This window comes from Streptomyces sp. NPDC054786 (assembly GCF_053611685.1).
The window spans coordinates 339,988-395,914 of sequence record NZ_JBSHAW010000001.1; the positions used below are offsets into that span (position 1 = coordinate 339,988).

Below are 55,927 nucleotides of genomic sequence, written 5' to 3' on the forward strand. Positions count from 1 at the left end.
GCCCGCTCCGCCAGCTGCTCGATCACCGGTGTCGCGTCGATCCGGTCCACGGCCTGCACCTTGACCAGCAGATCGTCGCGGATGAACGAGGATTTGGACGCGGCTGCCGCAAACCGCTCCAGCTCGGCCAGCCCCTCGTCGGTGACATGGAACAGCCGTTTGTTGGGCCGGGTCTCCTGGACCACCTGGCGGCCCGCGATCAGCCCGTCCGCCTCCAGCTTGGCCAGCTCCGTGTAGAGCTGCTGCGGCAGTGCGTGCCAGAAGTTGGCGACACCGGCGTCGAACGCCTTGGCCAGCTGATAGCCGCTGTACTCGCCGTCCAGTAGCGCCGCCAGCACCGCGTGCTTGAGAGCCATGTCCCGGCCACCCCTTCCCATACTCAAGAATATGACTAATCATAGTCGCGACTAAGGCAGCCGGGTCGAGCTGTCGCTCGGTCGAGACGAGGAGGAGTCATGGGGACGACGGCGGACCGCTTCAAGGCGGCGGTGGAAGCACAGGAACTGAGCGCGGTGGAAGAGCTGTTCACCGAGGACGTGCGCCTGTACAGCCCGGTGAAGTTCACACCCTTCGAGGGGCGGCCGATGGTGCTCGGGCTCTTCGGGGTACTGCTGCGTACCTTCCAGGACTTCCATTACGTCGGCGAACTGGCGGGCAGCGCGGAGACGGCGGCGGGGGCGGACGGCGGCTCAGCCGACTCGACGATCCTGATCTTCCGGGCCACCGTGAACGGCAAGCAGATCCACGGCATCGATCTGCTGCAGTTCGACGAGGCGGGCCGGATCAAGGAGTTCACGGTGATGGTGCGGCCGCAGTCCGCGGTGCAGGCGCTGGGGGAGGCGGTGCTGTCCGGGCTGGTCGAGGACGGGCTGGTGCCGCAGCCGTAGGCAGCTCGGGCCGGGGCGGTCAGCCTTCGAGGAGCCGTTGGAGGGCGGGCGCGTAGAGGTCGGCGAGCCGTTCGGGCGGGGCCTCGGCGGCGGCGCCGGTGCGGTGGATGCTGAGGGTGGCGCCCAGACCGATCAGCTGTGCCGCGATCAGCTCGGCCCGGAGGGCGGCGTCGGGGCCGGTGAGCAGGGCGGCGAGCCGGTCGGTGATCTGCTCCTGGAACCGGTCGCGCAGCAGCGAGCGTTCATCGCTGATGCCCAGGGAGAAGACGACGCGGAGCAGCGGATCGCCCTGCTGGGCGCGGCGTTGGCCGACGAGGGTGCGCACCATGTGCCGGCCGAGTTCCGGGAGCGGTGCGCCGAACAGCGCGTCGGCCGCCGGGCCGAAGTCGGCCACGGCGGCGAAGAGCTGCTCCTTGCCGCCGAACCGCTTGACGATCAGCGAGGCGCTCACCCCCGCTTCGGCGGCGATGCCGCGCAGGGTGACCTCGGCGTACGGGCGCAGGGCGAAGGCCCGCCGGGCGGCGCGCAGGATGGCGGCCCGGCCGGTGCCGGGGTCGGTCGTGGGGCCGGTGCCCGTACCGGGGGCGGTTGCGGGGGTCGTCCCGGTGTCGGGTGCGGGCGTCGGGCCGGGCGCCGGTTCCGGGTGTCCCGTGCCTGCCGACGCGTCGGCGTCGGCCTCGGCCTGAGCGGTCATGCGTCCTCCTGGGTGAGCGCCGTCCGCACCGGCGGGGCCGGTCGCCGGACCTGCCCGACGGTACCGGCCGGCGGCTCCGTCTCGTGGCCCGGCAGGCACAGCGTGACGGCGAGGGCGAGCAGCGCGGCGCCGCCCGCGATGAGGAAGACCAGCAGATACGCATGCAGGGTCGGCGCGGTCCGGCCGCCCGCGCGGAAGGTGACATTGGCCAGTACGGCGGCGACCGCCGCGCTGCAGAACGCCTGACCCACCGAACGCATCAGGGTGTTCAGGCCGTTGGCCGCTCCGGTCTCACCGGCCGGCACCGCGCGCATCACGAGCGCGGGCAGCGCGGAGTAGCCGATCGCGGTGCCGGCGGCCACCACCGTGGCACCGGCGATGATCATCCACAGCTGGTGGCTGGTGAAGAACCGCACCACATACCCCACCGCCATCAGCGCTGCGGCCAGCGCCAGGGTGACCTTCGGCCCGTGCCTCGCCGAGATCCGCGCGGACAGCGGCGACAGCGCCACCATCGACAGACCGCCCGGCAGCAGGCACAGCCCGCTGACCACGAGGGACGCGCCCAGCCCGTATCCGGTGCTGCGGGGCTCCTGCACCATCTGCGCGGTGGCCAGCGAGTTGGCGTAGAAGGCGAAGCCGATCAGCAGCGCGGCGAGGTTCGTCAGCAGCACCGCGGGCCGGGCCGAGACCCGCAGATCGACCATCGGCGACGCACAGCGCAGCTCGTACGCGCCCCACGCCAGGCCGGTCAGCACGGCCGTGACGAGCAGCCCGACGGTGCGCGCCGAGGCCCAGCCCCAGCCGGCGCCCTGGGTCACGGCGAGCAGCAGGCAGCTCAGGGCGACGGTCAGGCCGAGCGTGCCCAGGACGTCGAAGCGGCCGCGCGAGCGCAGCGGCGATTCGGGCACCCAGCCCAGCACCAGCGCGATGTCCAGCAGCCCGAGGGCCGCCGAGACCCAGAACATGGTGTGCCAGTCGGAGTGCTCGATGACCAGCGCGGCGATCGGCAGCCCGACCGCGCCGCCGATGCCCAGGGTGGAGCTCATCAGCGCGACCGAGGACAGCACCCGCACCGGCGGCAGCTCGTCGCGCATGATGCTGATGCCGAGCGGTACCACCGCGAGCGCCGCGCCCTGCAGGGCACGTCCCGCGATGAGCACCCCGATCTGTGAGCTGACGGCGCACAGTACGGAGCCGAGCACCAGGACACCGAGAGAGGCCAGCAGCACCCGGCGCTTGCCGTACATGTCGCCGACCCTGCCGAGGACGGGGGTGCAGATCGCGCCGGTGAGGAGGGTGATGGTGACCAGCCAGCTCGCCGTGGCCGGGGTGGCGCCGGTGAGCTGCGGGATGTGCGGCAGCAGCGGTACGACGAGGGTCTGCATGACGGCCACGACGACACCGCAGAAGGCAAGGACACCGACGAGTGCGCGGGGGTGGGCCTGGGCGGGTTCGGCGGTGTCCACGGGCTCGGGTATCGCTGCGGGCATGGGTCTCCGTAGGGCGCGGCGGAACGGCGGACAGGGGTGCACAAGCGTTCACCCCAGGGTAAACGCTTGTGCACCCCTGTCGAGCCGAACCCGGTGGGGCCGGTCCGCCCTGTGGGTCCGCCGAGGCCGGTCCGGCGGTTGGGGGGACCGGCCTCAGACCCGCTCCACCCGCTCCATCTGCTCCACCGAGATCGCTGCGGCCGGGCAGATGGCCACTGCCTCATGGACCGCTTCATGGAGCGCGGCCGGCGGTTCGGCGTCGAGCAGGACGACGATGCCGTCCTCCTCGCGCTGGTCGAACACCTCCGGCGCGGACAGCACACAGCTGCCGGCGCCGCAGCACTTCTCCTGGTCAATGTGCACGCGCATGGCTCTCCCCACGATGGGCCGCCCGGCTTCGGAGAGCCGGTGACGGACGGGCTGGAACGGGATGACGGAAGGGGTCGGGGTATCGGTGCCGGTACGGGGCGCTCACCACGCCACCGGCAGCGCGTGGACCCCGTAGATCGCCATGTCGTGACGGAACGGGACGTCCTCGAAGGGGATGTCGAGCCGCAGGTCCGGCAGCCGGCGCAGCAGCGTCTCGATGGCGATCTGCAGTTCCACTCGGGCGAGCGGCTGGCCCAGACACTGGTGGACGCCGAAGCCGAAGGCGACATGACGGCGGGCATCGCGCCCGACATCGAGTGCCTCGCCCCCGGGGAAGACGTCCTCGTCACGGTTGGCGGAGTTGAGGGTGCACAGCACGCCCTCGCCGGCGCGGATGGTGCGGCCGCCGAGGGTGACGTCCTCGGTGGCGACCCGCGGAAGACCGTTGTGGATGATCGTCAGATAGCGCAGCAGCTCCTCGACGGCCCCCTTGATCAACGAGGGGTCCGCGCGCAGCCGCGCCAGCTGGCCGGGGTTGCGCAGCAGGGCGAGGGTGGACAGCGCGGTCATGTTGGCGGTGGTCTCATGGCCCGCGATCAGCAACAGCCGCCCCATGGAGGCGACTTCCTCGGAGTCGAGATCGCCGCGGGCGACCAGCCGGCTGACGATGCCGTCGTCCGGCTCGCGCCGTTTGGCCGCGGCGAGCCGGCTCAGATAGCGCTGCAGATCGTCCTGCGCGGTGCGCACCTCCTCGGCTGTCGACCGGAGGCTGAGCAGGAAGCGGCTGCGGTCCTGGAAGAACTCATGGTCGTCATACGGGACGCCGAGCAGCAGACAGATCACCAGGGACGGCAGCGGCAGCGCGAATTCGGCCACCAGATCCGCCGCGTTGCGCCCCGCGGTCATCCGGTCCAGCAGGCCGTCGGTGAGGCGCTGCACCTCGGGGCGCATCGCCTCCACCTTCTTCACCATGAAGTCGGCGGTGAGCATCCGGCGCAGCCGCGCATGCTCGGGGTCGTCCTGGCGGATGAAGGTCGGTTTGGAGGTGACGAGTTCCCGACCGCCGGCGGTGAGGAAGGGGAAGCCCTGGCGGGTCGCATCGGCGCTGAAGCGCGGGTCGCCGAGCACCTCCCGTACGTCCTGGTGCCGGGTCACCAGCCAACAGGAGGACCCGTCCCACAGCGTGGCCCGGGTGACGGGTTCCTCCCGGCGGGCCCGTTCGACGCCGGGCGCGGGATCGAAGGGGCACCCGGCGGCCCGCGTGGCCGGGACGGCGAGGGGGGCGAGGCCCTCACCCGGGCCGGTGTCGTGTTCCGCCTCGGTATGTTCTGCAGTCGTCATGCGGCTGGTCCTTCCACGATCGGGACACGGCACTGCCGTGGCGAACGGTGCGGGTTGCGCCTCTCCTTGACGGGTTCTGCGAACTCGGTAACCAGCTCGGCAGCCGCCCTGACCAGCGGGGTCACGGCGACCGATTACTAGTTACCTAACTTAAGCAACTAAGTTCTCGCCACGTTAACTCACCGTGAACAGGGGAGGGAAGGGGAGATCAAGGCGACTGCGAGGTTGGCTCAAACCGAGCGCGCCCTCGTCCCTGTATCGGCGTGCCGGACCGGGAACCGCGGCATCCCAAGGGCCGTTAAAGTGCCTGCATGCCGGACCCCGGAAGAGACCAGGACCCCACCGCCGCACTGCAAAGAGTGCTGGCCACGCTGTCCTACCTGCTCACCCGCTCCCGGGCGCACGAACGCCAGGCGGCCCAGGCGGGCGTCACGGCGGCCCGCTCCGATCTCTGGCTGCTGATGGCCCTGGAGGACAGCGGAGGCGTCAGCAGGGTCGGTGATCTGGCCGCGCTGCTGATGGTCGAGCCGCCTCATGTCACGCGTCAGATCAGCCAGTTGGAAGCCCAGGATCTGGTCGAACGGACCCCGGACTCCCTCGACCGCCGCGCCCGGCAGGTAGTGATCACACCCCACGGCAAGGCCGTCCTCAACCGCCTCCAGCACACCAGCCAAGCCGGTCTCCACGAGGCTCTCGCCGACTTCGACGACGCCGATATCGCCACCACCGTCGCCGTGCTCAACCATCTGGTGGCCTACGCCCGCCGCAAGCACACAGCGGAAGAGCGACCGCGGGGGCGGGGGGAGTGAGCGGGGTGGGGCGAGGCCCCACCCCGTCCGGTGTCACTACTCGATCTCGACCCGGCCGCTGTGGCCCTGGTTCGCGGTGGAGCCGCCGTTCTTGTCGGCCTTGCCGTCCTGGCCCTCGGTGGAGCCGAGGTTGCGGCGGACCGAGTCGAGGATGGTCAGGCCCTGGCCGACCAGGCCCGCGGCGATCTCGCCCAGGCCGTCGGTGCCGTTGAGGACATTGACATTGGCGTTGGCCAGGCCCGCGGAGGCTTCCTTGACGATCTGCGGGAGCTGGTCGATCAGCATCCGGTCCAGGGCCACACGGTCGTGCGACGCGGCGGCCTCGGCCTGGATCTTCATCCGCTCGGCCTCGGCAACGGCCACCACCCGGATGCGCTCCGCCTCCGCCTCGGCGGGCTTGACGACCTCGGCCACCAGCTCCTGCTGACGCAACTGAGCCGCGCGCTCGGCGAGTTCGGTCTGGGCGGCGAGGACTTCCTGCTGTGCATGGGCCTGTGCGAGCGGGCCGGCCTGGGCGGCGCGGGCCTGGGCGCGGTCCACCTCGGCGGAGTACTCGGCCTGGACCACGGCGGTCTGCCGGGAGTATTCGGCCTGATTACGCGCGGCCTCCTGCTGCGCCTCGACCGAAGCCTGGGTGGCGTGGGCCTGGGCGATCTGCGCCTGCTGCTGGATGGCCGCCTTGTGCGGGGCGGACATCGCTTCGATATAGCCGGTCTCGCCGTCGTCGATCGACTGGATCTGCAGCGAGTCGACGATCAGACCGATCTTCGCCATTTCGGTCTTGGACGTCTCCAGGACCTCGGTGGCCAGCTTCTGCCGCTCCGTGACGATCTCCTCGACCGTCATCGAACCGATGATGGAGCGCAGATGACCGGCGAAGATCCGGCCGGTCAGCACCGACATCTGATCCTGGTCGGACAGGAATCGCTGACCGGCGTTGACCACGCTCTCGGTGTCGTTGCCGACCTTGAACGCGATGACGGCGCGCACCGTCAGCGCAATGCCCTGCCGGGTCACGCAGGTCTCGGCGACCTCCGCCTCGCACATCGCCAGCGTCAGAAAGCGGACCTTGCGGAAGACCGGCAGCACGAACTTGCCGTGCCCGGTGACCACTCGGAATGGTGCGCCCCCCTGTCCACGCCTGCCTCCCGAGATCAGCATGGCTTGATCGGGGGCAGGAACGCGGTAACCGAACATCCTTTGTCTCCTCAACCGGCGTCGCCGGCATTGCCGGACAACGCGTCCATTGGATCGGCCCACTCCATGACGTCGACCTGGCGACTGCCACGGGACTCGATCACGAGCACGGTCGCCCCTACCGGAAGGGGCTCGGCGGACCAGGCAAGAAAAGCCTCCGTGCCGCCTCTGATCCGTACCAGGACCTCACCGGGACCGGCAGGCCCACGCGTGCCGATCAGCAGCACTCCCGTACAGCCGATCACGGCATCGTCCTGCGCCATTGGCGGCTGCCTTCCCCCGTTACGTTCCTGGAAATCCGACCATAGCGCTCCGGCGCGCGGCGGCCTATGGGGGGTCGGCGGCGAGTTGGGACAACGGGCCGCGGTGGTCAATTTCCCGTTAAGACATCCGCGAATGCCGGGCGTAAATCCGTTCGTGGGTGCGGGGCAGAGGTGCCGTGCGGAATTCAGCGTGTCGGGGTCAATGCGTCGAGGGCGGCGAGGATGTCGGACGGTTCGGCGCGTGCGGTGTAGTCGGTGTCGACGAAGGCCCAGCGGATGGTGGCGTCGCGGTCGATGACGTAGGTGGCGGGCAGCGGCAGGGTGCGCGGATGGCCGCCGTTGACGCGCTGCAGGTCGAAGCCGAAAGAGTCGTACACGGCGGCCAGGTCGTCGGGCAGGTCGAAGCTGAGGCCGTACTGCTTGGCGGTGTCCGAGCCGAGGTCGCTGAGGACGTCGAAGGCGAGCGCGTGCTTCTCGGTGAGGAGGAGGGACTCGTCGGGGATCTGCGGTGATACGGCCACCAGCCGGGCGCCGCGGGCGGTGATGTCGGCGTGGTGCTGCTGAAGGGCGCGCAGCGCGAGGTTGCAGTAGGGGCACCAGGCGCCGCGGTAGAAGGTGAGCACGACCGGACCGGCGGACAACAGGGCGTCCAGGGTGACGGTGTCGCCGGTCGCGCTGGGGAGGCTGAAGCGGGGCGCCGTGTCTCCGGCCTGCAGGGCCCGCTCGGCCTGGCCGGATGCGGCGAGGTCGCGGCCGGCGCGCTCCATCACCTCGCGGGCGGCGGCCGGGATCTGCGGGTAGCGGGCGTGGAAGAAGGCATTGAGCTCGTCGTGGAGGCTCATAGCGGTGGGTGCTCCTGAGGTGAGTGGTGGGCGCGCAATGGCGCGAGGGCGGCGGTCACCGTGTCGGTGAGCGTCCGGGCATCGGCGCCCGCACGGGAGCGCAGATTGACGCCGTACGCGAGTGTCGCCAGCACCGCGGCGGAGGCGTCGAGATCGTTGGCCGGCTGGAGCTGTCCCAGCTCCTCAGCGGTGGCAAGGGCCGCTCGCATGGCCGCTTCCAGCGTGGTGTGGTGCTCTTCGAGCAGGGTGCGGATGCCGGGGTCGGTGCATTCCGGCCCGGCGTAGGCATTGGTGACCATGCAGCCCCAGCCGGCGACCGGACCGGAGCAGCGCACCTCGATCAGCCCGGCGAAGAACTCCTCGATCGAGGTCAGCCCCGAGGCGGACGACGACAGCTGGGCGAAGGCCGGCGTCGAGTGCTGCGCTATATAGCGGCCCAGCGCCGCGGCGTAGAGACCGTCCTTGCTGCCGAAGGTCGCATAGAGGCTGGAGCGGCTCACTCCGGTCGCGGTCACCAGCGCCTGGATGCCGGTCGTGGGCAGGCCCTGGCGCCAGAAGATCTGGAGGGCGTCGTCCAGCACGATGTCGGGGTTGAAGTGCTTGATGTCGGGCATGGCCGGCCTGCTCGTCTCGCTGTCACGTGCGATACGCGGCCGGGCGGTGCGGGAGTCGGATCAGCCGCCCCGCATCGTCCGCCCCGCATCTTGGAACGGTTATTCCAAGATGCTCCGAGTCGCCTTCCCTGTCAAGGAGTTGGGGATACCGGCTGGGGACAGCTTCCGGAGCCGGCCCCTCCGTATCGCGTCGAGGGTGCGGGAAATCGCCCGTGCAGAAAGGCGGCCTCCGCCGGTGCCTATGTGCGGCGTCCGGCGGCCTTCGGAAGGAACGGCAGCAGCGCCGAGATCGCAGCGGCCAGCACGACGTTGAGGACCAACGCGGCCGCCAGCGCCTGCCCGTACGCGCCGGTGTCGTGCTGCGCGGCACCGTCGAGCGCGCCGTAATAGAGGATGCCGACGAGGGCCACACCGACCGCACCGCCGATCTGCTGACCGGTGGACAGCACCCCGGAGGCCATGCCCACTTCCTCGGGGCCGACGTTGCCGAGCACCGCGTTCAGCAGCGGGGTGACCAGCAGACCGTTGCCCGCGCCCACCAACAGCAGGGTCGGCACCAGCTCCCAGGCGGTCAGCGTGGCACCGGCGTCGAGGATCAGCGCGATGGTTCCGACGAAGCCCACGGCGCCGGTCACGGCGCCGAGCTGCAGCACGTGGCGGCCGTAACGGGCCAGCCGGCCGGCGATGAGACTGGCGGCGAAGAAAGCGACGGCGAACGGTGTGTAGACCAGGCCGGCGCCGAGCGCGTCCCTCCCCAGACCGTCCTGCAAGGTCAGCGACAGGACGAGGAACAAGGAGTTGATGCCCGCATAGGTGAGGACGACCAGGGCCGTCCCGACCGCGAACGGTCGCTCGGCCAGCAGCCCCAGCCGGACGAGCGGAGTGCCGCCCGCGGCCGCCACCCGCCGCTCCACCAGGCAGAACCCCGCGAACGCCGGCACGCTGCCGGCCAGACAGAGCCAGGTCCACAGCGGCCAGCCGTACGAGCGGCCCTCGACCAGCGGCACCACGAGCAGAAAGAGCGCCACGGTCAGCACCACCGCACCGGGCAGATCGAGCCGCCGGGCCTCCGGTGCCCGCGTCTCGGGCAGGAACACCCCGGCGAGCAGCAGCGTCACGACACCGACGGGCACATTGACCCAGAACACCGGTCGCCACGAGGAGCCGAAGAGATCGGCGGAGATCAGCACACCCCCGATCAACTGGCCGGACATGGTGGCCATGCCGATGACCGCGCCGAGCGCGCCGAACGCCTTCGGGCGCTCGCCGGCCGGGACCAGCACCTGGATCACCGCGAAGACCTGCGGAAACATCGCGGCAGCGCTGAGGCCCTGGACCAGTCGCGCGGCGATCAGACTGCCGGACCCGGGTGCGAGCGCACAGCCCACGGAGGACAGGGTGAACAGCGCCATCCCGGTCATGAACAGCCGCTTGCGGCCGAAGCGGTCGCCGAGGCGTGCGCCGGTGATCAGGGCCATGGCGTAGGTGAGCTGGTAGCCCGCCAGGATCAGTTGGACATCGGCGGCGGAGGAGTGCAGATCGGTCTGGATGGCGGGGGCGGCGACCAGCACGATGAAGGTGTCGAGCACGGCCATGAACGCCCCGACCAGCACGAGGGCCAGGGCCCGCCACGGCGCTGCGCCGCCGGCCGTGGCTGTCTGCGGACGGGGCTGCGGACGAGTCGGAAGGCCGGCCTGCGAACGGGCCCGGCGACCGGCGTGCCGACCGGCCCGCTGACCGGCCTCCGGCGCGGTCGTCCGCACCGGCGCGGCCTGCCGCCCGCCGGTACCTGAGGTGGGGGTCTGGGTCATGCGGCAAGCGTCCGTCGGCCCAGGCCGGACATACAGAGACCGATTATGCTGGTGTCCCCACCACCCCCAACTACCCCTCACCACACCGCTGTCCGGGCCGGGCCAGGACGCACCCACGGCGGTCCATACCCCTGGCCGGCACCCGCGGTCGGCACCCCGCGACCCGCGGCGGAACGGGAGCATCGATGGCTGACCTGCAACGGCGGCGGAGTCTCGCGGAGTTCCTCCGCTCGCGCCGGGAGCGGCTCACGCCCCAGGAGGCGGGCATCATCGCGGGCCCGCGGCGGCGCACCCCGGGGCTGCGGCGCGAAGAGGTCGCGCAGCTCTCCGGGGTCAGCGTGACCTGGTACACCTGGCTGGAGCAGGCGCGCGACATCACCGTCAGCAGACAGGTCCTCAGGAGCCTGGCGCGTGCGCTGATGCTCAGTTCGGCCGAGCGCCGGCATCTGTTCGCGCTGGCCGGGGTGCCGTTGCCGGAGCGGCCCCCGGGCCGCGGCCCCGGCCCCGCCCTGCAGCGGCTGCTCGATGCGCTCGAACCGCACCCCGCATACCTCCTCGACGCCAACTGGGACCTGGTGGGCTGGAACCGCGCCGAGGCGGGACTGATCGGTGATCCCTGGCAGCTGGAGCCGGCCGAACGCAATCTGCTGTGGCTGGTGTTCACGGATCCGGCGATTCGCTCCCTGCTGGTGGACTGGGAGGGGCAGGCGCGGGATCTGATCGCCCAGTTCCGGGCCGATGCCCGGCAGCGCTCGGGGGACCCGCGCTACGAACAGCTCACCGGCGGGCTGCGGGAGGCGAGTGCGGAGTTCCGGACCTGGTGGGAGGCGCACGACATCGCGGAGTTCGGCACCACGCGCAGAAGGTTTTGCCACCCCCGGGTCGGGGCGCTGACCTTCGACTATGTGAAGCTGGCGGCGCTGGACGCCCCCGGTGTCAAGCTGTTCGCGTGTCTGCCGGCCGACGCCGCGACGACGGAGAAGCTGCCCGCGCTGCAGCGGTGCGCGGCGGGCGCGGCTCCCGAGGAATCCGCCGTCGCTCCGCCGGGCGCCCCGTAGGCCGCCCTACGACACCGGATTGACCGCCACGGCCTTGAAGAAGGTGTAGTGGAAGGTCCCGTCGCCGTCCGCGGCCAGCCGCAGATCGGCGATCCCCCGGTCCCAGTCGGCGGCGGTGGTCAGCCCGGCGCCCAGTGCATCGTCCCGGACCGATTCCACCATGGCGATGAAGGTCTTCCTGGTGAAGCCGTCGACCAGCGAGGGCCGGGTCCGGTCGGCGTAGACCGTACGCGGCCGGATGACCATCTCGCGGAATCCGGCACGGGTGAGCATCGGCTGCAACTCCCGTCCCAGAAGCGCATTTCCACCGGCCGCGGCCTGCAGACGCACCTGGTGTCCGATCACGTCGTGGGCGTGACGGCTGTCCGGATGGAAGACCACCGAGCCGTGGTCGCCCTCGATCACGGTGAGGGTCCCGCCGGGCCGCAGGACCCGGCGCAGCCCGGCCAGCGCCCGGCCGGGGTCGCGGAGATGTTCCAGCACGAAGCAGGCGAAGAGATGGTCGAACGTGTTGTCCGGGAAAGGGAGGTGGAACAGATCGGCCTTCCGCCACGTCACGTCGGCTCCGGGCTCCTGCGCCGCCAGGTACGCGCGGGCCTGCGCCAGCGAATCCTCGGACCGGTCGACCGCGACGATCCGCGCCCCCGGGCTGTTCCTGACCAGATGTACGGTCTGCGCGCCCACCCCGCAGCCGACCTCCAGGACCCGGCTGCCGACGGGGTACGCCGTACCGGCATGCAGCAAGGTGGCCAAGGTGTCCGCCTGATCGCCGAGGCGCCGGGCCTCCCCGGGTGAGTAGCCGTGGACGTATGCCGTGTGCGTGTTCATGGCTTCACCGTGCCGGGACAATGGATCGGTGAACAGGTCCAAAGAAGGGCCCATCCATCGGTCCATAACTCCCTCGCCCCCGGCCTCCTCGCCCCGTTCGGCCGCTGCCGGTTCCTCCGACTTCCTGCAGCTGAACATCGAGGACGCGCCCGCGGGCGGCCGGTCGGCCTGGCTCGCCCGGGAGTTGCGGCGCGCGATCGCGGACGGCCGGCTGCCGGTGGGGAGCAGGCTGCCCGCGACCCGGGTACTCGCCGCTGATCTGCGCGTATCGCGGGGTGTGATCACCGAGGCGTATCGGCGGCTGACCGAGGACGGGCAGCTCGCCGGACGGGGGAGAGGCGGGACCGTGGTCGTCGCCGCGCCCGTACCCACTGCGGCGGAGGGCGCGGGTTCGACGCCGTACGCGCACCGGACCGCCGCTCCGTTCGCCGCGCCGCCCGGTCCGGAGATCTTCGACGAGCTGCGCGCCGCGCCCGCGCGGATCGATCTCTCCCCCGGCGTGCCCGACCTGTCCGCCTTCCCCCGCACGGCCTGGCTCCGCGCCGAACGCGCGGTGCTCGCCGACCTCGCGTCCACCGCGCTCGGCTACGGGGACCCCCGCGGCGCTCCGGCGCTACGGCTGGCCGTCGCCAACTGGCTGGCCCGCAACCGCGGGATCAGGGCGGACCCGGACGAGGTGCTGATCGTCGCCGGTACCGCGCAGGCACTCGGCCTGATCGCCCAGGTGCTGCACCGTGACGGCATCCGGGAGATCGCGGTCGAGGACCCCGGATCCCTCGGAGCGCGGCAGCATCTGCGCCACTGGCAGCCTGCGACGCCGCCGGTGCCGGTCGACGACGAGGGGATACGCGTCGATGCGCTGCGGGCGAGCGGCGCGCGGGCCGTACTGCTCACCCCGGCGCACCAGTTCCCCACCGGCGTGGTGCTCGGCGGCGGCCGGCGCCGTGAGCTGATGCGCTGGGCGGCCGACGGCGGACTGATCGTCGAGGACGACTACGACGCCGAGCACCGCTACGACCGCGCACCGGTCCCCGCGCTGCACTCACTCCTCCCCGAGCAGGTCTGCTACGCCGGAAGCGTCTCCAAACTGCTCGCGCCCGCCCTGCGGGTGGGCTGGCTGCTGGCGCCGCCGCGGTACCGGAAGGCGCTGGTCGACGCCAAACGGTTCGCGGACCTCGGCAACGCCGCACTCCCGCAGCTGGTGCTGGCGCGGCTGATGGAATCGGGCGAGCTGGAACGCCGGCTGCGGCTGCTGCGCCGACGCCATCGGCAGCGCCGGGACGCCATGATCGCGGCGATCCGGGCCCGTCTGCCGGGCGCGACCGTGCACGGCGCCGCGGCGGGCCTGCATCTGACGATCAGCTTCGCGCCGGACGGCTTCCGTGGTTCCGACACGGACCTGGCCGCGGCCGCCCTCGCCCGAGGCGTCACGGTCCATCCGCTGTCCTGGCACAGCCAACGCCCGTACCCGCCGGGCCTGGTGCTCGGCTATGCCGCCCGCACACCGGGCGAGATCACGGAGGGCGTGGCCGTCATCGGTGAGGTGTTGGCCGGTGGGTGACGGGGGCTGCGCGCCACCCTGGGCAGCAGACCATTCCGTGCGCTCCTCCTCTCGGAGCGCACGGAATGGTGGGGTGTCGTCCGGGTGACCCGGCGGCTGCTCTGGCGCGGCGTGGCGCGGTAGTTGGGTGGTGCCCGCCGGTGCTGCCGGTGCCGCCGGGGTCGGCTGGTGACCCGGCGGGGATCAGGGTTCGATGACTCCCGCGTGGTCGCTGGACGGCGGCAGGATGGCCGACCCGGTGGAGCCGCCGGCGAACTCGGCGTCATAGCCGCCGTTGGCGAGGATGAGCGTCAGGACGAGCGTCTCGTTGAACCGGGCGACGCCTTGGGCGTCGGTGGTGGCGATGCCCAGGAGGTTGCTGCCGATCTTGAAGACGATGGTCTGGCCGGGCACGGGCAGCCCGGTGACCTGATCGGTCAGCGTGGCGGTCAGGAACGGGAAGTACACGTGCGGCGGGAACAGCTTCGACAGCGCCGGGGTCGCGACCAGCGAGGTGGCGTGGACGGGCAGCAGGTAGGTGAAGCCGTTCACCAGACTGGCACTGCCACCAGGGGTGGTGACGGTGACGGTCACGGGACCGGCCGCCGCCCCGGGCGGAGTGGTGGCGGTGAGCTGCGTGCCGGTGGCGTTGACGCTCACCCCGGTGGCGGGGATGCCGCCGAAGTCGACACTTGCCCCGGTCAGGTTGGTGCCGTTGATCGTCACGACCGTGCCGCCCGCGATGGGCCCTTGGGTGGGGTTGATGCTGGTCAGCGTCGGGTCGAGCTGGATGACGCTGACGTTGTTCCCGTTGATGTTGCTGACGTAGACCTTGTTGTTGCCGGCGACCGTCACGGCGATCGGTCCGGCGCCGACGGGGATCGGGGCGCCGACGACCAGGTTGGTGGCGGTGTCGAACACCGTCACGCTGTTCGCCGCCCGGTTGGCCGTGTAGGCGATCCCGTCGGCGCCGACCGCGATTCCCCACGGCTGGTTGCCGACGGCGATCGGGGCGCCGACGACGGTGTTGCTGATGGTGTTGATCACCGTCACGGTGTTCGACCCGATGTTGGCGACATAGGCGTTGCCGTTGGGCGCGATCGCCACGAAGTTCGGCTGGGCGCCGACGGGGATCGGGGCGCCGATGACGGCGTTGGTGGCGGTGTCGATCACCGTCACGGTGTTCGATCCCCGGTTGGTGACGTAGGCGTTGCCGTTGGGGGCGACCGCGATCCCGACCGGCTGGGCGCCGACGGCGATCGGGGCGCCGACGACCAGGTTGGTGGTGGTGTCGATCACCGTCACGGTGTTCGCGGCGAAGTTGGTGACGTAGACCCTGCCGCCGGGGACGACCGCCACCACGGCCGGCTGGTTGCCGACGGCGATCGGGACGCCGATGACGGTGTTGGTGGTGGTGTTGATCACCGACACGGTGTTCGACCCGCTGTTGGGGACGTAGGCGTTGCCGTTGGGGGCGACCGTCAGCCAGACCGGCGTACCGCCGACGCCGATCGTGCCGCCGATGACGGTGTCCGTGGTGGTGTTGATCGCCGACACATTGGCCGACCCGGAGTTGGCGACGTAGAGGTCGCCGCTGGGGGCGATCGCCAGCCCGACCGGGTTGTTGCCGACGGGGATCGACGTGACGGCCAGGAAGAGGTGCGCCGGGACCGCCGCCCGGCTCACCTGCTCCGCCTGGGCGGGCAGCGCGGCTGTCTGCAGCAGCTCCTGCAGCGGCGACTGAAGAGTTGTACTCATGCGGACCCCTTCGGTGGGGGCCGTCCGGATCCCGCTCCGGGGCACCACAACCACAGACCACGCGCCACAACAACGCGGCGGGCTGCCCATCCCCGAGGAGGGATGGGCAGCCCAGTAGTTCGGTTATCGCCTTTTTTCCCATGATGCGGGGAAGGGAAACATTCGCACATGCTTGCCCACGGTCGGTGCGGTCACCCTCGGCATCCAGGTCGTCCGGTACGGGTAGTCGCCCACCCCTGCTAGCCGCAATGCGCAGCACATCGCCGAGCGCCCGGGTGGTCTGCTTCAGCGTCACCCGGAGCGTGAGCGGCCCGGCCGTCGGATCGTCCAACACCTCTTCCGCTTCGGCGAATACGAGCGCGCCGTCGCGCATCTGCTCCGCCTCCATCTCGTCGGCCTTACGGGAGAGATAGCCGCCGCTGTCGTCGGTGCTCAGGTAGCACGGGTTGCCCGCGGGGGTCTCCCAGGCAACAGGCGCAGTCCTGGCCCGGGACACCGGGTGTCGTCCGGGTTGCTCTGGTCGGTCACGTCGTCAACTCCTGGGCGCCTTGGCTGCTTTCGCCCCTAGCGTTGTGTAACGGCGAGTAGCCTCGCCAGTGCACGGAGGGTGACGAATTTTCGGTCACATGGGGGTTGACGACATGGGCAGCACCTACGGCGATTGGCTCAGGCAACAGCGAGAAGCGGCGGGGCTGACGCAACAGCAGTTGGCCGACGCGGCGGTGATGACCCGCACGCACATCGCGCATATCGAGGCGGGGCGGCGAGTTCCTTCCAAGGAGGATGCGCGGCGGTTGGACATGGCTTTGAACACGGGGAATGTGCTCAGTAGCTTTCTTCCGCAGGACGACACGACGGTTGCCGATCGCTTCGCGGATGCGCTGAAGCTTGAGCAACAGGCCACGATGATCAGGGAGTTCGCGCCCACCCTCGTGCCCGGGATCTTCCAAACGAAGAGCTACGCGCGTGCGGTCATGCGGGTCGCTGGGCGCCTACGATCTCGCTTTGAGCGACGCATTGCCGCTGACGGAGTCACTTGCCCTGATGAGGGCGACAGCGAAGGGATACGGACACCATGGTTGAACACGCCATCCTGGAAGCCGCGACTCCGAGCGGCTGGCGCAAGTCGTCATACAGCGACAGTGAAGGCGCCAGCTGCGTAGAGATCCTGGACACCCACCCCTCCGGCATCCCCGTCCGTGACTCCAAGACCCCCCACGGCCCGGCCCTCCTCATCGGGATACCCGCGTGGTCGTGCTTCGTCGCCGCCCTCAAGGACGGGGAGCTGCCCGGCTCCGGCTGATCAGCGGAACGGAAGCGGGCGGCCCCGCTCCTCCTCCGGGCGGGGCCCGAAGATGCGCCGTTCGTCGCCGATGATCGCGACATCGTGGATGCCCGCCTCCCGGCGTCGCATCAGTCCCTCCTCGTCGAACTCCCACAGCTCGTTGCCGTAGCTGCGCCACCACTCGCCGGTCGCGTCATGGCACTCGTACTGGAAGCGCACCGCGATGCGGTTGCCGCTGTACGACCAGAGCTCCTTGCGCAGCGCGTAGTCCAGTTCGCGGGTCCACTTCTGGCGCAGGAAGGCGACGATCTCGTCGCGGCCGGTGAGGAAGGTGTCGCGGTTCCGCCAGACCGAGTCCTCGGTGTAGGCGAGGGCGACCCGCTCCGGGTCGCGGGTGTTCCAGGCGTCCTCGGCCGCCTGTACTTTCTGCAGCGCGCTCGACTCGTCGAACGGCGGGAACGGTGGGCGTGCGGCCATGACGTTCTCCCTCTCTCGGTGGCGGGAGGACGGTCGGCCGTTCTCCCTGCTGTTTGCCGGTGCTTCCCCGCCCAGCCTGACCTGGTCGGGACGTATCGCACCGCCGCGACACCGGCCGTTCGTCACCGGCAGGTTCATGCGCTGTCCCGCAGGGGCGGGTTGGCGGGCGAGTACTCGGGGGCGGACCAGCGCAGAGGGCTGGCGTGCGGGGTCTCCACGGACTCGGCGATCGTGAAGCGGGTGGTGCGGCCGTGGGTGGCGAACGTGGTGTGCGCGGTGCCGGTGAACTGGAGCGTGGTGCCGGTGCTCCAGTCGAGGAACAGCAGCCCGGCGCGCGGGTCGTTCTCGAGGTTGCCCAGGGTCAGGTACATCGAGTTGCCGGGGTAGTCCTGCCAGGTCAGTTCGGTGGGTGAGGTCACCTGGACGAATCCGGGGTCGCCGCCGCGGTGGCTGGCGTCGGCGCCGTCGGCCGCCGCCGTGGCGATGAAGAAGGTGTCGGCGGAGCGGACGAGCGTGAGCTGGTCGGGGGTGAGTTCCCGGCCCCGGCGTACGGCGCCGGGCCGGGTGGGGGCGGGCGCCTGGAGTTGCCGCCTCTGCAGATACTTCGGGCAGTTGGAGAAGACCTGCTCGGCCGCCACCACGAACCCGCGGGCCGTCGGTGCGGCCGTGCCGTTGAGGCGCATGCGGCGGCGGGTGCGCGGGTCCAGGGCGATGGTGCCGACCTCGGTCCCCTCGGTCGTGAGCGCCGCGGCGAGCGGGTCGCGGTCGGGCAGGCCGCCCGTGACCGCGATCCGGTCGGGGCCCGTGGCCCGTACAAAACCGGGCGCGCCGGTGAGCAGTGAGCCCCACATCCGGCCGGCCCGGTCCGCCGCGCCGACCACCAGCATCGGCTGCAGACCGAGGAAGGCCGCGGCCACCTCGCGGATGCCCGGCCCGATGGAGCGGCCGATGTGGTCGGCCGCCGTGCGGACACCGAGGCGGTCCTGCACGGCGCGCGAGCCTTCGTGGTACGGGTCCACGGTCCTCAGCTCCTCAGAAGAATCCGCAGGTCGGTGCGGTGGCCGCCGGGGCGGGTGCGCCGAGTGCGCCGGTGGGTACGGAGATCTCCAGACGGGTGCCGTCGGGGTCGCGGAAGAAGATCCCGCCGGAGGCTGCGCCCTCGCCGTGGGCGACGACCCCGTCGTACGCGAAGTCGACGTCCCGCTCGCGGAGCCGGGCCTCGAAGGCCTTCACCTCGTCGATCGTCCCGGCCTGCCACGCCAGGTGGTGCAGCCCGGCCAGTCGGGGGGCGTACGCGCCGTCCGCCTGCTGCCACAGGGTGAGCGTGAGCTCGCCGTCCTGCCCCAGGAAGGCGAAGCGCCGGCCGTCCGCGTCGCCCTCCCCGAGCACGTCGAACCCGAGCACCTCGGCGTAGAAGCCGAGCGAGCGGTCGAGGTCGGTGACGTTGAGCCCGGTATGGCCGGGCCGCAGTGTGCTGGTCGCCGTCATGGCGGACACCTTTCCGTTGGATCGGTCCCCCCGATCTAACTGTTGTAATTGACTTTAGAGGTTAGAAATGGAGTGGTCAACCAATCACGTACGCTTGAGTGGTTAGCCCACAGGGGTACGGACACGAGAAGGAGGCAGGGATGTCTGCGACCGAGCCCGCGACCGACCCGCGGCCCCTGACCGGGGAGCCCGTCTCGCTGGATCTGCTGAACACTCGCTGGATGTCCGAGGGCGGGCGCCAGGATCTGCTCGCCGACCCCGACGGGCTGCGCATCTGGCTCGCGAGCAACGGTCTCGACCGCCGCTTTCCGGCCGGTGCCGCCGCACGGGAGCATGTGCTGCTCGCCCGCGAGGCGCTCGCCGCCGCCGTCGACAGCCCCGGCGACAGGGCCGGTATCGAGCGCGTCAACGCCGTACTCGACCACGGCCGGATCCGCGCCACCCTGACCGCCGAAGGCCCTGGCGAGGAGGCGGAGTTCGAGGATCCGTCCTGGGGCGCGGCCTGGACGGCGGCCCGCGACTACCTGGACCTGCTGCGCGCCGCCCCCGGCCGGATCCGGCGCTGTGCGCACGACGCGTGCATTCTGCACTTCTTCGACATCTCGCGGAACGGCACCCGCCGCTGGTGCTCGATGGCAGCCTGCGGCAACCGGGCGAAGGCCTCACGCCACTACGCGAAGACGCGCGAGGCCTGAGCGGCGTTCCTCGTGCGCTGCCGCCCGCCGCGGGGCGCCAATGGGAGCGGCCCCCGACCCGGGGTTACCCGGTCGAGGGCCGTTCTTTCTGGTGGGGGCGGTGCGCCCGCTCGGTCTGCGCCGTCCTTGCCGGGCGGCAATGCCGCGCCGGTGGTGCAATGCCGCGCCGGTGGTGCAACGCCGCGCCGGTACTGCGGTCCCGCGTCAGGTCACCGGATCAGCGACCGCTCCAGGCAGCCCAGCGCCGACTGCAGTTCCTCCGCGGTGATGGTCAGCGGCGGGGCGAGCCGGATCGTCGAGCCATGGGTGTCCTTGACCAGGACACCCTCCTTCAGCAGGCGTTCGCTGATCTCCCGGCCGGTGCCGAGCGCGGGGTCGATGTCGACGCCGGCCCACAGGCCGCGGGCGCGGAAGCCGGTCACACCCTTGCCGGTCAGCGCCGCCAGCCCGGTACGCAGCTGTTCGCCCAGCTCGGCGGCGCGGCGCTGGAACTCTCCGGTGGCGAGCAACTTCACGACCGCCGAACCGACCGCGGCGGCAAGGGGGTTGCCGCCGAAGGTCGAGCCGTGCTGGCCGGGGCCCAGCACACCGAGCACCTCGCGGCGGGCGACGACCGCGGAGACCGGGACGATGCCGCCGCCGAGCGCCTTGCCGAGCAGCAGGACGTCCGGCACCACGGACTCGTGCTCGACCGCCAGGGTCGTGCCGGTGCGGCCCAGCCCGGACTGGATCTCGTCGGCGATGAACAGGCACCCGGCCCGCCGGGTCAGTTCGCGTACGCCGGTGAGATAGCCGTCGTCGGGGATGACGACGCCCGCCTCGCCCTGGATGGGCTCGATCAGTACGGCGGCCGTCGTCTCGTCCACGGCCGCTTCGAGCGCGGCGAGATCGTTGTAGGGGACGGTGCGGAAGCCGGGGGCGAAGGGGCCGAAGCCGATGCGGGCCGTGTCGTCGTCGGAGAAGCCGACGATGGTGGTCGTCCGGCCGTGGAAGTTGCCGCCGGCCACCACGATCGTCGCCCGGTCCGCCGGGACGCCCTTGACGTCGTACGCCCACTTGCGGGCGACCTTGATGCCGCTCTCCACCGCCTCGGCGCCGGTGTTCATCGGCAGGACCATGTCCAGCCCGGTCAGCTCGGCGAGGCCTTCGGCGAAACCGGCGAGACGGTCGTTGTGGAAGGCACGGGAGGTGAGGGTGAGCTGGTCGAGCTGGCGGTGCGCGGCCTCGATCAGGGCCGGGTGACGATGGCCGAAGTTGAGCGCCGAGTAGCCGGCCAGCATGTCGAGGTAGCGGCGCCCCTCGACGTCCTCGACCCACACCCCTTCGGCGCGCGCGACCACCACGGGCAGCGGGTGGTAGTTGTGCGCGAGGACCGGGCCCTCGGCCTGGATCAGCTCCGCGGACGAACGGGGAGCAGCCTGCGCGGGGACGGTACGGGTGGGAGCGGTCATGAGCGAATCTCCTGGGTGCAGCACTTGATGCCGCCGCCGGCCTTGTGGAACTCGGAGAGGTCGACGGGGACGGGGACATAGCCGTGCGCGCTGAGCCGGCCGATGAGGCCGGTCGCCTGCGGTGCGATGAAGACGTGGCGGCCGTCGGAGACGGAATTGAGGCCGAAGGCCATGGCGTCGTCCCGGGTGGCGAGCACCGCCTCGGGGAACAGCCGCCGCAGCACTTCACGGCTGCCGGTCGAGAACGCCCCGGGGTAGTAGGCGATGTTCGCCTCGCCCGTCTCCGCCGTCTCCTCCAGGACGAACAGCGCGGTGTCCAGGTGGTAGAAGTACGGGTCCACCAGCTGCAGGCCGATCGTCGGGACGCCGAAGAACTCCTGCACCTCGCGGTGTGCCGCCGGTGTGGTGCGAAAGCCCGTGCCCGCCAGGATGTAGCGGCCGGCCGGTACGAGGTCGCCCTCGCCCTCGCACAGCGACTCGGGCCGGTAGACGTCGTACCCGGCCGCCTTGAACCAGGTCTCGTACTCCGTGGTCTCCGGCCGCCGCTGCGGTGCGTGGAAGTACGAGCCGAAGACCCGGCCGCCCACGACGAGCGCGGAGTTCGCCGCGAACACCATGTCGGGGAGCGTGGCCACCGGGGGCACGGTCTCCACCGTGTGCCCGTGGTCGCGGTAGGCGCCCATCAGCGCCTCCCACTGGCGCCCCGCGAGGGCGGTATCCACCGCTGCGTCCGCGCTCATCCACGGATTGATCGCGTAGCGCACATCGAAGTGTCTGGGCTCGCAGACCAGATAGCGCCGGGGGCGCGATACACGACTCATCGGCACGGGACGATCCCTTCGCTTCCTACGGGCTTGCGGGTCGCCCGGTTGTCACTGAGGGTCACCCGGGTTGCTTCCAAGGTAAGGAGCGAAGGATTCGGGCCACAAGCAACAAATGCTGCTCATCAGCGCAGGAATGCTGCGGAGAAATGACGGGGGACGATGGATTGCTGCGCAGGAGGGGAGGGTTTCCGTCCCGTCGCCCTCGCTCCGGCTGGGAGCCGGCCGGTCGTCGCCGCTCCGGTGGGGGCCGCGCTGCCGCCCCGCTTCAGTGGGGGGTTCCTCCCGAGGACGGGCTCGCGCCCGCCTCCGGGCTGTCCGGCAGGAGATGGGACAGCACCATGTAACTGATCGTCTTGCGGATGAACGGCTCGGCCCTGATGCGTTCGAGCACCTCCTCGAAGTGCTCGACATCGGTCGCCCGTACGTGCAGCAGCGCATCGGCGCCACCGGTCACGGTCATCGCCGCGGCGATCTCCGGATGGTTGCGCACGACCTCCGCGAGCCGCCGGGGCGGCGCCGCACTGTCGCAGTACACCTCGACATACGCCTCGGTCAGCCAGCCCAGGGCGGCCGGCCGGACGGTGGCGGTGAACCCCGTGATCACGTTGTTCTCCCGCATCCGGTCCACCCGCCGCTTCACCGCGGTGGACGACAGCCCGACCGCCGCACCGATCTCCGCAAAGCTCGCCCGGCCGTTGTCGATCAACGCCGCAACGATCTTGCGGTCGAGGTCGTCGAAGGGCGCGGCCTTGTTGGTCACTGGGCCTCCCGATTCTTCCCGGTTCCTACCGGTACATCTCCGTCGCGGTCGCCTCACGGTAGCGATACCGCGGGCGGGCGGGGAGTGGGGCCGGGAGGGCCCGGCCGGGTGTGGCGGCCGGGGGGCCTCGGACCGCAGTCGCAGTCACGGCGGTCGGCCAGGGCGGGCCCGGCGCGTCGGCGACGCCTCGGGGGAAGGACTCAGCCCTCTCCCAGCACCGCCCGGATCACGTGCCGGGCGTTGTGCGCCATCGCCGGGTTCGTCCTGCGGTGGTCCGGCAGCGCGATCAGCGCCTGCGAGAGCGTCCGCCCCCGGCCGCGGTTCCAGGTCGCGTCGTCCACGCCGAGCGCCTCGCGGAAGACCTCCCTTGCATCGGCAGGCAGCAGATTCCACGCCGGGAACAGATCGCAGGCCGGATCGCCCACCCCCATGCACCCGAAGTCGATCACCGAGGTCAGCCTGCCGCCGTCCACCAGCAGGTTGCCCGGCATCAGATCGGCATGCAGCCACACCGGCGGCCCCTCCCAGACCGGGGCCCGCAGCGATTCCTCCCATACGGCGGCCACGGCATCGCAGTCGATGCCCTCCTCCGGGATCCCGCGCAGCTCCTCGATCGCCGCCCGGGTCGACGCGTCGAGCGAGGCGACCGGCCCGCCGCGGTAGGCCTGCGGCGCCCCCGGCAGGGTGACGCTCCGCATCGCCGTCACGAACCCGGCCAGATCCTTGGCCAGCAGCACGGGCTCGCTCAGCGCCCCCGCCTCCGGGTGCTCCCCCGCCAGCCACCCGTACACCGACCACGGCCACGGATACCCCTCGGCGGGTTCCCCGGCCCCGAGCACCTCGGGGATGGCCGTGGGCAGCCGGGACGCGAGGCGGGGCAGCCACTCCTGCTCCATCGATACGTCCTGGGCGCCACCCTTCACCAGCGGCAGCCGCACGACCATGCCGTCGCCCAGCCGGTACACGGCGTTGACCGTGCCGCCGGACGGCAGCCGCTCCACCGAAAGCCCCGCCCACTGCGGGAGTTGCCCGGCGATCAGCCGCCGTACCAGGTCGTCGTCGAGGGGTTGCAGGCCCGGATCCATCTGCCCTGTGCTCATGGGGTGTCATCCGATCCCCGGACACCGTGGGCGTCAAAGGTTTTTCCGGCCCCGACGAGCGGCCCGGCCACCGGTCACACCGACTGACGCTGCGGGTTCAGGCCGGCTCCACGCGGCGCAGCCCCGCCCGGCGGACGACCTCCGGGCCCAGCTGCGCGGCCCGGGACACCAGGGCGTGGCCGTCCCAGTCCGGTGGCCAGCCGTGCCACAGGCGTAGCGTGCCGCCTACGACGACTGCGGCGATCTGGTCGCGGTGCGCGAGGCGGACGAGTTCCCAGCGCAGGTCGTAGGAGGGCGTGAGTTCGGGGACATCGAGGTCCACGACGAGGAAGTCGGCGGCCTTGCCGACCGCGATCTCGCCGGTCACCCTGCCCAGTCCGAGCGCATCGGCGCTGCGCGAGGTGGCGTGCTCCAGCCACATCCGGCCGGCGCCGCAGGACGAGTCGCCCGAGGCCATGCCGTACGCCAGCCGTTGTGCCGTCTCCGCGGCGTCGATCAGCCGGAAGCCGTCACCGCGGGTGCCGTCGGTGCCCATGCCGAAGCGCACGCCCATCGCGGCGAGCAGGGTTGCGTGCGCGACGCCGTTGCCCTTCCAGGCGCTGGCCACCGGGTTGTAGCTGATCGCCGCGCCGGAGTCGGCCAGCAGCCGCATCTCCGAAGGGGTGAGGAGGGTGGCGTGCGCGCCCAGCGTGTGCGGGCCGAGCGCGCCGATGTGGTGCAGATGTTCCACCGGGCGGCGGCCGACGCTCTTCAATGAGCGTTCCACGGAGGCGAGATGCTCGTTCACATGGATCTGCAGCACCGCACCGGCCTCGGCGCACAGGTCGGCGGTCTTCTTGATGACCTCGCCGGGTGCGTCCTCGGGGACGGCGATGGCCAGCGAGGGATGGATCAGCGGATGGCCGTCCCACCGCCCCAGATGCGCCGGCCCGCCCTCGCCGGTGGAGACGATCTTGGACAGTACGCACCGGACACCGGCTTCCTCCGTGGCCTGCGCCACCACCCGGACGTCCACGGGGGCACGGGTCCCGGCGTCGGCGACCGTGGTGAAGCCGCCGCGAAGGGCCTCCAGCGCGGCCAGCTTCGCCGAGACGTAGGCGCTCTCCTCGTCCAGCGCATGTTCCAGCGGCTCCCATATGGTCTTGAAGATCTCCGAGGGCTGGCCGAAGGACTGGGCCTTGCCGAAGCTCTGGGTCAGATGGTGGTGCGCGTCCACGAACCCGGGCATGAGCAAGTGGCCGTCCAGCCGCACCGGTGGTACGTCGCGGTGCGCGGCGATGAGCTGTTCGGCCGGTCCGATCGTGCGGAACTTTCCGTCGCGGACGAGGACGGCCTGATGGCGCACCGGCCCGTCCGGCAACAGCAGCAACTCGGGCACCAGCAGTTGTTGTCTGCCGTGGAACTGTTCGGGCCGCGGGGCGGCCTTGCCGTGGGGGCTGTCGGCCGCGGCCGCTTCCGTACCTCCGATGCCCGGCCCGCCGAGGAGCCCGCCCGCGCCGGTCAGGCCCATGCCGACCAGAAACCTCCGTCGTCGGAATCTGCTCATCCCGGGTCCTGAGTCCGGCCGTTCGCCCGGGGGGACGCCGTGGTCCTGCTGCTCGTTCGCCAACCCGCTCGCCTGCTTTCCGCACTTCGGTACGTGTATGTCCTGCTCGCTGAGCTGTCCCCGGGGTGGCCTGACCTTAGGGCCGGCCCAGAATTGGAACAAGGGTTCCGGCATGCGGGATTCATCGACGGCGCGGGGAGGGTGGCGGAAGTCTCGCCGGGGTCCGGCAAACTCCTGGTCATGGGCGAGGGGTCGGGCGCAGGAGGTGGCGTAACCTCGCCGAAATAGGGGCCGGAGCCCGGTGCGTGGGTCCACGGTGCCCGCCGGAGCCCGCATGGGATCCTGGTGTGTCATGGATCTGCCGGACGGACGGTGGACGTGCGGCGATGACGAGGGTGCACCGATGAGACTCTGCTTCCTGGTGGAGGAGCAGTACCGCCATGACGGCATGCCGCTGGACGTGATCCGCCAACTCGGCGCCTGGGGACACCAGGTGGACGTGGTGTGGCCCGGCCGCTCGCTGATCCCCATATCCGAGGCGATTCAGGCGGGCAGCCATGATGCCTGGGTCCTCAAGACCGTCTCCGGCGGCCCGGGGCTGACGCTTCTGGAAGCCGCCGCTTCCGTCGGGCTGACGACGGTGAACGATGTCCGGGCGATCCGCGGCGTACGCGACAAGGCGCTGGCCGCAGTGATCGCCCGCAGCAGCGGGCTGCCGGTCCCCGCGACGTATGCGGCGGCCCGTCCCGAGGAGTTCGCGCAGATCCCCGAGGCGGAGTTCCCCCTCGTGGTGAAGCCCGCCGACGGCAGTTCGGGGCGCGCCGTGCGGCTGGTGGCGACGCCGGACCGGCTGCTGGATCCCGCGGGGCCGGACGCCACGGGAGAGCCGGGCGGGACGGCCGGTGGGCTGCTCATCGCCCAGCCCTATGTGCCCAACTCCGGTACGGATCTGAAGGTGTACAGCGTCGCCGGCGAGCTGTACGCGACCGAGCGGTGCTCTCCGCTGCATCCCGCGCACGCCGCACGCGAACGTCAGGTGCCGCTCACCCCGGAAATCGCCCGGATCACCGCCGAGATCGGCACGGTGTTCGGCCTCGATCTCTACGGGGTCGACATTCTGCTCGGACCCGACGGCCCGGTGGTCGTCGACATCAATGACTTCCCGAGCTTCCGTCAGGTGCCGGACGCGGTCGCCCGGGTGTCCGCCGCCGTGCTGGACCTCGCCCGTAACGGGACGACGGGGCAGGCGGCCGGGCCGGCCGCCTGCCGCCTCGCGGCCGGGCAGCCGAGGGCGATGCCCGCGACGGCTCCCACGGCATCCCCGTTCACCGCTCCGCCCGCCCCGCGCGCCGACCGGCCCGCGGCCTCGATCGGTGGTGGCCGATGAGGATCGGGCTGGTCACCGCGGATCCCGGGCATCCGCTGCTGGCCGCGGTCACCGAGCTGCTGACTCCGGCGCATCGGGTCGAGTGGCTGGACCCGGGCAGCGGGGCGCCGGGCCCGGACCTCACCTCGCCCGCGGATGTCTACCTCCTCAAGGCACGTACGCCCCGGGCGCTGGCGCTGGCCGCCCGCCTGGAGGAGCACGGCGCCCCGGTGCTCAACTCGGCGGCGGCGACCGCGCGCTGCCAGGACCGGGTCGGCATGGCCGCGGTGGCCCGCGCGGCGGGGCTGCCGTTCGCGGGCACCACCTCCGTGGCCACGCTCGGGCAGCTGGCAGCGGCCGGCGAGCCGGGGGTCCCGCTGGTGATCAAGAGCCGGTTCAGCCGGCGCCATGACCTGGTGGCCCGTGCCGACAGCGCCGTACGGCTGCGGGAGCTGGCCGCCGACTGGCCCGATGAACCGGTGGTGGTCCAGGAGTTCACCGTGAACAGCGGCTGGGACCACAAGCTGTGGGTGGTCGACGACCGGCTCTTCGCCGGGTTGCGCCGGTCGGAGCTGGCCCCGGGCGGCCGCGGGCCGACGCTGCCGCTCCCGGTCGGTGAGCTGCCCGCGAGCTGGACCGGGGCCGCGCTGCGGGTCGGCGAGATCTTCGGTCTGGACGTCTACGGGGTGGACCTGCTCGATGGCGGTGGCGGTGCGCCGCTCATCGTGGACATCAATGCGTTCCCCGGTATCCGTGGCCAGGCCGGCGCCCCGGAGGCGCTGGCGCAGCTCGCCCTGCGCACGGCCGCACGCGGCCGGAGCCTCGGCCCCGACGAAAGAAAAATGCCAGAAGTCAGCGAGAAATGAACCCTGTTCGGAGGCCACCGAACCGAAGTGGCGCGGAGGCGGAAGCTCCTCCTCCGTAAGGCCTAAGGCGCTGACCCCTGGGGTAGCGCTGCCCCGTCCGGAAGGCATGGTTCCCCGTGCCTTCCTTCCGTACGTATGGGGAGAGGCCGGCAACGGTGACACAGCCATTCGAACTGCCTGACTTCTACACGCCCTACCCGGCGCGGTTGAACCCGCATCTGGAGACGGCGCGTACGCACTCCAAGAAGTGGGCCCGCGAGAGGGGGATGCTGGAGGGCTCCCACATCTGGGAGGACAAGGACCTCGACGCCCACGATTACGCCCTGCTGTGCTCCTACACCCACCCGGACTGCGACGCGGACGCGCTCTCGCTGGTGACCGACTGGTACGTCTGGGTCTTCTTCTTCGACGACCACTTCCTGGAGAAGTTCAAGCGGACGCTCGACCGGGACGGCGGCAAGGAGTACCTCGACCGGCTGCCCGCCTTCATGCCGATGGATCTGACCGCGGCCGTGCCCGAACCGACCAACCCCGTCGAGGCGGGACTTGCCGATCTGTGGGCACGCACGGTGCCGCGGATGTCCCTGGCGTGGCGGAAGCGGTTCGCCGAGAGCACCGAGCATCTGCTCAATGAGTCGCTCTGGGAACTGTCCAACATCAACATCCGCCGGGTGCCCAACCCCGTCGAGTACATCGAGATGCGCCGCAAGGTCGGTGGCGCGCCCTGGTCGGCGGGCCTGGTGGAGTACGCGACCGGCGCCGAGGTGCCGGCTGCCGTCGCCGGCTCCCGTCCGCTGCGGGTGCTGCGGGACACCTTCTCCGACGGCGTCCATCTGCGCAACGACCTCTTCTCCTACCAGCGGGAAACGGAGGACGAGGGCGAGCTGAGCAATGGCGTCCTGGTGCTGGAGACCTTCCTCAACTGCACGACGCAGGAGGCCGCGGACGCCGTCAACGATCTGATCACCTCGCGGCTGCAGCAGTTCGAGAACACGGTGGTCGCCGAACTCCCCGTGCTCTTCCTGGAACAGGGCCTGGACCCCACGTCCTGCGCGGACGTGCTGGCATACGCCAAAGGGCTCCAGGACTGGCAGTCCGGCGGCCATGAATGGCATCTGCGCTCCAGCCGCTACATGAACGGCGGCGGGGCCGCGGCCGGCACCGCGCAGCCCTGGTCGCCCTTCTCCTTCGGCGGCCTCGGCACCTCGGCGACGGATCTGCGGACCGCGCTGGGCACGGCCGGTGCGCACCGCTTGCGCAGTTCCACCCATGTCCCGCACCAGAAGGTCGGCCCCTCGCGCATCCCCGACCTCTATATGCCGTTCACCACCACCCTCAGCCCGCACCTGGAGGGCGCCCGCCGCCGGGTCGTCGCATGGGCGCACCGGATGGGCTTCCTCGGCCCGCAGCCCGGGGTGCCGCTGTCCGACGTCTGGGACGAGCCCGCGATGGTCCGCTACGACCTGGCGCTGTGCGCGGCCGGCCTCCACCCGGATGCCACCCCGGAGCAACTGGACCTGGGCGCCGCCTGGCTGGCCTGGGGCACCTACGCCGACGACTACTACCCCCAGGTCTTCGGCCGGACCCGCGATATCGCCTCGGCCAAGGTGTGCACGGAGCGGCTGTCGGCCTTCATGCCGCTCGACCCCTCGGCCGCCGTGCCCGAGCCGGTCAACGCGATGGAACGCGGGCTGGCCGACCTGTGGGTGCGTACGGCGGGACCGATGAGCCCCGAAGCGCGCCGGACGTTCCGTGAAGCCGTCGACGCGATGACGGCCAGCTGGCTCTGGGAGATCGACAACCAGATCCTGAACCGCATCCCCGACCCGGTCGACTACATCGAGATGCGCCGCGCGACCTTCGGTTCCGACCTCACCATGAGCCTGAGCCGCATCGGCCACGGCCGGCAGGTTCCGCCGGAGGTCTACCGCACCGGCACCCTGCGCTCACTGCAGAACGCCGCGGCCGACTACGCCTGTCTGCTGAACGATGTCTTCTCCTACCAGAAGGAGATCGAGTACGAGGGCGAGGTCCACAACGGCATCCTGGTCGTCCAGACCTTCTTCGACTGCGACTACCCGACCGCGCTGCACATCGTCAATGACCTCATGACCTCGCGGATGCGCGAGTTCCAGCACGTCGCGGCCCATGAACTCCCCGTCGTCTACGACGACTTCGGCCTCTCGCCACAGGCCCGCAAGGCACTCGACGGCTACGTCCACGAGCTGGAGAACTGGCTGGCCGGCATCCTCACCTGGCATCAGGGCTGCCTGCGCTACATCGAGCCCGAGCTGCGTCATCCGACCGGTTCGCCGGCGCGGCTGGGCGCACCGACCGGGCTGGGGACCTCGGCGGCCCGCCTCTTCCGGTCGTCGGTCGCGGGGGTGGCCGTGGGGTAGGCGGTGGGCCGGCCCGCCCGGCGGACTCCCTGCGCCATGCCCCCGTGCCCCTCCCGTGCGCGGTACCGCGTCATGTGCCATCGGCCTATGGTTCATGACCCCGTGCGTACGGGGCGAGCGGTGAGGGGGCGGGCGATGGCGGCAGGGAGTTCTCCGGGCGGGCCGGCCGGCGGTTCGGCGTCACGGCGGGCGCAGGAGGCTCGTCGGCAGGAGCGGCTGTTACGCGAACAGTGGCAGGCCGCCCGGCAGCGGGCCGAGCGCTGGGAGGCGGCGAGCGAGGGGGAGCGGCGGGTCGCCGCCCAGCTGCTGATGCTGGCCGGCCGGGGCTGGCGGCTGCTGGTGGACCGGCGCTGGCCGGGCACCCGCGCGGCCAATGTGGACATGCTGCTGATCGGCCCCGCCGGCGTCTTCGTCATCGACGTCAAGAACTGGCGGGCCGCGCCGGAGCCCTCGGGCGGCCGGCTGCGGGCCGGGGGATTCTCCCGCGACGAGCACCGGCGCAAGCTGCTCGCGGTCACCAAGGCCGCCGAGAGCGCGGTGGCCTCCCTGGGGATGTCCCCGGTGGCGGTGCGTCCGCTGCTGGCCTTCGCGGGGCAGCGGGTCGACGCGGAGCTGGGCCGGATACGGCTGCTGGGCGAGCACGAGATCGGCCCGGCGCTGCTGTCGGAGCGCACCCGGCTGTCCGCCGACTCGGTCCGCGTCCTCACCGACCACCTGGCACGGGTCTTCCCCGAGTACGAGGACCCGGCCGCCACCCCGGCCCCGGCCGCCACGGCGTCGCCCCGGGCCGACGCCGCCCCGCCGCCGGCTGCCGGGGGCGACGGGCTCTTCGACCTCGGCGGGCTGCGGGAGGCCGCCCTCGACGAAGCGCGCCGGGCCCCCGTCGAGCAGTGGATGACCTTCCTCGACCCCGACCAGCTCGCGCTGGTACGGCGCAACTGGGCCGGTCCCGCCAGGATCAGCGGCCCGGCCGGCACCGGCAAGACCGTCGTCGGTCTGCATCGGGCGGCCTATCTCGCCCAGCGCACCAACGGCCGCATCCTGTACGTCACCTTCGCCAACAACCTGCCCCGCGTCCAGGCCACCTTCCTCAGGACCATGGCCCCCGCGGTGGCCGACCGGGTCGACTTCCGCAGTCTGCACTCCTGGGCGCGGGACTATCTGCGCGGCCGGGGTGTGCCGGTCCATCTGCACAAGGAGAAGGCGGAGACGGCCTTCAGCCTCGCCTGGAAACACGTCGGGCGGAACAGCTGTCTGACGGAGATCGACCCGCTGCACCCCTACTGGCAGGAGGAGATCAACTACGTCATCAAGGGCCGCGGCATCACCTCCTTCGAGGAGTACGCCGTGCTCGCGCGTCGCCGCCGCCGCGCCGCGCTGCGCCGCCCGCACCGGCAGGCCGTCTGGGCCCTGTACGAGGCGTACGAGGCCCAGCGCACCGAGCGTGCCGTCCACGACTTCAACGATGTGCTCTCCCTCGCGCTCGCGGAGGCGGCCGGCCGTACCGGCCACAGCGACTACACCGCCGTCGTCGTGGACGAGGTCCAGGACCTGACGCTCGTCGGGGTGCGGCTGCTGCACGCCCTGGTGGGCGACAGCCCCAACGGGCTGCTGCTGGTGGGGGACGGTCAACAGGCCGTCTACCCCGGAGGGTTCCGGCTCTCCGACGCGGGCATCGACATCCGCGGGGACCGCGGCCAGGTCCTGCGGGCCAACTACCGCAACAGCAAGGAGATCGTGGACACCGCGCTCGGTGTGGTCGCCGACGACGCCTTCGAGGACCTCGACGGGCTGCGCACCCCGGGCCGGCGGGACGTCGACCTGACCTACCACGACGGCCAGGTGCAGCGCGCCGTGCTGCCCACCCTCGCCGCACATGACGAGGCGCTGCTGGCCGCGCTGGGTGCCCTGACTCCGCAGGAGCTGGCCGACTCCGCCGTGCTCTGCTCCTCGAAGCGCGCCATCGAGCACTATCAGCGCCTTGTCACCCGTGCGGGCCTGCGCGTCTGCCTCCTGGAGCAGTACGACGGGCACCCGGTCGAGGCCGTGAAACTCGGCAGCTACCGCCGCGCCAAGGGCCTGGAGTTCAAGCGCGTCTATCTGCCCCAGCACGACGCCGACCTGCCCCGGGGCAACCCGGCCGACGGCCCGTCCACCGAAACGGCCGACGAGCGCGGCGCGCTGGCCCGCAGTCAGCTCTTCGTCGCCATGACCCGCGCCCGCGACGTCCTCTGGCTGGGCAGCATCCGGCCGCAGGGCGGGCACTGACCCACGGACGCCGCCCGGCCCGTCCCCCGAACGGCGGCCCAGGACCCCGCAGAGCCCTCCGCGGGGTCCTGCTGGCTGGTGAATATCCCGCCCGAGGTGAATATCCCGATATGTCATCGGGAACCCCACATGGCGACGTCCCGCACGGGGTGGGACCGAGGGCCGGACCGCCGCCCATGGCTGACGAGGAGTTCCGACTGTGCGACGCATGATCGCTTTGCTTGGTGCGGTGGCCTTCACCGCCGCGTCCGCCGCGTTCGGGCCAACCGACGCGGAGGCCGTCAACGGCGTCATCACGTACCACATCCGGCAGGGCAACCGGATGTACCGGATCGAGGATCCCGGCGACGACCACTGCTACGGAGTGGGCGACGGATACGGCGAGGTGGACAACGCAACCCCCACCGACCTCGTCCTGTACAACGGCCGCGACTGCACCGGATCCGTGGTGGTCACCGTGCACGCGGACAGCTGGCTCAACGCACGGTTCGGCAGCCTGCGGCTGAGCGCGAACGGCCCGCGGTACCCGCAGGAGCCGGAGAACCGGGACAGCACCACGTCCTCCGACAATCAGGAGGACCGGGACAGCCCGGCGCGTTCGGACCGCCCGGAGGACTCGGACCGCCCGACGTCTTCGGAGGGCCGGGAGAACTCGGACAGCCCCCGGGACACGGCCGGCCCGGATCACTCTGCGAATCAGGACCGTCCCGCGAATCAGGACCGTCCCGCGAATCATGACCGTCCCGCGGACCCGGTGAACGCCGCGGATCCGAGGGTGCACCCGGGGAGCCCGGGAAGGCCCGTGCGTCCGGTAGGCCTCGCCCGTCCGGTAAGCCTCATGGATCCGGTGAGTCTCATGCGTCCGGGAGTCGTCGACTGAGGCGCGCCCCGGTCAGCCGCGCCACCGAGCTGCCGCGAACTCGCGGAAGCTGCGCGGCGGGCGGCCCGTGATGCGCTCGACGGTGTCCGTGACACGGTCTTCGGCGCCCGTATCAGGGGGCGTCCTACGCGTGGCGGCACGAAATCCTGCGGGACATGCTGGAGTGAGGGGCCGGTACGGGGAGCGGTGCGGCGGCCGGCGCAACGGCAGGTCCGGCTCCGGACGGCGACTTCACCGCGCACGTCCTGCTGGCCGCCACCCGCGCCGATCTGGTCGAGCACCTCGCCGCCCGGGACGGGATGACTCCCGACCGGCTGCGGGCCCAACTGGCCGCTTTCGTGAGCAGGGTGCTGGGCGAGGGGGAGGGGGGCTGAGGCCGGCGGGTCACCGGTCGCTCATCCCCCTGCGGGGAGGCCGGCCCAGCTGGTCAGCGCACGGACCCGCTCGGTGCGGCGGGTCCGCACGGCCGTGGTGCGGGTGGCCCAGGCGATATGGCCGTCCGGGCGGACGAGGATCTCCCGCACTCCGTCAAGGTCGGTGCGGGGGTCGTGCCCGGTGACGGTGAGGGCGGTCACCCGCGTTCCCCACGCCTTCTCGACGGACTGCCGCATCTCCTCGTCCCCCGCGAGGTCGAGCAGGACGAACCGGCCGGGCGGGAGCAGTTCGTAGACGCGTATCGCCGCCGAGCCGGTCGCCGTCAGCGCGATATCGGGCATCCGCCGTCCCACCAAAGGGTCGGCAGCCGCGTCGCCGGGCGGATAGACCGTGTCGAGCGCGGAAACCAGCCCGGCCAGGTGGCGGTTGACCTCCTCGATGCCCAGGAACTCCGCCAGCAGCGCGCGCAGCGCGGCGGCCGGCCGCCGGTACTGCGGGAGCAGGGTCAGCTCCGCCAGCAGCGTCTGGACCTCGGTGTTCTCCGTGACCGCCCGCCCGACCGGATGCCGCTCGGCGTGGTAGCTGTCGAGCAGACCGGGCGGCGCCCAGCCGTTGATCTCGGCGGCGAGCTTCCAGCCCAGGTTCATCGCGTCCTGGAGCCCGGTGTTGAGGCCCTGGCCGGCCGCCGGGAAGTGGATATGGGCGGCGTCGCCCGCCAGCAGGACGCGCCCGGCACGGTAACGGGCCGCGAGGCGGGTGGCGTTGCCGAACCGCGACAGCCACCGGGGCCGCGCCACCCCGCAGTCGGTTCCGCAGATCCGCAGTAGCGAGGCCCGGAACTCGTCGAGCGTCAGCGGCTCGGCGGACGGTGTCCGCATCCGCTCCGGATCCAGGAGGACGAGCCGGGTGAGGCCTGCCGCGCGCCCGTCTTCCGGACCGTCCGGGTATGCGTCCTGCGGGTCCAGCGGTACGGCCAGTACGCCGTGCGCCCGTGCGCGGTCGAGGGCCGCCGGGTCGACGGTCGCGAAATCCCCCAGTGCGCCGCTGAGCGTCTCGTCGGTACCGGGAAAGCCGATCCCGGCGGCCCGCCGCACCACGCTCCGCCCGCCGTCGCACCCGACCACATACCGTGCGCGCACGGTCTCCACCGTGCCGTCGGGGCCGCGGACCGCCACCTCGACGCCGCCCCCGTCCGCGCCCCCGGGGCCGTCTTCGCCGTCGCGGCCGGCGTTCTGCCGCAGCCCGGTCACCTCGTATCCGCGCCGGATCGTCACGTCGAGTTCCCTCGCGCGCCCGGCCAGCAGCTGTTCGGTGCGGGCCTGGGCGAGGAACAGGGTGTAGCCGTGCCGGGTGTCCAGCGCGCTGAAGTCCAGCCGGGTGTCCAGTCCCGCGAAGTGCCACCCCGGTACCGGGCGCCCGTGCGCCAGGAACCGTTCCACCAGGCCCCGTTGGTCCATCAGCTCGATACTGCGCGGATGCAGGGTCAGCGCCCGTGAGTCCCGCTGTGCCGCGGCGCGCCGTTCGAGGATCCGCACCCGTACGCCGCCCAGCGCCAGTTCGGCGGCGAGCAGCAGCCCGGTCGGCCCCGCGCCCACAACGATCACATCGGTGTCGGTGTCGGCGCAGGGGGCGACGGCGGCGTCGGTAGGGGCATCGACTGCGGTATCCCTGGCGGCGTTCATGAGGGGCCTCCGGTCGAGTGTCGGCTCACGATTTAGTGAACACTGTTCACGTGAACGATGTTCACTATAGTGAGAGCCATGAGTTCCGCGTCAACCCCTCCCGGCGCCCGTGCCGCAGCCACGACACGGGGCCGGCCCCCGAAACTCGACCAGGCGCGCACCGTCGAAGTCGCCCTGGCCCTGCTGGACGAGGCCGGGCTCGATGCGCTCACCATGCGGCGGCTGGCCGAGGCCATGGACGTACGGGCCGGTGCCCTGTACCGCTACTTCGCGACCAAGCACGAGCTGCTGACCGCCATGGCCGAAGCGCTGCTGGCGGACTGCCTCGAACGGCCGCTCCCGTCACCGGACTGGAGCGAGCGCCTGGCCGAACTGGCCCACCGGATGCGTGCGGCGCTCCTCAGCCGCCGGGACGGCGCCCGCGTCTACGCCGGTACGCACTCCACCGGCAGGCACACCCTCGGCTTCGCCGACACCCTCATCGGTGTCCTGCGGGAAGCGGACTTCGCCCCCGACGACGCGGCCCGTGCCGCGCTCACGCTCGTCAACTTCACCCTCGGCCACACCCTGGAGGAGCAGGCCGCCTGCCAGGTCGCGGGCGACGGGCCGGCCGATCCCGAGCGGCTGCGCGACGCGGTGACGGCGGCGCAGTACCCCCATCTCGCCGTCACGTTGCCGGTGCTCACCAGCACGGACTTCACGGCCCACTTCGCCTTCGGGCTCAGGCTGCTCATCGAGGGGCTGCGGGCGGCCGGGCCCGGCCCCGCCGCCCCGGGGACCGGCGGTTGACGGCAGGTCCCGAGCGGCCCGGCGCCGGGCCGCCTCTCCGATGCGCTCGCCGTCGGGGCCTGTGCCTACCGGGCGTTCAAGTACGCAAGTACCGCCAGCACCCCGTCGATGCCCGCTGTCGCTCGCCGGCAGCCCCAGCTTCGCGAAGACATTCCCGATGTGCTTGCTCACCGCCCGGTCCGACACCACCAGCAGCTGCGCGATCGTCGCATTGTCCCGGCCCTGCGCCATGAGCTGCAGCACCTCACGCTCGCGCGGCGTCAGGGCGTCGAGCGGATCGTCGCGGCGCCGGTTCAGCAGCTCCCTGACCACCTCCGGGTCCAGCGCGGTGCCGCCCGCCGCGACGCGTTCCAGCGCGTCCAGGAACGCGTCGACCCGCCCCACCCGGTCCTTCAGCAGATAGCCGACCCCGCTCGCGCCACCGCCCAGCAACTCCACGGCGTAGGTCTCCTCGACGTACTGCGACAGCACCAGAACCGGCAGACCCGGTATCTCCCGCCGCGCCGCCAGCGCCGCACGCAGGCCCTCGTCACGGAAGGAAGGGGGCATCCGGACATCCAGGACCGCCGCATCCGGGCGGTGTTCGAGCAGCGCGGGCAGCACCTCGGGGCCGCTGGCCGCGACCGCCACCACCTCGTGCCCGGCCGAGCTCAGCAGCAGTACCAGACCCTCCCTCAGCAGGGTGTTGTCCTCGCCGATCACCACGCGCACGGCAGCTCCACTCCGATCACGGTCGGGCCCCCGACGGGGCTGGTCACTTCCACGGTCCCGTCGAGCGCCGCGACCCGGCGCAGGATGCCGAGCAGCCCACTGCCCCCGGACGCTCCGGCGGGCGCTCCCCCGGGGGAGCCGGTCCCGGCGCCGCCACGGCCCTCGTCGCGGACCGACACCGTCAACCGGCCGGTCCCGCGCACCAGTTCCACCATGGCCCGGTCCGCCCCGCTGTGTTTCGCGGCGTTGGTCAGCGCCTCCGCGACCACGAAGTACGCGGCCGCCTCGACCGCCGCCGGGGCGCGCGGGCCCTCCTCCACTCCGTCCTGGCGCACCGTCACCTCGAGCCCGCTGCTCGCCGCCAGCGCCCGCACCGCCCCTACCAGACCCCGGTCGGTGAGGATCGGCGGATGGATGCCGCGCACGACATGACGCAGCTCGGTGAGGGCCTCTTCGGCCTGGTCCTGGGCGTCGTCGAGGAGCTTGCGCGCCACCTCGGGGTGTGTGTCGTACGCCCGCTTGGCCAGCCCCACCCGCATCGACAGTGCCACCAGCCGGGCCTGTGTGCCGTCGTGCAGATCCCGCTCGATACGGCGCAGTTCGGCGCCGTGCGCGGCGACGGCACCGGCCCGGGTGACGGTCAGCTCCTCGACGCGCTCGGCGAGCCGGGCGGTGCGCCGGCCGTCCGGGGACGGCAGCAGCAGTGCACGTGACCAGGCCGCGTCGAGGTCGGCGAGGCGCGGGATCAGCGGCAGGACGACGGCCCGGCGCCCCAGCAGTCCGCACCACACCCCGTCGATGAGCAGGCCGAGGGCCCAGAGCGGCAGCGACAGGTACGCCAGGACCCATCCGTAGCCGAAGTGGGCGGCGAGCCAGCGCAGATCCCGGTACGTACCCGGGTCCGCGGTCGCCGTACGCACCCGCTCGAACAGCTCCCCGGTGAGTGGCGGATAGGCCTCGGGGACCGCTTCACCCGTCCAGGCCGCGATCCGCCGCCGCTTGTACCCCGCCATGCTGCGCAGCATCAGGACCGTCTCGGGCAGCACGCCCGCGCCGACCACGATGACCGTCGCGACAGCGGTGAACAGCAGCACCGCGAGGAAGAGATACGACACCAGGGCCAGCCCGGCCGACAGCATCAGCTGGACCGTGGCCCGCCCCGCCCGCCGCACCGTCTCCCCCATGGGCACAGGCTAGGCGACCCGCCCCGGGGAGCGCGGGTGTGTGCACCCCCCCGCCGGGGGTGTAGCGCGCTACACCCCGCATTCGGGAGGACACCCCCTCGATCCGGCGGTCCGGCAACGGCATGGTCGATCACAGACGTTCAACTCCCTGTGGAAGGAACTCCCATGAAGGCCCTGCTCTGGTGCGTGCTCTGCCTCGCCGTCCTCGTCAATGTCTCCACCAGCTTCGCCTTCGACGGGGTGCAGCAGGTGCTGATCAGCGTCGGCACGGGCGTCGTGGCGATCGGGTCGGGGGTGGGGCTGTTCCTGATGCGCACCAAGCGGTCCGGTGCCTGACGGGGGCGCACGCCTCACGGGGCCGACGTCCGGCGGGCGCCCATGCGCCGCGCCGGTGCGCGGGCAGGACGAAGACGGTCAGCGCGGTGGCATCAGCCCGGCGAGCGTCGCCTCCACGAGGCCGCGCGCATACGACGCCTCCAGCGGGCCCGGCCGGAAGACCAGCCGGTACATCATCGGGGCGACGATGTGGTCCATCACGACTTCGGCGTCCGGGGCCTGCTCGCCGCGGTCGGCGGCGCGGGCGAGGATGACGTCCACCTGCTCGGCGGCGTAGGCCGAGCACTGGCCCGCATGGCTGCCGTCCGGATCACCGGCGAGCGCATCCCGGAGGTAGGCCCGCCCCGGGGGCGAGGACATCTCCTCCAGGAACTGCTCGGCCCATGCCTCCAGGTCCGTACGGAGCGCCCCGTGGTCGGCGGGCGGTGCCTCCGGACGGAGGCGCTCGACGGCCACGTCGGACAGCAGCTCCTGGAGGTCTCCCCACCGGCGGTAGATCGTCGACGGCGTGACACCGGCGCGCGCGGCGACCAGTGGAACCGTCAGTGCCGCACGGCCCTGTTCTGCTTCGAGTGCGCGCACGGCTGCGTGCACCGATTCCTGGACGCGGGCACTGCGTCCCCCGGGGCGGGTCATCGGCCTGGGGCTCATGGCTCCACCTTAAGGGCTCGGTGCGACTGATGACCACATAAAAGCAAACTGATTGCGTTAGTGTGCCCGGATGGGTTAGCGTGACGTAACGCAAATCTTTTGCCTTTGGCTCGCGAGAGGACAGTACATGGATGCCGTCAGTGAAGCGGCCCCCTCCTGGACGGTGGGTGACATCACCGTCCGCCGTATCGACGAGGTGGCGCTCCCCGCGCAGACCGGCCGTTGGCTGCTGCCCGACGCCACCCCGGACGTGGTGGCCCAGGCGCCGTGGCTGCAGGGGGACTTCGCCGACGACGAGGGCGCCCTCCGCCTGGCCACGCACAGCTTCGCCCTGGAGGTGCAGGGGCTGCGCATCCTCGTCGACACCGGAATCGGCAACGGCAAAACCCGGGGCAACCCCGCCTGGCACCACCTGAACAGCGACTATCTCCGGCGTCTGACGGCGGCCGGCTTTGCCCCGGAGACGGTGGACCTGGTCCTCCTCACCCATCTGCACACCGATCACGTCGGCTGGAACACCCGCGCCGACAAGGGCGAATGGATCCCCACCTTCCCCCACGCCCGCTATCTGACGAGCCGTGCGGAGTGGGACCACTGGGCCGGGGTGGACATGGACGAGGCCCGCCGCCAGATGTTCCGGGACTCCGTCGACCCGGTCCGCGACGCCGGACTGCTCGACCTGGCCGAGGCGCCCGCCGATGGCACCACCGTCGCCCCCGGCGTCCGCCTCCTGCCCACCCCCGGTCACACGCCCGGACAGGTCGCCGTGGAACTGCGCAGCGCCGGGCGGACGGCCCTGATCACCGGCGACTGCATCCACCACCCGGTCCAGCTGTCACGCCCGCACATCTCCAGCTGCGTGGACGCCGACCCCGCACAGGCCGCGCACACCCGCCGCACCCTGCTCGCCTCGCTCGCCGGCACCGACACCCTGCTCCTGGGCAGCCACTTCCCGCCGCCCACGGCGGGCCGGGTCATCGCCGAGGGCGACGCCTACCGCCTCTCGACCGTCGACCCGGACCGTCCCTGACCGCCGCGGGCCGTGGCGCGCTCACCGAGGCCCGCCCGTGCCGCCCGTACTCGCCTGCGCCCGCCCGTGCCCGCCCGTACTCGCCTGCGCCCGCCCGTGCCCGCCTGTGCCCGCCCGTCCCGCGGTCGTGGCTTTCCGCCGCGCCGGCTGTCTTCGTGCCGTTCTGCGCGGCGGTCGACGGACTGACGATGGTGACCGTGCGACAGCGCCAACTCGGGCCGTACGTCGGCGTGATGGCCACGGCCGCACGCTGCTGCCTTGGGCCACGTCCTGCCCATGGCTTCTGTTGGCCGCGCCGGCGGGCCTGCGGCGTAGGCCAGTTCACCGTCCCGCTCTTCACCGGCGCCCTGCACCCGCGTCCGCCGACCGGCTCGGCGGCCGGACCGGTCAACACCGCCTGCCCACTCGGGCAGCGCGCTCGGCATCGCCCTGCCGGGCACCAATTCTCCCCGGTTCACGGCTGCCGGTCCGTCGGTGATCCGTCGGCTCCGGCAGGCCGGGCGTACCCCCGATCCGCCCCTCCGGACAGCCTGTTCGCTGCCGCAGATCCGCCTGTTGCACCGGCTCCGCCCCCTCCGCCCCCTCCGCTCCGCCCGCTGAAATGGCATCCGGAGAGTTACCTTTCACCACTCTCAGCCACGTTTAAAAAGAAAATCGGCTTATGTCTGAATTTTCACGCATTTCGCCTTGTTGGAGACAGGTGAGCGTCGTAGCTTGGGAGTTGTCGGAGCCAGGAACGGTTCGACAAAAACGAAAAAACAACGAGGAGGCAGAATGAGCTTCCGCAAGGTCTTCCCCAGAAGGCGCGATCGCGACCATGACGACTGGCACGACCACGACCGCGACCGCCGCAGGCGTCGCAGGAGGTTCGGTCGAGGCCGAGGCCGCCGGCGCGGTTACGGTTACTGACGCACACCTCTGAGTTCGAGGCAGGCTCGCGTACGGCGCGGGTCCGCCTCGTCGTTTTAGGGGGCGGCGCCACGTGGTTCCGCTCAACTACCCCACCAGCGACGAGATGACGTAGCGATCATGAACCTGCGTAGCTCACGCCGGCGCGGAGAGCGCCCCGAGGCGTCGCCTCAACGAGGCAAGGAATCACCGCCCGTTGGGCAGGGTTCGTCCCTGCCACGCGGTGCCGAAGACAGCTCCACGGATCCGCCGGCCGGTGCGCGGGCACGGTCGTCGCGACCACCCCCGGACCCCGCTATGGACCGTGTGTTCCGGGGACTGGTCGCGGATACCTCGATCCGCACCAGACGGGTGGGCTTCAAGGAGGCGGTGCGCCGCTTCTGGCCGCTGACCCGGGGCGACCGCCGCTGGATCCTCCTCGTCTGTCTGAGCGCCATCGTCGCCGCATTCGCGGAGACCGTGGCCATCCTGCTCTTCGCCGAACTCACCGACAACGCCCTGCAGAAGGGCTCGGTCAGCGCCTTCTGGCGACCTGCCGGCATCTGGCTCGGCGTGGCCGTCGCCGGCGCGATCGTCGGGTACCTGGGCAACTCGCTCGCCGCCTGGACGGCGGAACGCTTCGTGATGCGGCTACGGGCCCGGGTCTTCGCCCATCTCCAGACGCTGCCGCCGCACTTCTTCCAGCGCAACCGCCGCGGTGACCTGGTCGAGCGGCTGACCGGCGACGTCGACGCCATCGAATCACTCGTGGTCTCCGGCTTCGTCCAGGCGGTCACGGCCGGATTCGGCGTCATCTTCTATGCCGGCGCCGCGCTCTGGCTGCGCTGGGAGCTGGCCCTCGCCACCTTCGCCCTGGCCCCGCTGTTCTGGCTCGCCACCACCCGCTTCACCGGTCGGGTCAAGGAGGTGTCCCGCCGGGAACGTGCGGCGGACGGCGCCATCACCTCGGTGGTCGAGGAAGGGCTGGTCAACGTCGTCCTCACCCAGGCCTACAACCGGCAGCGCGACGAACAGCAGCGGCTCCGTCGCGAGGCACGCAGCTGGCTGCGGGCGTCGGTGACCAGCGCCCGTCTCAACGAGCTGTACGGGCAGCTGGTCGAGGTCCTCGAAACGCTCTGTGTCCTGGCGATCATCGGCCTGGGTGCGTGGGAGATCTCCGCGGGGCGGATGTCGCTGGGGCAGCTCCTGGCCTTCGCCGCGTTCGTCGGCTACCTCTACCCGCCGATCCGCGACCTCGGCCAGCTCGGTCTGACGGTCACCGAAGCGACCGCCGGAGCCGAGCGCCTGCTGGAGATCCTCGACGCCCCGCCCGCCGTCACCGACCCGGACCCCTCGGTCGTCGTTGCGGCACCGGAGCGCGCGGTCGGCGCGGTGGAAGCCTGTCGGGTCGGCTTCCGCTATCCAGGCGGCAACGAGGAGGTGCTCCATGACTTCTCGTTCACCGCGGTGCCAGGGGAAATGGTGGTAATCACCGGCCCCAGCGGCGCGGGCAAGTCGACCCTGGCCGCCCTGCTGCTGAGGTTCTACGACCCCGATACGGGCAGCGTCCGGCTGGACGGCATCCCCGTGAACCGGCTGCCGCTCGCCCAGCTCCGCCGGAACATCACGCTCCTGCCCCAGGAGACACTCGTCCTGCACGACACCGTGGAGGAGAACATCGCCTGCGGCCGCGACGACGTGACCCACTCCGACGTCGTCGGCGCCGCACAGGACGCCGACGCCGATGGCTTCATCGCCGCCCTCCCCGACGGCTATGACACGGTCATCGCCCCCGGCACCTCCCGGCTCTCCGGCGGCCAGCTGCAGCGCATCGCGATCGCCCGCGCCATGCTGCGCAACGCCCCCGTGCTCATCCTCGACGAGCCCACCACCGGCCTGGACACCCTGGCCACCCAGCGCATCCTCGGCCCGCTGCGGCGCCTCGCCGAGGGACGCACCACCCTCGTGATCACACACGATCTGGACCTCGCCATGGACGCCGACCGCATCCTGGTCCTGGACGAGGGACGCCTGGTGGAGTCGGGCCACCATGCCCAACTCCTCGCCCGGCAGGGCCTGTACGCCACCCTCTTCCACGCCCATCCGCCGCCCCGCAACGGCTCCGCGCACCCCAGCCCCAGCCCGTCGAGCAGTCACTGGCGGTAACCGGCGCCGGGCGCTGCCGGGCCGCTGCCGTACCGCGGACGCCGACGCCCCCACCCATGCCCGCACCGGGCCCGTAGGCCGTACGCCGTACAGCCCTGCTCCCCGTCCTGCGGGATCCCGCAGGAGGGCCCCAGCGCCCGTGCTCACTATCGGTACACGGGGCGACACGCAAGGCGTATACCCGCCTGGTCCGCTTCCCGGGACCAAGATGGTCCCGTGAACCAGGAACGCGCGTGACGAGGCCATCCGCAGCGGGAAGTGACAGCGCCACCGGAGCCCACCACCTCCACCGGGCGGTCGGGTTCTGGGGGCTGATGTTCATCTCCCTGGGATCGATCATCGGCTCCGGCTGGCTGCTGGGCGCCCTGACCACCGCCGTCATCGCCGGCCCGGCGTCGCTGGTCTCGTGGGTCCTCGCGTCGACGATGCTCGCCGTGCTCGCGCTGGCCCACGCGGAGCTGGGTGCCACCTACCCGATCGCGGGCGGCACCGCCCGGTTCCCCTTCTTCGCCTTCGGCCCGCTGGTCGGCTTCACCGCGGGCTGGATGTCCTGGCTGCGGTCGGTCCTGATCTCACCGATCGAGGTCGAGGCCACGCTCTCGTACATGGACCGCATCGGCTGGGTCCACGACCGGGTGCACGTCCTGCACCCGAACGGCACGCTCACCGGGGTCGGCCTGGTGATCGCGACCTTCTTCATGCTGCTCTTCACGATCATCAATGTGCTCGGCGTGCGCCTGCTGTCCGGGATCAACTCGGTCACCGCGGTGGTGAAGACGGCCGTCCCCCTGCTGACCGTGGTGGTCTTGATGACGCTGGCCTTCCACGGCTCGAACTTCACCGCGGGCGGCGGCTTCGCACCCCACGGGGCGCACGGGGTCTTCGCGGCCCTGCCCGCCGGTGTGGTGTTCGCGCTGCTGGGCTTCGAGCAGGCCATCCAACTGGCCGGTGAGGCACGCGACCCACAGCGCGATGTCTCCCGGGCGGTGATCGTGGCCATGGCGGTCGGCACCGCGCTCTACCTCCTGCTGCAGGTCGCCTTTATCGCCGCCCTGGACCCCGGCGCCCTGGCCGATGGCTGGGACAACCCGGTGGGGAAGGGCAATTTCGGGCCCTACGCCACGCTGGCGACCGGCATCGGGGCCGGCTGGCTGGCGACCATCCTCTACGTCGACGCCGTCATCTCCCCGGCGGGCACCGGCCTGGTCTACATGGCCGGCGCCGCGCGTCTCACCTACGCCATGGGACGGGAGCGGGTGCTGCCCCAAGCCCTCACCCAGGTCGGCCGCAGCCGGGTACCCGTCGTCTCGATCCTCCTCGCCTTCGTGGTCGGCGAGATCGCGTTTCTGCCGTTCCCCAGCTGGCAGGCGCTGGTGGGCCTGGTCACCTCGGCAGCGGCCGTCATGTACGCGTTTGCGCCGGTGGCGCTGCACGCCCTCCGGGTACGCGACGGCGGCCGGATGCGCCCCTACCGCCTGCCCGCCGGCCCGGTACTGGCACCCGTCGGTTTCGTCTTCGCCAACCTGATCTTCTACTGGTCCGGGTACGAGGCGGACTGGAAGCTCGGTATCGCCGCCCTGCTCGGCTTCGTCGTCCTCGTGCTCACCCGCCGCGGTATCCCGGCGGCCGAACGCAGCGGTCTGCGCGCCAAGTCGGCGGCCTGGGTATGGCCCTGGCTCGGCGGCATGATCCTCATCGGCCGCTTCGGCCGCTACGGCGGCACCCAGGCGCTCCCCGACTGGTGGGACCTGGTCATCGTGATCGTCTTCAGCCTCGCCGTGTACTACACCGCCGTACGAATGGCCATGCCCGCCGAAGCGGTGGACGCCGCCGTCCAGCACGAGGAGGCGGGTGAGTCGGTGCCGCCGCCAGCCGCCTCCGCGCGGTGACGGTGTCCGCGAGCCCCCCACCCCCCTCGGCCGTATGGCGCCGAGCACCACGCGCCGCACGATCCAGCCCGTGCACGTGCCTTCGCCGACTCCTTCCCGAGCATCGAAGCCGTCCTCGAAGAACTCCCACTGTCAGACGCCGGCCCCGAATACCCCTACCGCCGCTCCGATCTCGAACAGGTCCGGGTCGGCTGCTGGGGGACCGTCACCTGCATAGCCGACTACTCCCCGTGCGGCTACGAACACCACCTTCTGGAGCAGACCAGCTCGCTGGCGGCCCGCTACCCCGACGCCATCATCGTCGGCACCTGTGAGGTCGACATTGGAGAGTCCTACTCCGAGGACACCGTCCACCTACCCGGTGGCCTGACTCTCCACAGCAGAGGGCGGCCCGACAACTACGAACTGACCGGCGCCCCCCACGCCGTCACCGCCGCCGCCCACATCACCCAACAAGCCCTGGACGACAACAACGTCAACCTCGATGACGATCCAGCAGACGTCCCTTGGTTCTCCTTCGGCACGCTCGTTCTCGGCCCCTACGCCGCCTGGGGGTTCGCCAACCTGGTCACCTCCCGCTTCCACGTCCGCCACACCCCCCGCCACGCCTCCTCCATGGAAGAGGTCTGGTTCCTCTACGAGTAACGGTCCGGACGCCGGAGCGAGCCAGGGTCTGCGACACGACAAACCGGTGTGGATTGCGAACAACGCGCCCCTGGGGCGGGGTAATTGGCGGCACCACCAGTCCAGCAGATCTCGGGAACCCCAGCCGCCCCCCATCGCGAACTGATCGCCATACGTTGCGCGACGGAGCGGCTCGTCCGGCGGGACCGGTCGAACACCGAGATCGCGGAGGAACTGTTCATCACGGTAGCCACCGCCAAGTCGCACGTATCCGCGTCTGCGACCTCGCCGATGACTCGATGGCGGGCCTGGTCGCCTGGTACTCGCTCAACCACATCCCCGACGACGAGATCGGCTCGGCCTTCACGCAGGACGGGCGGCCTCATGACGCTCGCCACACGGAGGGGACCGTCCTGCCGCTCCTCGGCGTTCCGGACGTGGTGGTCGACGCGATCTTGGTGTGGAGGCCCGGGGGAGCGGTGCGGGTGTGCGCTCGGGACAGGCACATCACGGGGCCGATTCTCCGGAAGGTCGCCCGGCAGATCGGAGACGCGCTCCGGGCGCCGCCCGAAGCCGGCTGAGGCGAGAACTGAGACGGACAACGCCGAAGGGCCCCACCGCAAGCGGTGGGGCCCTTCGACGTATTGCCCGGTGAGAGCAATGGCGGAGGATACGAGATTCGAACTCGTGAGGGGTTGCCCCCAACACGCTTTCCAAATGTTCGTCTGGGGGTCCGGAGGGGTTCGAGAACGTCCTGACCTGCGAAGGGGCAGGTGAGGGCATGGCCTCTGAACGGTGCCGGACGTGCGTGAATGAGACCAGAACTGAGACCGTGGTTCATTCGGTAGGCCAAGTGTGGCTGGTCGAATCAGCCCTGGTCGCGCCGAATGCCTCGGCCTTGCAGCCCCGGCGAATCGGTCTTGGCCAGCAGCCGCTATTCGGCCTCGGCGTCCAGGTCGAGTGCCTCTTCCTCGACCGCGAGGTAGGTGTCTGCGGTCGCCGCCTCCAGAAATCCCTCCTCCCTTGGGAGTGCGAGGCGCGGAGCCAGATCGATGAGGTGCATCCAGGAGCCGCGGTCCCCCATCGTGAAACCGTCTCGTACGGACCGGAGCTGGTCGTCCCGCTGTTCCTCTCGGACTTCTCGCAGGTACTCCTGGACCTCGGCGATCCTTTCCTCGTACGCGCGATCGCTCATCTGTCGTCCGGGCAGCCGCGCGACTGTACCGTCCGCGGGCTGAACTTCGCGGGGAAGTTCCTCCAGATATTTGGGCCGCTCATCCCGGACCCGGGCGACGACGCGACGTTCCTCGTAGGCCAGCGCACGGCACGCGCCGTACAGACGCCGTGACATCCCGAGCATGAGATCCGTTCCCGGCAGTCGTCCCGTCAGCATGTCCAGGCCGTTCTGTTGCCTAACGGCCTCGTCCCCGGCATCAGGAGGGACGTGGCGGCGCAGCTCGGTCGTCGCACGGTCGCTTTCCAGTAGTCGGATCAGGTCTGCGCGCGCTGGCGATCCTTCCTCGGGCCTGCCGACAGCTGTGATGCGCAACCCGTCCCGGGGGAGTGATGTCAGTGCCAGATATGTCAGCATGCGCGACCGAGCGAGCTCCAGGAGCGCCTCGTCGTCCTGCTCCAGCGCTTCTTCGTCAGTGCTGTCCCCAGAGCCGCCACCAGAGCCGCCACCAGAGCCGCCACCGGAGTTGCCAGTCTTCGGTAGGCCCTCGACATCGATCATCATGAACAGACGCCGTTCCAAGCTGGTGCCGCACAGCACCTTCTGGTGCGTAACGGGCACAAGGGCGCCGATGTCCAGTTGCTTCGCTCCCTTGATCCGGGGACGCAGGCCGAGCCGGCGGCTCCCTTTCGCCTCGACCAGCCAGAGCTCGGACGTGGCCGGGTGCGTGCCGAACAGGTCCGGCAGACTGGGCGTCTTGGCCCAGCCGGGTGCCGCCCCCTGTGGTACCGCGCTCTCGGCGTGCGTGGTGGGACCGAGCCCCATCCGCCGGCAGGCCCACTCGGCCATCGTCATGCCGACGTGGTAGCCGAAGGCGCTACGAGTCGAACTCTCAGTTCCGTGGGAGTAGACGACGCTGGGCACGACCTCGCGCCCGGCGCGGACGAGGTAGGCCGAGAGGGGGTACCGGCGGGCCATGATCTCGCGGCGTGCGAGACGGGGGGTGGCAGCGATCCAAGGGCCGATGTTCCGTCCGACGGTGATCGTGGCGTCGAGGAGGGCACGCCACGTCGTCCCGACCAGATACGCGCCGTCTACAGGGATGTCAGCGCCCTTGGGCCAGGGCTGGTGGGCCGAAGCCACCTGTGCGGGGGAGGGGCGTGGCGCCGGGGTCAGCGGAGAACTGCGGTGGAGGAATACGGGGACGTCGAAGGCGTCGGGTGCGGATAACGGGTTATCCGCGGTCCCCGCCCAGGCAGGCGGCTGCATGAGCCCACTGTGCCACTGGCTGTCGCCGCCGGGTGAATAGAACGAGAATTGAGACCACGGACGGGCAGCGGACTACCTGTGGAGACGCGGGGGCGCAGAGGGCGTGATGCGTAAACAGGACTGGAACGGAACGGAGTGCGCGGCTCTTCTCGACGGAGTCACACGTCCTGTTTGGCACTCGGGTGTGGTCTGGCGTGACGCGGACGAGCCGGTGATGTGGAGGGCGGACGAGACGGAGCTCCTGCCGGGGGCGCCGATCGGTACCAGCGTGCTGGCCGTTGATCCGCAGCTGCCAGACGAGTGGTGGCAGGCCCTGAACTCCTCGTCGGATGCGCTCGCTGAACAGCGCACCATCCGCATCGCCACGCCGGACACCGTCACCATTACCCAGGCCGGCAATACCGAGGCCATCAGCAGCGCCTTCACCGGATTCTTCGACACGGTCGTGGAGCGATGGGCGCCGGCCCATGCGGATCTGAACTGGGCCAACATGACCGGGCCGACGTTCTGTCTCTTCGACTGGGAAGACTGGGGCAACGCTCCCCGAGGACTGGATGCCGCATCACTGTGGGGCAACTCCCTCGCCGTCCCGGGGCTGGCCTACCGAGTACGGCATGAGCGGCGTAGCGACTTCGAGAGCCGGGACGGCAAGCTGATGACGCTGTTCGTGTGCGCGAAAATCCTCGGACCGGATGCACACCCGGAGGACCCTCGGTTGGAGCCCGCCCGCCAGATGGCGGAGCAGGTCATCGCAGAGCTTCAGGTGGGCTGACCTCGTAGCTGGTCCCGGAGAAGGGTCCGCCCTTGGACTGCTGGGACGGTTGCCACCGTGAGCACCGTTCGGCCAACTGGGACGGAGCGGCGACCCTGGCTGGGGAACATCAGAGGGCGCTGCTCTCCATCTCCTGATCTTTTGGCAATGGCTAGGCGATGGGAGGAACCGACCTGGCTGAATAGACACATGGAGATTGGTGAGAACTGGGCCTACCGCGCCAGGCCGAAGGAGCTGGGCGCCGCGGTTCGCCGCGTTGAGATCGTTCGGGTGGGTGGGAGCGGCAGGTCTGGATGGCTCCACGTGCGGTTTCTCGAAGGTGATGACGCGGGACTGCAGGAGTGGGTCAACCCGAATTCTCTCGTGGCGCGTTGGGAGAACGTTGAGGCGTTCCGCGCGGACGATGCGCGCGAGCTCGCGCTGGCCGAAGCGTCGCGGAGCCTTCGAGGAAGCGCCGAATTCGAGACGGCGCGGTTCGTACTTGGATTTGTCCGCCCGAAGAGCAAGCTGCGCCTGCGGCGCGGCGCTGCTGACGCCGGGATCTTGGAGATGAACCGCCTCGACGAAGGCGCCAGGCTTGTCGGGATGGAACCCGCAGAGCTTCGGGGCGATCCGATGGTCCACGAGAATCGCGAGGGGCAGTGTCTGGCTGGGTGGCCGGTCACTGAGCGGCTAGCGCGTCACGTGGCCGGCCGTCTTGCCGACGACATCCTCCCCGAGGTGGACCGCAGGCAGCAGGCTGTCGATCAGGAGCGCACCCAGTCCTCCTGGTACTCCTACGGCCGCCGGGACGACCGCAAGCTGGACGAGGAAGCGGCTGTGCTGCGGACCGTCCGGGAGTGGTGCGGCCAGGACAAGGCGGATCGCTACGACGAGCTGGTCGCCCTGCGCGACGAGGTCGTGCGGCTCGGGAAGCTCGTGGAGAAGTCGGTGAAGGCCCTACGCGACCGCGGGCACGGTGTCATCGCCTCCACCATTGAGCGCGACCTCGGGATCCATATCTCCAGCCTTGATCCAGACGTTCGTCGGTGAAGCTGCGCCACCGCTCCGGCTCCGGCTTGGGTGGCTCGGCTTCCGCCTTGGGTTCCTCTTTCTTCGGAGGCTTCTCTTTCTTCGGCCGTTGGGGGTGCCATCCATCGAGGAAGGGCCGTAGCTGGTCGCCGGTGGGACTCGCGTGGAGGCTGTGGGCGGTCAGGCCCCTGCCGGCCACGGTCGGGTCGAGCCGGTCGGCCTCCGCGTTCCCCCACGCTGACCACTCGCGTAGCCGCCCGGCTTCGTGAGCGTCATCCGAGACGGAGGCGGCCTCATCGAGCGCGGCGCAGAAAGCCCGCATCTCCCCTGCGGCCCGCCACTGCGCCAGGGCGGTGCCGAACCGGTCGACACGTACGGCGTCAACTGCCGTGATCGTCGCGACGCTAACCGCCGCTTCCCACTCCCGCCGCGTACGCTCCTCCGCCTCAGCCTCCCGCCGACGGCGCTCCTCCTGCTCCTCGACCTCTCGCAGACGGCGCTCCTTCTCCTGCCGCTCCCGCTCCTCACGCAGACGCTGCTGCTCCGCCTCCCGCGCCAGCCGAGCCTGCTCCTCTTCCTCCGCGCGCGCCTTCAGCGCCCGGAAGATCGAGCCGATCTGGTCCTCCAACGGCTTCTTGGCTGTGTCGCCCCACTCCTTCTTCCAGCCGTAGTGGTAGCCGCTGCTGTAGCCCGAGCCCTGGCTCAGGACCAGTTCCAGCTCAGCGGACGGTTCGAACCGGTGCGCCGGGGTGACCCGCTGCCAGTCGTACGTTCGTTTTCCCGGCTGCTTGGGCACGTACCGGACCTGTTTCTGCCGCTCACTGAAACTGATCTCGTACGTCCTGCCATGGACCGTGAGCAGCGGCCTCGGCTGCCTGCGCTTCTTCGACACCGCGATCTCGCCGTGCCGGGCGAGGGCCTGCTCGGCGAGGAGCCGAAGGAGGGAGATCATCCGTGGGAGTACCTCGTCCGAGATCTTGAAGGCGCTGTGGTCTGCGGTGACCGCCGCGATCACGTCCTCGACGTCGGTGATCACTCGGCTGCGTGCCAGGCGGATCCGGTTCCACTCGGTGTCGTCCTCGCCCGTCACCCGGAGGAGGCCGAGGAAGAAGTCTCCCTTCGCCCGCCCGCTGTACTTCAGGTGGTAGCCCTCCGGCGCACACTGCCGCGCTGCGTCGAACGCCCGTCGATAGCGGGCCCGCTCCTCCGTGCTCGGGTCCGGGATCCGAAGGAACCGTCCGGCCTTCTGCACCTCCGCGATTAAGGTCGCGCCGACCTCTGCCGGCGACTGCCGTGGCGGCTTCGCGGCACGCGTTGGTGTCGGCTTCGGCTCAGGTGGGGGTGCCGCCCGCCGACGGGGAGGTGCCGCAATCTCTGGCTTCGGCTCGGCGGCTACCGGTCGTTGCTTGTGCGGGGCTGGCTCGGGCCGTTCCGGGTGGTGGCCGTGTTCCAGGTAGAAGCGACCTTCATCGGTGATCCCCGCCTGCCACTTCCCACCATGCTTGGGCATGGTGATGAGGCCCCGGCTCTTGAGGGCACGGGCGGTGACGGCGAGTTCCGGGCTCGCAGAGGTAACAGGATCCGTTCCCTCTCCGATGCGGGTGAGCAAGGCCAGCTGTCGATCGTTGAGCGGCGACCATCGGTACATGGTGACCGTCGTACCGGTCCCGTCGAGCGCCTACAACCAGAATGGTGATGTTCCCGCATTCTGCTGCCCGAGCGTCGCCACGACCGGACAGGCAGGCCCTCGATCCCCGTGCTTGCGACAACATTGCAGGGGCTTGCCCCGCGCCTCCCAGGTCAGCTCAGTCGGCAGAGCGCATCCAAGCGTGCTGAGAAGCTCGATCGCAGCCTTTCCAAGGTTGCCTTCTCCCTTTCTGCGGTGGCGAGTGGCTACGGTGACCTTGTTCAGTTACGCCAGCGACCTTCGCACTGCATCAACCAGCGACGACGCACGCATATCGTCAGGGCCCCCGATGATGTGGTTCATCGTGTAGCCGAACGCGATACCGTGCTCCGGGTCGGCGAAGCCGAGTGAGCCGCCTCGGCCGGTGTGACCGAAGGAGTTCGGGCCGATCATGGGGTTGGTCTCCGTGGGCAGCATGTAGCCGGAGCTGAACCGGCTTGGCGCCACCAGCACTTCGTCCACGCCGCTGGCCTGCTCTTTAGTCGCCGATGCGAGGGTCTCTGGAGTGAGCAGACGTACGCCGTCCACCTCGCCGATCACAGAGGCGTACATGCGAGCCAGTCCGCGTGCGGTGCTGATGCCGTTGGAGGCCGGGAGTTCCGCGGCCTGCACGTCAGGGGAGTTGAAGTCGATCGCGGCTGGCTCGGTGACACGGTACGCCCTGTTGCTGAATGAGTTCGGGTCGCGCCAGGCGGCGACCTGTTCGCGGAGTTCCTCTGGGATCGACTCCGCGGGCACGGTGGTGAGGTCGACCTCCGGCTGCTGGTACAGCATCTGGCTGACCCGGCCGCGTTCACTCGCCGGCAACCCGATGAAGAAGTCCAGGCCCAGGGGAGCGGCGATCTCGTCGGCGAAGAAGCGGCCCGGCGTGCGGCCGGATACCCGGCGGATGACCTCGCCGACCAACCAGCCCCAGGTCCGGCCGTGATATCCGTGAGCCGTGCCTGGGGTCCACAGAGGACGTTGAGCGGCCAGTGCGTCCGCCATCGGCTGCCAGGCCAGTGCATCGGCCAGCGGCACCGGTTGGTCCAGTGCGACCAAGCCGGCCTGATGGGACAGCAGCCAGCGCACAGGGATCTCTGCCTTGCCGTTCGCGGCGAACTCCGGCCAGTACTTGGCCACTGGCGCGTCCAGTTCGAGCACGTCGCGCTGGACCAGCAGATGCGCTGCGGTGGCGGTCGCGCCCTTGGTCGCCGAGTAGACGAGTTGCAGGGTGTCCCGCTGCCACGGGCGACCGTTCGCGGGGTCAGCTGTACCACCCCACAGGTCCACCACCGGCTGGCCGTGGTGGTAGACGCACACTGCCGCGCCGATGTCGCTGCGCTGATCGAAGTTCGCTGCGAATGCCTCGCGCACGGGCTCGAACTGGGCTGCGACCTCACCGTTGATCGTCGTCATACGGTCCATCCTGGCATTTGAGCCGCTTGCTCCGAGAGTGCTCTTTCGGAGCAAGCAACCGGTATCGATCAGGCCGCGTCGGGAAGCGCTTGGAGACGCTCGCGAAACTCACGGACAGCAGGAACGGACCTGTGAGGTTGGAGCTGCTCGGAGAACTCCTTAAGACGGTCCAGGGCTCGCACGGAGCTGACTTTGTCTTCGAGTAGCTCGGCGCCGTAGTTGGCGGCGTCCAGTGCGCCGTCCAGGTCGAAACCGGCTAGCCGGGCTTCGGCCAGACGGGCGGACCGTACGGCCTTGTCGCGAGGTGCTGCCTTTTTGAAGGAGGTCTCCAGGGAGGCTGTCGCGCGGTCCAACTGGCCGGAACGCAAGAGAACTTTACCCTCGGTCGACTTCAGTTGTGCCTCGCCGAACCAGTCGAGCCAGTCCGGGTTTTCCTCCATTGTGTGGCGCTCCCAGAGGGAAGCAGCACGGTTGAGCGCTGTCCCGGCCCTCTGGTGATCTCCGTCGCGGGAAAGTGCCTCGGCTTTGTGTAGGTAGAGGAAGGACTGGGTGTAGCGCGAGAGCGTTCGTGGCGCGTTGGCGATGGCCGTCGAGATGAGTTCGACTCGCTCGGCGGTTCGTCCGGCCTCGGAGACGTGGACGCCCATCTCTGCCAGGACGAAGGCCCCGAAGGCGTCGTCCCCGGCGGTGCGGGCGCTGCGCATGGCTCCGACGTAGTACCGCTGTCCCGCGGAGCGAAGTCCTGCGTCGTAGGCCATCCAGCCGGTCAGGTGCGACACCCGGGCCGCCAGCGCATACAAGCGGGTGCGGATCTTATCGGTGTATCGGCCGCTACTCAGGAGGCCGGTGATCAGGGCGAGATCGCCGCGCGCTTGCTCAAGGAGTCGGGCGCCCCCGAGTTGGTCGTCGAGCGTGCGGAGGGTGCTGATGCGCTGCTCGATCGTCGAGACCATCGTGTCGGTGACTCGATCGCCGTTGAGCGCAGACGCGAAGGCAGAGGGCGCCTCGGCCCAGCTCGCTGCGAGCCCCGTCAGGGCGGCGCCGGTGATGGTGAGGAACCCCCGCCGGTCCATGCGGCCACTCCCCACCAGGTCAGCGAGTGCCTCGACGGTACCGGCCTCCGTCCAGGGAGCAGTGAGCCCGGTGACTTCCCATACGGGGAGCCACCGTGGCCATCCTTCCGCCTGGACCCGTTCGTACGGAACGCACAGTAGGTCGGCGAGGACGCGCTGAGCGTCGGCGTCTGGTTCCTGGCCCTGCTCCCACTTCCACATGGTGGTGCGGTTGGTCGCCAGAGGGATGCCCAGCTCCCTCCCTCGCGTCTGTATGAGCCGGGCGAGCTCGGCCTTCCCCCATCCGCTCGACTGGCGGATGAAGGTCAGGGGGTGCATTGCTAACGACTCACCGGCCACGACATGCCTCCCGTCAACCCCGTTTGGTGATGGGGAGGTTACCCACGCTGACGTGCGCATGAGAGTCCTCCGTGTCGAGAGAAACCCCCTAGAAACGTTCCCGCCCGGTCGTCAGATGGCTTCACTCATCATCAGCCGCTCAGCCGCTCAGCCGCTCAGCCGCTCAGCCGTCGACCTTGAGATGGGAGCACACTCATGCCCCGCACAAGCACGACCTTCGGCAACACCCACCTGGTGATCGAAACGGGTGCGCCTCGGCCCGACGCGACCACAATCGTGGAGCGCAAAGGGCTCGGCCATCCCGACACCCTCGCCGACCACCTGGCAGAAAGGCTTTCCCGGGCCTACAGCCGGTACACCGTGCGTCACTTCGGTGCCGTCCTCCACCACAACTTCGACAAGCTCGCCCTGCTCGGAGGCGCCAGCGAGGTCCGGTACGCCGGTGGTGCCATGACCGCACCGATCCGGGTTCTGGTCAACGGCAGGGCCGCGCCGATGTGCGGCGGCGAGCGCATCCCCGTCACCGAGATCGTCGAGACCGAGATCCGGGCGTTCTTCGCCGAGCGGCTCCCCGAGATCTCGGAACACCTCGACATCGTCTTCAACATCACCAGCAACTCCAGCCCCGGAGCCGTGGTCACCGGTGACGGAGTCCCCGACCGCACCCGGTGGTTCAACCCGCGCTCGATCGAGGACCTGCGCGAGCGGCGGGAACGGCTGTCGAACGACACCTCGCTGGGTACGGGATGGGCGCCGGAGAACGCCTTCGAGTCGTTCGTGCGGGAGCTCGTGGACCACTTCTCCGGCGACAGCGACTTCACCCGCGCTCACTCCTGGTGCGGCTCCGACGTCAAGCTCATGGGTTACTGGGACGGAGAGCAGGCCGACGTCGTGCTGTGCGTGCCCCAGAAGTCCCGCCATGTCGCTAGCCGGGCGGAGTACATCCGCAACACCGAGACCGTGCTCGACGAGTGCCACCGCATGGCCGCGCTCAGGCTTTCCGGCGCCACGGTCGGCTTCCGGCTCAACGCCCGTGATGTCCCCGAGAAGGACGAGCTGTACCTCACCTACACCGGCAGCTCGATCGAGTCCGGGGACGAGGGGGTTGTCGGCCGGGGGAATCGGGTCAACGGTCTGATCACGCCGCTGCGACCCATGAACCTGGAGGGCGCCAACGGCAAGAACCCCGTCTACCACGTCGGCAAGCTCTACAACATTGCGGCGCAGCGGCTGGCGCACCGGCTGCACGAGGCCACGGGCGAGCCTGCCGAGGTGCACCTCGTCAGCACGACCGGGCAGCGGCTCGACCAGCCTTGGCGCATTCTGGTGCGGCTCTCGTCTGTGGATGTGGAGGTCGACAAGGTGCAGGCCCTCGTCAACGAGGCCATGGACGAGTTCCCCGCTCTGACCGACGAGCTCGTCTCAGACGGGCTGGTGCTGAGCTGATGACCGCACGATCGCTCGGCAGCGTCCTCCCGGGAGCACGGGACCGGCTTCTGGCTCACTATGGTCTCGCTGCCGACAAGTGGCTCGACACCGCCCCGCAGCTCCTGAACGAGGCCGCCGAGCGGTGGAAGCTGACGCTGCGGGGCTACTACGACGCGGGGCATTCCTCGGTCGTCGCCGTGGCCAGAGATCTCCATGACACCCCCGTCCTGCTCAAAGCCTGGTACGAATCCGTCCGCTATCGCGACGAGGTCACCGCGCTGCGGCTGTGGGGCAGTGGCCCGGCCGTGGACATCATGGAGACTGCGGACGACCTGTCGGTGGCCTCGATGGAACTGGTGGGCGGCCGGCCGGGCGGTGCGGCCAGGCCCGAGCGGGAAGTCCAGATGGTGGCTGCGGTGATCCAGGGGCTCCATGCGGTCGGTGCGAAGCAGGGGCGACCGGCGCTCCCTCGGCTGGGAGATCATCTCCAGCACACGGTGCTGCCGCGCGTGACCCGACGGGCGGTGACCCTCGATCTCGGG

At 70.7% G+C, this 55,927-nt stretch carries 47 protein-coding genes and 4 pseudogenes (2 of these 51 running past the window's edge); 23 read left to right on the forward strand and 28 right to left on the reverse strand.

The window, feature by feature from the left end; genetic code table 11:
* Window positions 1–356, reverse strand: the 5' portion of a protein-coding gene (locus tag ACWGI6_RS01550; protein ID WP_453265617.1) for a PadR family transcriptional regulator. The gene continues 214 nt to the left of window position 1, outside the view; only the first 356 of its 570 coding nucleotides appear in the window; its start codon is at window positions 354–356; its stop codon lies beyond the left edge, outside the window.
* A gap of 99 nt (window positions 357–455) precedes the next feature.
* On the opposite strand from ACWGI6_RS01550, the gene ACWGI6_RS01555 reads away from it, so the two are divergent.
* Window positions 456–887, forward strand: a complete 432-nt coding sequence (locus ACWGI6_RS01555; protein WP_453265618.1) for a nuclear transport factor 2 family protein — start codon at window positions 456–458, stop codon at window positions 885–887.
* A 19-nt stretch (window positions 888–906) separates the two neighbouring features.
* On the opposite strand, the gene ACWGI6_RS01560 is transcribed toward ACWGI6_RS01555, so the two are convergent.
* The 4 genes from ACWGI6_RS01560 to ACWGI6_RS01575 form a co-directional block, all read right to left on the reverse strand.
* On the reverse strand, window positions 907–1,581 hold the full coding sequence (locus tag ACWGI6_RS01560; RefSeq protein ID WP_453265619.1) for a TetR/AcrR family transcriptional regulator: 675 nt from the start codon (window positions 1,579–1,581) through the stop codon (window positions 907–909).
* Window positions 1,578–3,074, reverse strand: a complete 1,497-nt coding sequence (locus ACWGI6_RS01565) for an MFS transporter (protein ID WP_453265620.1) — start codon at window positions 3,072–3,074, stop codon at window positions 1,578–1,580. The genes ACWGI6_RS01560 and ACWGI6_RS01565 overlap by 4 nt, the downstream gene beginning before the upstream one ends.
* Window positions 3,075–3,227: 153 nt before the next feature.
* On the reverse strand, window positions 3,228–3,443 hold the full coding sequence (locus ACWGI6_RS01570; RefSeq protein WP_393904132.1) for a ferredoxin: 216 nt from the start codon (window positions 3,441–3,443) through the stop codon (window positions 3,228–3,230).
* Window positions 3,444–3,545: 102 nt separating this feature from the next.
* Window positions 3,546–4,784, reverse strand: a complete 1,239-nt coding sequence (locus tag ACWGI6_RS01575) for a cytochrome P450 (protein ID WP_453265621.1) — start codon at window positions 4,782–4,784, stop codon at window positions 3,546–3,548.
* A gap of 311 nt (window positions 4,785–5,095) precedes the next feature.
* Here ACWGI6_RS01575 and ACWGI6_RS01580 point away from each other — a divergent pair, with 311 nt between their 5' ends.
* Entirely contained in the window at window positions 5,096–5,593 is a 498-nt protein-coding gene (locus ACWGI6_RS01580) for a MarR family winged helix-turn-helix transcriptional regulator (RefSeq protein WP_453265622.1), read from the forward strand.
* 36 nt (window positions 5,594–5,629) lie between these two features.
* On the opposite strand, the gene ACWGI6_RS01585 is transcribed toward ACWGI6_RS01580, so the two are convergent.
* The 5 genes from ACWGI6_RS01585 to ACWGI6_RS01605 all read right to left on the reverse strand — a co-directional run bounded on the left by ACWGI6_RS01585 (window position 5,630) and on the right by ACWGI6_RS01605 (window position 10,320).
* Complete coding sequence (locus ACWGI6_RS01585; RefSeq protein ID WP_453265623.1) at window positions 5,630–6,790, reverse strand: SPFH domain-containing protein; 1,161 nt, start codon at window positions 6,788–6,790, stop codon at window positions 5,630–5,632.
* A gap of 11 nt (window positions 6,791–6,801) precedes the next feature.
* On the reverse strand, window positions 6,802–7,053 hold the full coding sequence (locus tag ACWGI6_RS01590) for a hypothetical protein (RefSeq protein WP_393904128.1): 252 nt from the start codon (window positions 7,051–7,053) through the stop codon (window positions 6,802–6,804).
* Between the two features lie 185 nt (window positions 7,054–7,238).
* On the reverse strand, window positions 7,239–7,895 hold the full coding sequence (locus ACWGI6_RS01595) for a peroxiredoxin-like family protein (protein ID WP_453265624.1): 657 nt from the start codon (window positions 7,893–7,895) through the stop codon (window positions 7,239–7,241).
* Complete coding sequence (locus ACWGI6_RS01600) at window positions 7,892–8,509, reverse strand: TetR/AcrR family transcriptional regulator (protein WP_453265625.1); 618 nt, start codon at window positions 8,507–8,509, stop codon at window positions 7,892–7,894. Before ACWGI6_RS01600 ends, ACWGI6_RS01595 begins: the two co-directional genes overlap by 4 nt.
* 239 nt (window positions 8,510–8,748) lie before the next feature.
* Window positions 8,749–10,320 (reverse strand): MFS transporter, encoded by a 1,572-nt coding sequence (locus ACWGI6_RS01605; protein ID WP_453265626.1) that lies wholly within the window; start codon window positions 10,318–10,320, stop codon window positions 8,749–8,751.
* Between the two features lie 185 nt (window positions 10,321–10,505).
* Between ACWGI6_RS01605 and ACWGI6_RS01610 the strand changes: the two genes are divergently transcribed.
* On the forward strand, window positions 10,506–11,378 hold the full coding sequence (locus ACWGI6_RS01610) for a helix-turn-helix transcriptional regulator (protein WP_453265627.1): 873 nt from the start codon (window positions 10,506–10,508) through the stop codon (window positions 11,376–11,378).
* Window positions 11,379–11,384: 6 nt separating this feature from the next.
* Here ACWGI6_RS01610 and ACWGI6_RS01615 read toward each other — a convergent pair whose 3' ends face one another.
* The gene (locus ACWGI6_RS01615) at window positions 11,385–12,206 is read right to left on the reverse strand and encodes a methyltransferase domain-containing protein (RefSeq protein WP_453265628.1); all 822 of its coding nucleotides are present in this window, start codon (window positions 12,204–12,206) and stop codon (window positions 11,385–11,387) included.
* Here ACWGI6_RS01615 and pdxR point away from each other — a divergent pair.
* Complete coding sequence (pdxR, locus tag ACWGI6_RS01620; RefSeq protein WP_453265629.1) at window positions 12,205–13,767, forward strand: MocR-like pyridoxine biosynthesis transcription factor PdxR; 1,563 nt, start codon at window positions 12,205–12,207, stop codon at window positions 13,765–13,767. The genes ACWGI6_RS01615 and pdxR overlap by 2 nt on opposite strands.
* Before the next feature lie 183 nt (window positions 13,768–13,950).
* On the opposite strand, the gene ACWGI6_RS01625 is transcribed toward pdxR, so the two are convergent.
* Entirely contained in the window at window positions 13,951–15,504 is a 1,554-nt protein-coding gene (locus tag ACWGI6_RS01625) for an IPT/TIG domain-containing protein (RefSeq protein ID WP_453265630.1), read from the reverse strand.
* Between the two features lie 641 nt (window positions 15,505–16,145).
* On the opposite strand from ACWGI6_RS01625, the pseudogene ACWGI6_RS01630 reads away from it, so the two are divergent.
* Window positions 16,146–16,514, forward strand: a pseudogene (locus ACWGI6_RS01630) (Scr1 family TA system antitoxin-like transcriptional regulator); the annotation flags it as partial.
* A gap of 65 nt (window positions 16,515–16,579) precedes the next feature.
* A complete protein-coding gene (locus ACWGI6_RS01635) occupies window positions 16,580–16,807 on the forward strand; it encodes a DUF397 domain-containing protein (RefSeq protein ID WP_453265631.1) in 228 nt (75 codons plus the stop codon).
* Here the strand turns inward: ACWGI6_RS01635 and ACWGI6_RS01640 are convergent, their stop codons facing one another.
* The 3 genes from ACWGI6_RS01640 to ACWGI6_RS01650 all read right to left on the reverse strand — a co-directional run bounded on the left by ACWGI6_RS01640 (window position 16,808) and on the right by ACWGI6_RS01650 (window position 18,754).
* Entirely contained in the window at window positions 16,808–17,266 is a 459-nt protein-coding gene (locus ACWGI6_RS01640; protein ID WP_453265632.1) for a nuclear transport factor 2 family protein, read from the reverse strand. It abuts the gene before it with no gap.
* Window positions 17,267–17,400: 134 nt separating this feature from the next.
* Window positions 17,401–18,285, reverse strand: coding sequence for a pyridoxamine 5'-phosphate oxidase family protein (locus tag ACWGI6_RS01645; RefSeq protein ID WP_453265633.1), 885 nt, complete (start codon window positions 18,283–18,285; stop codon window positions 17,401–17,403).
* Between the two features lie 13 nt (window positions 18,286–18,298).
* Window positions 18,299–18,754 carry a VOC family protein gene (locus tag ACWGI6_RS01650; RefSeq protein ID WP_453265634.1) on the reverse strand — a complete coding sequence of 152 codons (456 nt, stop codon included), beginning with the start codon at window positions 18,752–18,754 and terminating at the stop codon, window positions 18,299–18,301.
* Window positions 18,755–18,894: 140 nt separating this feature from the next.
* On the opposite strand from ACWGI6_RS01650, the gene ACWGI6_RS01655 reads away from it, so the two are divergent.
* Window positions 18,895–19,449 (forward strand): CGNR zinc finger domain-containing protein, encoded by a 555-nt coding sequence (locus ACWGI6_RS01655; protein ID WP_453265635.1) that lies wholly within the window; start codon window positions 18,895–18,897, stop codon window positions 19,447–19,449.
* Between the two features lie 209 nt (window positions 19,450–19,658).
* Here ACWGI6_RS01655 and rocD read toward each other — a convergent pair whose 3' ends face one another.
* The 5 genes from rocD to ACWGI6_RS01680 form a co-directional block, all read right to left on the reverse strand.
* Window positions 19,659–20,900: an ornithine--oxo-acid transaminase gene (gene rocD / locus ACWGI6_RS01660; protein WP_453265636.1), complete on the reverse strand. Its 1,242-nt coding sequence runs from the start codon at window positions 20,898–20,900 to the stop codon at window positions 19,659–19,661.
* Window positions 20,897–21,721 carry a dimethylargininase gene (gene ddaH / locus ACWGI6_RS01665; RefSeq protein WP_453265637.1) on the reverse strand — a complete coding sequence of 275 codons (825 nt, stop codon included), beginning with the start codon at window positions 21,719–21,721 and terminating at the stop codon, window positions 20,897–20,899. Before ddaH ends, rocD begins: the two co-directional genes overlap by 4 nt.
* 268 nt (window positions 21,722–21,989) lie before the next feature.
* On the reverse strand, window positions 21,990–22,484 hold the full coding sequence (locus tag ACWGI6_RS01670) for an Lrp/AsnC family transcriptional regulator (protein ID WP_453265638.1): 495 nt from the start codon (window positions 22,482–22,484) through the stop codon (window positions 21,990–21,992).
* 200 nt (window positions 22,485–22,684) lie between these two features.
* Entirely contained in the window at window positions 22,685–23,584 is a 900-nt protein-coding gene (locus ACWGI6_RS01675) for an aminoglycoside phosphotransferase family protein (protein ID WP_453265639.1), read from the reverse strand.
* Window positions 23,585–23,681: 97 nt separating this feature from the next.
* Complete coding sequence (locus tag ACWGI6_RS01680) at window positions 23,682–25,130, reverse strand: amidohydrolase family protein (RefSeq protein ID WP_453265640.1); 1,449 nt, start codon at window positions 25,128–25,130, stop codon at window positions 23,682–23,684.
* Between the two features lie 403 nt (window positions 25,131–25,533).
* Between ACWGI6_RS01680 and ACWGI6_RS01685 the strand changes: the two genes are divergently transcribed.
* The 5 genes from ACWGI6_RS01685 (at window position 25,534) to ACWGI6_RS01705 (ending at window position 32,909) form a co-directional block, all read left to right on the forward strand.
* A complete protein-coding gene (locus ACWGI6_RS01685) occupies window positions 25,534–26,517 on the forward strand; it encodes an ATP-grasp domain-containing protein (RefSeq protein WP_453265641.1) in 984 nt (327 codons plus the stop codon).
* A complete protein-coding gene (locus ACWGI6_RS01690; RefSeq protein WP_453265642.1) occupies window positions 26,514–27,362 on the forward strand; it encodes an ATP-grasp domain-containing protein in 849 nt (282 codons plus the stop codon). Before ACWGI6_RS01685 ends, ACWGI6_RS01690 begins: the two co-directional genes overlap by 4 nt.
* A gap of 155 nt (window positions 27,363–27,517) precedes the next feature.
* A complete protein-coding gene (locus ACWGI6_RS01695) occupies window positions 27,518–29,761 on the forward strand; it encodes a family 2 encapsulin nanocompartment cargo protein terpene cyclase (protein ID WP_453265643.1) in 2,244 nt (747 codons plus the stop codon).
* Between the two features lie 135 nt (window positions 29,762–29,896).
* A complete protein-coding gene (locus ACWGI6_RS01700) occupies window positions 29,897–32,029 on the forward strand; it encodes a UvrD-helicase domain-containing protein (RefSeq protein ID WP_453265644.1) in 2,133 nt (710 codons plus the stop codon).
* Window positions 32,030–32,237: 208 nt separating this feature from the next.
* On the forward strand, window positions 32,238–32,909 hold the full coding sequence (locus ACWGI6_RS01705; RefSeq protein WP_453265645.1) for a chitin-binding protein: 672 nt from the start codon (window positions 32,238–32,240) through the stop codon (window positions 32,907–32,909).
* A 395-nt stretch (window positions 32,910–33,304) separates the two neighbouring features.
* On the opposite strand, the gene ACWGI6_RS01710 is transcribed toward ACWGI6_RS01705, so the two are convergent.
* Window positions 33,305–34,966: an FAD-dependent monooxygenase gene (locus tag ACWGI6_RS01710; protein ID WP_453265646.1), complete on the reverse strand. Its 1,662-nt coding sequence runs from the start codon at window positions 34,964–34,966 to the stop codon at window positions 33,305–33,307.
* Window positions 34,967–35,044: 78 nt separating this feature from the next.
* Between ACWGI6_RS01710 and ACWGI6_RS01715 the strand changes: the two genes are divergently transcribed.
* Window positions 35,045–35,755, forward strand: coding sequence for a TetR/AcrR family transcriptional regulator (locus ACWGI6_RS01715; protein WP_453265647.1), 711 nt, complete (start codon window positions 35,045–35,047; stop codon window positions 35,753–35,755).
* A 65-nt stretch (window positions 35,756–35,820) separates the two neighbouring features.
* Here ACWGI6_RS01715 and ACWGI6_RS01720 read toward each other — a convergent pair.
* Both ACWGI6_RS01720 and ACWGI6_RS01725 read right to left on the reverse strand, forming a co-directional pair.
* Window positions 35,821–36,466 (reverse strand): annotated as a pseudogene (locus ACWGI6_RS01720) (LuxR C-terminal-related transcriptional regulator).
* Complete coding sequence (locus tag ACWGI6_RS01725) at window positions 36,454–37,650, reverse strand: sensor histidine kinase (RefSeq protein WP_453265648.1); 1,197 nt, start codon at window positions 37,648–37,650, stop codon at window positions 36,454–36,456. Before ACWGI6_RS01725 ends, ACWGI6_RS01720 begins: the two are co-directional and overlap by 13 nt.
* Window positions 37,651–37,815: 165 nt before the next feature.
* On the opposite strand from ACWGI6_RS01725, the gene ACWGI6_RS01730 reads away from it, so the two are divergent.
* On the forward strand, window positions 37,816–37,986 hold the full coding sequence (locus ACWGI6_RS01730; protein WP_453265649.1) for a hypothetical protein: 171 nt from the start codon (window positions 37,816–37,818) through the stop codon (window positions 37,984–37,986).
* A gap of 78 nt (window positions 37,987–38,064) precedes the next feature.
* Here ACWGI6_RS01730 and ACWGI6_RS01735 read toward each other — a convergent pair whose 3' ends face one another.
* On the reverse strand, window positions 38,065–38,637 hold the full coding sequence (locus ACWGI6_RS01735; protein WP_453265650.1) for a TetR/AcrR family transcriptional regulator: 573 nt from the start codon (window positions 38,635–38,637) through the stop codon (window positions 38,065–38,067).
* 127 nt (window positions 38,638–38,764) lie between these two features.
* Here ACWGI6_RS01735 and ACWGI6_RS01740 point away from each other — a divergent pair, with 127 nt between their 5' ends.
* The 5 genes and pseudogenes from ACWGI6_RS01740 to ACWGI6_RS01760 all read left to right on the forward strand — a co-directional run bounded on the left by ACWGI6_RS01740 (window position 38,765) and on the right by ACWGI6_RS01760 (window position 45,815).
* On the forward strand, window positions 38,765–39,667 hold the full coding sequence (locus ACWGI6_RS01740) for an MBL fold metallo-hydrolase (RefSeq protein WP_453265651.1): 903 nt from the start codon (window positions 38,765–38,767) through the stop codon (window positions 39,665–39,667).
* Between the two features lie 1,206 nt (window positions 39,668–40,873).
* Window positions 40,874–42,721, forward strand: coding sequence for an ABC transporter ATP-binding protein (locus tag ACWGI6_RS01745; protein WP_453265652.1), 1,848 nt, complete (start codon window positions 40,874–40,876; stop codon window positions 42,719–42,721).
* Between the two features lie 233 nt (window positions 42,722–42,954).
* Entirely contained in the window at window positions 42,955–44,610 is a 1,656-nt protein-coding gene (locus tag ACWGI6_RS01750; RefSeq protein ID WP_453265653.1) for an APC family permease, read from the forward strand.
* A 30-nt stretch (window positions 44,611–44,640) separates the two neighbouring features.
* Window positions 44,641–45,255 (forward strand): annotated as a pseudogene (locus tag ACWGI6_RS01755) (DUF6333 family protein); the annotation flags it as partial.
* A gap of 278 nt (window positions 45,256–45,533) precedes the next feature.
* The gene (locus ACWGI6_RS01760) at window positions 45,534–45,815 is read left to right on the forward strand and encodes an integrase (protein WP_453265654.1); all 282 of its coding nucleotides are present in this window, start codon (window positions 45,534–45,536) and stop codon (window positions 45,813–45,815) included.
* Between the two features lie 353 nt (window positions 45,816–46,168).
* Here ACWGI6_RS01760 and ACWGI6_RS01765 read toward each other — a convergent pair whose 3' ends face one another.
* Window positions 46,169–47,551, reverse strand: coding sequence for a hypothetical protein (locus tag ACWGI6_RS01765; protein ID WP_453265655.1), 1,383 nt, complete (start codon window positions 47,549–47,551; stop codon window positions 46,169–46,171).
* Between the two features lie 241 nt (window positions 47,552–47,792).
* On the opposite strand from ACWGI6_RS01765, the pseudogene ACWGI6_RS01770 reads away from it, so the two are divergent.
* Together ACWGI6_RS01770 and ACWGI6_RS01775 are read left to right on the forward strand one after the other, a co-directional pair.
* Window positions 47,793–48,449: pseudogene (locus tag ACWGI6_RS01770) on the forward strand (hypothetical protein); the annotation flags it as partial.
* A 189-nt stretch (window positions 48,450–48,638) separates the two neighbouring features.
* A complete protein-coding gene (locus tag ACWGI6_RS01775; protein ID WP_453265656.1) occupies window positions 48,639–49,481 on the forward strand; it encodes a PE-PGRS family protein in 843 nt (280 codons plus the stop codon).
* Here ACWGI6_RS01775 and ACWGI6_RS01780 read toward each other — a convergent pair.
* From ACWGI6_RS01780 to ACWGI6_RS01790, 3 genes are all read right to left on the reverse strand, one after another.
* Window positions 49,411–51,108: a PE-PGRS family protein gene (locus ACWGI6_RS01780; protein WP_453265657.1), complete on the reverse strand. Its 1,698-nt coding sequence runs from the start codon at window positions 51,106–51,108 to the stop codon at window positions 49,411–49,413. The two genes, ACWGI6_RS01775 and ACWGI6_RS01780, sit on opposite strands and share 71 nt — an antisense overlap.
* Window positions 51,109–51,372: 264 nt before the next feature.
* A complete protein-coding gene (locus ACWGI6_RS01785) occupies window positions 51,373–52,545 on the reverse strand; it encodes a serine hydrolase domain-containing protein (RefSeq protein WP_453265658.1) in 1,173 nt (390 codons plus the stop codon).
* A 68-nt stretch (window positions 52,546–52,613) separates the two neighbouring features.
* The gene (locus ACWGI6_RS01790) at window positions 52,614–53,936 is read right to left on the reverse strand and encodes a transcriptional regulator (RefSeq protein WP_453265659.1); all 1,323 of its coding nucleotides are present in this window, start codon (window positions 53,934–53,936) and stop codon (window positions 52,614–52,616) included.
* A 216-nt stretch (window positions 53,937–54,152) separates the two neighbouring features.
* Here ACWGI6_RS01790 and ACWGI6_RS01795 point away from each other — a divergent pair, with 216 nt between their 5' ends.
* Together ACWGI6_RS01795 and ACWGI6_RS01800 are read left to right on the forward strand one after the other, a co-directional pair.
* Window positions 54,153–55,403, forward strand: a complete 1,251-nt coding sequence (locus ACWGI6_RS01795; RefSeq protein ID WP_453265660.1) for a methionine adenosyltransferase — start codon at window positions 54,153–54,155, stop codon at window positions 55,401–55,403.
* Window positions 55,403–55,927, forward strand: partial view of an aminoglycoside phosphotransferase family protein gene (locus tag ACWGI6_RS01800; protein WP_453265661.1) — the 5' portion only. It continues 393 nt past the right edge of the window; only the first 525 of its 918 coding nucleotides appear in the window; it begins with the start codon at window positions 55,403–55,405; its stop codon lies off the right edge, out of view. The genes ACWGI6_RS01795 and ACWGI6_RS01800 overlap by 1 nt, the downstream gene beginning before the upstream one ends.

Bases quoted from the DNA above. Each gene is read 5' to 3' on its own strand.
- ACWGI6_RS01555 (WP_453265618.1), top strand. From the start codon at position 456: ATGGGGACGACGGCGGACCGCTTCAAGGCGGCGGTGGAAGCACAGGAA.
- ACWGI6_RS01560 (WP_453265619.1), bottom strand. From the start codon at position 1,581: ATGACCGCTCAGGCCGAGGCCGACGCCGACGCGTCGGCAGGCACGGGA.
- ACWGI6_RS01565 (WP_453265620.1), bottom strand. From the start codon at position 3,074: ATGCCCGCAGCGATACCCGAGCCCGTGGACACCGCCGAACCCGCCCAG.
- ACWGI6_RS01570 (WP_393904132.1), bottom strand. From the start codon at position 3,443: ATGCGCGTGCACATTGACCAGGAGAAGTGCTGCGGCGCCGGCAGCTGT.
- ACWGI6_RS01575 (WP_453265621.1), bottom strand. From the start codon at position 4,784: ATGACGACTGCAGAACATACCGAGGCGGAACACGACACCGGCCCGGGT.
- ACWGI6_RS01580 (WP_453265622.1), top strand. From the start codon at position 5,096: ATGCCGGACCCCGGAAGAGACCAGGACCCCACCGCCGCACTGCAAAGA.
- ACWGI6_RS01585 (WP_453265623.1), bottom strand. From the start codon at position 6,790: ATGTTCGGTTACCGCGTTCCTGCCCCCGATCAAGCCATGCTGATCTCG.
- ACWGI6_RS01590 (WP_393904128.1), bottom strand. From the start codon at position 7,053: ATGGCGCAGGACGATGCCGTGATCGGCTGTACGGGAGTGCTGCTGATC.
- ACWGI6_RS01595 (WP_453265624.1), bottom strand. From the start codon at position 7,895: ATGAGCCTCCACGACGAGCTCAATGCCTTCTTCCACGCCCGCTACCCG.
- ACWGI6_RS01600 (WP_453265625.1), bottom strand. From the start codon at position 8,509: ATGCCCGACATCAAGCACTTCAACCCCGACATCGTGCTGGACGACGCC.
- ACWGI6_RS01605 (WP_453265626.1), bottom strand. From the start codon at position 10,320: ATGACCCAGACCCCCACCTCAGGTACCGGCGGGCGGCAGGCCGCGCCG.
- ACWGI6_RS01610 (WP_453265627.1), top strand. From the start codon at position 10,506: ATGGCTGACCTGCAACGGCGGCGGAGTCTCGCGGAGTTCCTCCGCTCG.
- pdxR (WP_453265629.1), top strand. From the start codon at position 12,205: ATGGCTTCACCGTGCCGGGACAATGGATCGGTGAACAGGTCCAAAGAA.
- ACWGI6_RS01615 (WP_453265628.1), bottom strand. From the start codon at position 12,206: ATGAACACGCACACGGCATACGTCCACGGCTACTCACCCGGGGAGGCC.
- ACWGI6_RS01625 (WP_453265630.1), bottom strand. From the start codon at position 15,504: ATGAGTACAACTCTTCAGTCGCCGCTGCAGGAGCTGCTGCAGACAGCC.
- ACWGI6_RS01635 (WP_453265631.1), top strand. From the start codon at position 16,580: ATGGTTGAACACGCCATCCTGGAAGCCGCGACTCCGAGCGGCTGGCGC.
- ACWGI6_RS01640 (WP_453265632.1), bottom strand. From the start codon at position 17,266: ATGGCCGCACGCCCACCGTTCCCGCCGTTCGACGAGTCGAGCGCGCTG.
- ACWGI6_RS01650 (WP_453265634.1), bottom strand. From the start codon at position 18,754: ATGACGGCGACCAGCACACTGCGGCCCGGCCATACCGGGCTCAACGTC.
- ACWGI6_RS01655 (WP_453265635.1), top strand. From the start codon at position 18,895: ATGTCTGCGACCGAGCCCGCGACCGACCCGCGGCCCCTGACCGGGGAG.
- rocD (WP_453265636.1), bottom strand. From the start codon at position 20,900: ATGACCGCTCCCACCCGTACCGTCCCCGCGCAGGCTGCTCCCCGTTCG.
- ddaH (WP_453265637.1), bottom strand. From the start codon at position 21,721: ATGAGTCGTGTATCGCGCCCCCGGCGCTATCTGGTCTGCGAGCCCAGA.
- ACWGI6_RS01675 (WP_453265639.1), bottom strand. From the start codon at position 23,584: ATGAGCACAGGGCAGATGGATCCGGGCCTGCAACCCCTCGACGACGAC.
- ACWGI6_RS01680 (WP_453265640.1), bottom strand. From the start codon at position 25,130: ATGAGCAGATTCCGACGACGGAGGTTTCTGGTCGGCATGGGCCTGACC.
- ACWGI6_RS01685 (WP_453265641.1), top strand. From the start codon at position 25,534: ATGAGACTCTGCTTCCTGGTGGAGGAGCAGTACCGCCATGACGGCATG.
- ACWGI6_RS01690 (WP_453265642.1), top strand. From the start codon at position 26,514: ATGAGGATCGGGCTGGTCACCGCGGATCCCGGGCATCCGCTGCTGGCC.
- ACWGI6_RS01700 (WP_453265644.1), top strand. From the start codon at position 29,897: ATGGCGGCAGGGAGTTCTCCGGGCGGGCCGGCCGGCGGTTCGGCGTCA.
- ACWGI6_RS01705 (WP_453265645.1), top strand. From the start codon at position 32,238: ATGATCGCTTTGCTTGGTGCGGTGGCCTTCACCGCCGCGTCCGCCGCG.
- ACWGI6_RS01710 (WP_453265646.1), bottom strand. From the start codon at position 34,966: ATGAACGCCGCCAGGGATACCGCAGTCGATGCCCCTACCGACGCCGCC.
- ACWGI6_RS01715 (WP_453265647.1), top strand. From the start codon at position 35,045: ATGAGTTCCGCGTCAACCCCTCCCGGCGCCCGTGCCGCAGCCACGACA.
- ACWGI6_RS01725 (WP_453265648.1), bottom strand. From the start codon at position 37,650: ATGGGGGAGACGGTGCGGCGGGCGGGGCGGGCCACGGTCCAGCTGATG.
- ACWGI6_RS01730 (WP_453265649.1), top strand. From the start codon at position 37,816: ATGAAGGCCCTGCTCTGGTGCGTGCTCTGCCTCGCCGTCCTCGTCAAT.
- ACWGI6_RS01735 (WP_453265650.1), bottom strand. From the start codon at position 38,637: ATGAGCCCCAGGCCGATGACCCGCCCCGGGGGACGCAGTGCCCGCGTC.
- ACWGI6_RS01740 (WP_453265651.1), top strand. From the start codon at position 38,765: ATGGATGCCGTCAGTGAAGCGGCCCCCTCCTGGACGGTGGGTGACATC.
- ACWGI6_RS01745 (WP_453265652.1), top strand. From the start codon at position 40,874: ATGGACCGTGTGTTCCGGGGACTGGTCGCGGATACCTCGATCCGCACC.
- ACWGI6_RS01760 (WP_453265654.1), top strand. From the start codon at position 45,534: ATGGCGGGCCTGGTCGCCTGGTACTCGCTCAACCACATCCCCGACGAC.
- ACWGI6_RS01775 (WP_453265656.1), top strand. From the start codon at position 48,639: ATGGAGATTGGTGAGAACTGGGCCTACCGCGCCAGGCCGAAGGAGCTG.
- ACWGI6_RS01780 (WP_453265657.1), bottom strand. From the start codon at position 51,108: ATGTACCGATGGTCGCCGCTCAACGATCGACAGCTGGCCTTGCTCACC.
- ACWGI6_RS01785 (WP_453265658.1), bottom strand. From the start codon at position 52,545: ATGACGACGATCAACGGTGAGGTCGCAGCCCAGTTCGAGCCCGTGCGC.
- ACWGI6_RS01790 (WP_453265659.1), bottom strand. From the start codon at position 53,936: ATGCACCCCCTGACCTTCATCCGCCAGTCGAGCGGATGGGGGAAGGCC.
- ACWGI6_RS01795 (WP_453265660.1), top strand. From the start codon at position 54,153: ATGCCCCGCACAAGCACGACCTTCGGCAACACCCACCTGGTGATCGAA.